Origin of the sequence: Streptomyces sp. NPDC048255, assembly GCF_040652415.1 — a bacterium.
Classification (GTDB): Bacteria; Actinomycetota; Actinomycetes; order Streptomycetales; family Streptomycetaceae; genus Streptomyces.
In genome coordinates this window covers 1-56,316 of sequence record NZ_JBEZMA010000029.1, presented here as the reverse complement: position 1 = coordinate 56,316, position 56,316 = coordinate 1, and the positions used below count along the sequence as shown (strand labels likewise).

Annotated in this window: 60 protein-coding genes and 3 pseudogenes (1 of these 63 only partly in view); 46 read left to right on the top strand and 17 right to left on the bottom strand. The window is 69.8% G+C overall.

Annotated elements, in window-relative coordinates; genetic code table 11:
• The 16 genes from AB0D94_RS22560 to AB0D94_RS22485 all read left to right on the top strand — a co-directional run.
• A protein-coding gene (locus tag AB0D94_RS22560) for a DUF2637 domain-containing protein (RefSeq protein ID WP_362054831.1) crosses the window boundary here: on the top strand, positions 1–1,388 show its 3' portion. It extends 181 nt beyond the left edge of the window; the window shows 1,388 of its 1,569 coding nt (coding positions 182–1,569); its start codon lies off the left edge, out of view; it ends in the stop codon at positions 1,386–1,388.
• A gap of 114 nt (positions 1,389–1,502) precedes the next feature.
• Positions 1,503–1,982, top strand: coding sequence for a hypothetical protein (locus AB0D94_RS22555; protein WP_362054829.1), 480 nt, complete (start codon positions 1,503–1,505; stop codon positions 1,980–1,982).
• A 119-nt stretch (positions 1,983–2,101) separates the two neighbouring features.
• Positions 2,102–2,287 carry a hypothetical protein gene (locus tag AB0D94_RS22550; RefSeq protein ID WP_362054827.1) on the top strand — a complete coding sequence of 62 codons (186 nt, stop codon included), beginning with the start codon at positions 2,102–2,104 and terminating at the stop codon, positions 2,285–2,287.
• Between the two features lie 553 nt (positions 2,288–2,840).
• Positions 2,841–4,418, top strand: coding sequence for an ATP/GTP-binding protein (locus AB0D94_RS22545; RefSeq protein ID WP_362054826.1), 1,578 nt, complete (start codon positions 2,841–2,843; stop codon positions 4,416–4,418).
• A 17-nt stretch (positions 4,419–4,435) separates the two neighbouring features.
• A complete protein-coding gene (locus tag AB0D94_RS22540) occupies positions 4,436–4,852 on the top strand; it encodes a conjugal transfer protein TraB (RefSeq protein WP_362054824.1) in 417 nt (138 codons plus the stop codon).
• An 80-nt stretch (positions 4,853–4,932) separates the two neighbouring features.
• Positions 4,933–7,080, top strand: a complete 2,148-nt coding sequence (locus AB0D94_RS22535) for a chromosome segregation protein ParM (RefSeq protein ID WP_362054822.1) — start codon at positions 4,933–4,935, stop codon at positions 7,078–7,080.
• Between the two features lie 81 nt (positions 7,081–7,161).
• Entirely contained in the window at positions 7,162–7,350 is a 189-nt protein-coding gene (locus AB0D94_RS22530) for a hypothetical protein (protein ID WP_362054820.1), read from the top strand.
• 101 nt (positions 7,351–7,451) lie between these two features.
• Positions 7,452–7,595, top strand: coding sequence for a hypothetical protein (locus AB0D94_RS22525; RefSeq protein WP_158071272.1), 144 nt, complete (start codon positions 7,452–7,454; stop codon positions 7,593–7,595).
• A 91-nt stretch (positions 7,596–7,686) separates the two neighbouring features.
• Positions 7,687–8,232: a hypothetical protein gene (locus AB0D94_RS22520; RefSeq protein WP_362054818.1), complete on the top strand. Its 546-nt coding sequence runs from the start codon at positions 7,687–7,689 to the stop codon at positions 8,230–8,232.
• A gap of 117 nt (positions 8,233–8,349) precedes the next feature.
• The gene (locus AB0D94_RS22515) at positions 8,350–9,162 is read left to right on the top strand and encodes a hypothetical protein (protein ID WP_362054816.1); all 813 of its coding nucleotides are present in this window, start codon (positions 8,350–8,352) and stop codon (positions 9,160–9,162) included.
• Positions 9,163–9,280: 118 nt separating this feature from the next.
• Positions 9,281–9,517, top strand: coding sequence for a hypothetical protein (locus AB0D94_RS22510; protein ID WP_362054814.1), 237 nt, complete (start codon positions 9,281–9,283; stop codon positions 9,515–9,517).
• A gap of 196 nt (positions 9,518–9,713) precedes the next feature.
• Positions 9,714–10,175, top strand: coding sequence for an RRQRL motif-containing zinc-binding protein (locus tag AB0D94_RS22505; RefSeq protein ID WP_362054812.1), 462 nt, complete (start codon positions 9,714–9,716; stop codon positions 10,173–10,175).
• Between the two features lie 131 nt (positions 10,176–10,306).
• Positions 10,307–10,798, top strand: coding sequence for an AAA family ATPase (locus AB0D94_RS22500; RefSeq protein ID WP_362054810.1), 492 nt, complete (start codon positions 10,307–10,309; stop codon positions 10,796–10,798).
• Between the two features lie 355 nt (positions 10,799–11,153).
• Positions 11,154–12,182: a tyrosine-type recombinase/integrase gene (locus AB0D94_RS22495; protein WP_362054889.1), complete on the top strand. Its 1,029-nt coding sequence runs from the start codon at positions 11,154–11,156 to the stop codon at positions 12,180–12,182.
• On the top strand, positions 12,179–12,505 hold the full coding sequence (locus AB0D94_RS22490) for a helix-turn-helix transcriptional regulator (RefSeq protein WP_362054808.1): 327 nt from the start codon (positions 12,179–12,181) through the stop codon (positions 12,503–12,505). Before AB0D94_RS22495 ends, AB0D94_RS22490 begins: the two co-directional genes overlap by 4 nt.
• Positions 12,506–12,573: 68 nt before the next feature.
• Positions 12,574–14,787, top strand: a complete 2,214-nt coding sequence (locus tag AB0D94_RS22485; RefSeq protein WP_362054806.1) for an XRE family transcriptional regulator — start codon at positions 12,574–12,576, stop codon at positions 14,785–14,787.
• 663 nt (positions 14,788–15,450) lie between these two features.
• On the opposite strand, the gene AB0D94_RS22480 is transcribed toward AB0D94_RS22485, so the two are convergent.
• Together AB0D94_RS22480 and AB0D94_RS22475 are read right to left on the bottom strand one after the other, a co-directional pair.
• Positions 15,451–15,861, bottom strand: coding sequence for a hypothetical protein (locus AB0D94_RS22480; RefSeq protein ID WP_362054805.1), 411 nt, complete (start codon positions 15,859–15,861; stop codon positions 15,451–15,453).
• 91 nt (positions 15,862–15,952) lie between these two features.
• Complete coding sequence (locus tag AB0D94_RS22475; protein ID WP_362054802.1) at positions 15,953–16,378, bottom strand: hypothetical protein; 426 nt, start codon at positions 16,376–16,378, stop codon at positions 15,953–15,955.
• A 656-nt stretch (positions 16,379–17,034) separates the two neighbouring features.
• On the opposite strand from AB0D94_RS22475, the gene AB0D94_RS22470 reads away from it, so the two are divergent.
• From AB0D94_RS22470 to AB0D94_RS22410, 13 genes and pseudogenes are all read left to right on the top strand, one after another.
• Positions 17,035–17,337, top strand: a complete 303-nt coding sequence (locus AB0D94_RS22470) for a hypothetical protein (protein ID WP_362054799.1) — start codon at positions 17,035–17,037, stop codon at positions 17,335–17,337.
• Positions 17,338–17,426: 89 nt separating this feature from the next.
• Complete coding sequence (locus tag AB0D94_RS22465; protein WP_362054796.1) at positions 17,427–17,732, top strand: hypothetical protein; 306 nt, start codon at positions 17,427–17,429, stop codon at positions 17,730–17,732.
• Positions 17,733–17,820: 88 nt separating this feature from the next.
• A complete protein-coding gene (locus AB0D94_RS22460) occupies positions 17,821–18,495 on the top strand; it encodes a GGDEF domain-containing protein (RefSeq protein WP_362054793.1) in 675 nt (224 codons plus the stop codon).
• A complete protein-coding gene (locus AB0D94_RS22455) occupies positions 18,492–18,932 on the top strand; it encodes a hypothetical protein (RefSeq protein WP_362054790.1) in 441 nt (146 codons plus the stop codon). Before AB0D94_RS22460 ends, AB0D94_RS22455 begins: the two co-directional genes overlap by 4 nt.
• Entirely contained in the window at positions 18,929–19,207 is a 279-nt protein-coding gene (locus AB0D94_RS22450; protein WP_362054787.1) for a hypothetical protein, read from the top strand. The genes AB0D94_RS22455 and AB0D94_RS22450 overlap by 4 nt, the downstream gene beginning before the upstream one ends.
• A 22-nt stretch (positions 19,208–19,229) precedes the next feature.
• Positions 19,230–19,433 carry a hypothetical protein gene (locus AB0D94_RS22445; RefSeq protein ID WP_362054784.1) on the top strand — a complete coding sequence of 68 codons (204 nt, stop codon included), beginning with the start codon at positions 19,230–19,232 and terminating at the stop codon, positions 19,431–19,433.
• Positions 19,418–20,233, top strand: coding sequence for a histone-like nucleoid-structuring protein Lsr2 (locus AB0D94_RS22440; RefSeq protein ID WP_362054781.1), 816 nt, complete (start codon positions 19,418–19,420; stop codon positions 20,231–20,233). The genes AB0D94_RS22445 and AB0D94_RS22440 overlap by 16 nt, the downstream gene beginning before the upstream one ends.
• Positions 20,233–20,703 (top strand): hypothetical protein, encoded by a 471-nt coding sequence (locus tag AB0D94_RS22435; RefSeq protein WP_362054778.1) that lies wholly within the window; start codon positions 20,233–20,235, stop codon positions 20,701–20,703. The genes AB0D94_RS22440 and AB0D94_RS22435 overlap by 1 nt, the downstream gene beginning before the upstream one ends.
• A pseudogene (locus tag AB0D94_RS22430) lies at positions 20,703–20,886 on the top strand (hypothetical protein). Before AB0D94_RS22435 ends, AB0D94_RS22430 begins: the two are co-directional and overlap by 1 nt.
• Before the next feature lie 83 nt (positions 20,887–20,969).
• Positions 20,970–21,335: a hypothetical protein gene (locus AB0D94_RS22425; protein WP_362054775.1), complete on the top strand. Its 366-nt coding sequence runs from the start codon at positions 20,970–20,972 to the stop codon at positions 21,333–21,335.
• Positions 21,336–21,557: 222 nt separating this feature from the next.
• The gene (locus AB0D94_RS22420; RefSeq protein WP_362054772.1) at positions 21,558–22,742 is read left to right on the top strand and encodes a ParA family protein; all 1,185 of its coding nucleotides are present in this window, start codon (positions 21,558–21,560) and stop codon (positions 22,740–22,742) included.
• On the top strand, positions 22,739–23,794 hold the full coding sequence (locus tag AB0D94_RS22415; protein WP_362054769.1) for a ParB/RepB/Spo0J family partition protein: 1,056 nt from the start codon (positions 22,739–22,741) through the stop codon (positions 23,792–23,794). Before AB0D94_RS22420 ends, AB0D94_RS22415 begins: the two co-directional genes overlap by 4 nt.
• Positions 23,795–24,018: 224 nt before the next feature.
• Positions 24,019–24,600 carry a restriction endonuclease gene (locus tag AB0D94_RS22410; RefSeq protein ID WP_362054766.1) on the top strand — a complete coding sequence of 194 codons (582 nt, stop codon included), beginning with the start codon at positions 24,019–24,021 and terminating at the stop codon, positions 24,598–24,600.
• A 223-nt stretch (positions 24,601–24,823) separates the two neighbouring features.
• Here the strand turns inward: AB0D94_RS22410 and AB0D94_RS22405 are convergent, their stop codons facing one another.
• The 6 genes from AB0D94_RS22405 to AB0D94_RS22380 all read right to left on the bottom strand — a co-directional run bounded on the left by AB0D94_RS22405 (position 24,824) and on the right by AB0D94_RS22380 (position 29,844).
• Positions 24,824–25,228: a hypothetical protein gene (locus AB0D94_RS22405; RefSeq protein WP_362054763.1), complete on the bottom strand. Its 405-nt coding sequence runs from the start codon at positions 25,226–25,228 to the stop codon at positions 24,824–24,826.
• Positions 25,229–25,674: 446 nt separating this feature from the next.
• Positions 25,675–27,417, bottom strand: coding sequence for an IclR family transcriptional regulator C-terminal domain-containing protein (locus tag AB0D94_RS22400; RefSeq protein ID WP_362054760.1), 1,743 nt, complete (start codon positions 27,415–27,417; stop codon positions 25,675–25,677).
• Between the two features lies 1 nt (position 27,418).
• Entirely contained in the window at positions 27,419–28,060 is a 642-nt protein-coding gene (locus tag AB0D94_RS22395) for a hypothetical protein (protein ID WP_362054757.1), read from the bottom strand.
• Complete coding sequence (locus AB0D94_RS22390; RefSeq protein ID WP_362054755.1) at positions 28,054–28,380, bottom strand: hypothetical protein; 327 nt, start codon at positions 28,378–28,380, stop codon at positions 28,054–28,056. Before AB0D94_RS22390 ends, AB0D94_RS22395 begins: the two co-directional genes overlap by 7 nt.
• A gap of 506 nt (positions 28,381–28,886) precedes the next feature.
• Positions 28,887–29,084, bottom strand: a complete 198-nt coding sequence (locus AB0D94_RS22385) for a hypothetical protein (RefSeq protein WP_362054752.1) — start codon at positions 29,082–29,084, stop codon at positions 28,887–28,889.
• A gap of 127 nt (positions 29,085–29,211) precedes the next feature.
• Positions 29,212–29,844, bottom strand: a complete 633-nt coding sequence (locus AB0D94_RS22380; RefSeq protein WP_362054893.1) for a hypothetical protein — start codon at positions 29,842–29,844, stop codon at positions 29,212–29,214.
• Between AB0D94_RS22380 and AB0D94_RS22375 the strand changes: the two are divergent.
• A pseudogene (locus tag AB0D94_RS22375) lies at positions 29,726–29,988 on the top strand (hypothetical protein). The gene AB0D94_RS22380 and the pseudogene AB0D94_RS22375 sit on opposite strands and share 119 nt — an antisense overlap.
• A 557-nt stretch (positions 29,989–30,545) precedes the next feature.
• Here AB0D94_RS22375 and AB0D94_RS22370 read toward each other — a convergent pair.
• On the bottom strand, positions 30,546–30,998 hold the full coding sequence (locus AB0D94_RS22370; RefSeq protein ID WP_362054749.1) for a hypothetical protein: 453 nt from the start codon (positions 30,996–30,998) through the stop codon (positions 30,546–30,548).
• Between the two features lie 594 nt (positions 30,999–31,592).
• On the opposite strand from AB0D94_RS22370, the gene AB0D94_RS22365 reads away from it, so the two are divergent.
• The 12 genes and pseudogenes from AB0D94_RS22365 (at position 31,593) to AB0D94_RS22310 (ending at position 40,039) form a co-directional block, all read left to right on the top strand.
• Entirely contained in the window at positions 31,593–32,819 is a 1,227-nt protein-coding gene (locus tag AB0D94_RS22365; RefSeq protein WP_362054746.1) for a replication-relaxation family protein, read from the top strand.
• A gap of 241 nt (positions 32,820–33,060) precedes the next feature.
• Complete coding sequence (locus AB0D94_RS22360) at positions 33,061–33,432, top strand: hypothetical protein (RefSeq protein WP_362054743.1); 372 nt, start codon at positions 33,061–33,063, stop codon at positions 33,430–33,432.
• Positions 33,433–33,511: 79 nt separating this feature from the next.
• Positions 33,512–34,567: a hypothetical protein gene (locus AB0D94_RS22355; RefSeq protein WP_362054740.1), complete on the top strand. Its 1,056-nt coding sequence runs from the start codon at positions 33,512–33,514 to the stop codon at positions 34,565–34,567.
• Positions 34,568–34,695: 128 nt separating this feature from the next.
• Entirely contained in the window at positions 34,696–35,466 is a 771-nt protein-coding gene (locus tag AB0D94_RS22350; protein ID WP_362054737.1) for a hypothetical protein, read from the top strand.
• 253 nt (positions 35,467–35,719) lie between these two features.
• Positions 35,720–35,998 carry a hypothetical protein gene (locus AB0D94_RS22345; protein WP_362054734.1) on the top strand — a complete coding sequence of 93 codons (279 nt, stop codon included), beginning with the start codon at positions 35,720–35,722 and terminating at the stop codon, positions 35,996–35,998.
• A complete protein-coding gene (locus AB0D94_RS22340; protein WP_362054731.1) occupies positions 35,955–36,500 on the top strand; it encodes a DUF6879 family protein in 546 nt (181 codons plus the stop codon). Before AB0D94_RS22345 ends, AB0D94_RS22340 begins: the two co-directional genes overlap by 44 nt.
• Before the next feature lie 28 nt (positions 36,501–36,528).
• Positions 36,529–37,377: a DUF5753 domain-containing protein gene (locus tag AB0D94_RS22335; RefSeq protein ID WP_362054728.1), complete on the top strand. Its 849-nt coding sequence runs from the start codon at positions 36,529–36,531 to the stop codon at positions 37,375–37,377.
• Between the two features lie 95 nt (positions 37,378–37,472).
• Positions 37,473–37,670 (top strand): hypothetical protein, encoded by a 198-nt coding sequence (locus tag AB0D94_RS22330; protein WP_362054725.1) that lies wholly within the window; start codon positions 37,473–37,475, stop codon positions 37,668–37,670.
• Positions 37,667–38,026, top strand: a pseudogene (locus tag AB0D94_RS22325) (DUF6415 family natural product biosynthesis protein); the annotation flags it as partial. The gene AB0D94_RS22330 and the pseudogene AB0D94_RS22325, both read left to right, overlap by 4 nt.
• Positions 38,027–38,178: 152 nt before the next feature.
• Positions 38,179–38,559, top strand: coding sequence for a hypothetical protein (locus AB0D94_RS22320; RefSeq protein ID WP_362054722.1), 381 nt, complete (start codon positions 38,179–38,181; stop codon positions 38,557–38,559).
• Positions 38,556–39,197, top strand: coding sequence for a hypothetical protein (locus tag AB0D94_RS22315; protein WP_362054719.1), 642 nt, complete (start codon positions 38,556–38,558; stop codon positions 39,195–39,197). The genes AB0D94_RS22320 and AB0D94_RS22315 overlap by 4 nt, the downstream gene beginning before the upstream one ends.
• Entirely contained in the window at positions 39,194–40,039 is an 846-nt protein-coding gene (locus tag AB0D94_RS22310; protein WP_362054716.1) for a hypothetical protein, read from the top strand. Before AB0D94_RS22315 ends, AB0D94_RS22310 begins: the two co-directional genes overlap by 4 nt.
• Positions 40,040–40,057: 18 nt before the next feature.
• Here AB0D94_RS22310 and AB0D94_RS22305 read toward each other — a convergent pair whose 3' ends face one another.
• Positions 40,058–40,273: a DUF6207 family protein gene (locus tag AB0D94_RS22305; RefSeq protein ID WP_362054713.1), complete on the bottom strand. Its 216-nt coding sequence runs from the start codon at positions 40,271–40,273 to the stop codon at positions 40,058–40,060.
• A gap of 252 nt (positions 40,274–40,525) precedes the next feature.
• Here AB0D94_RS22305 and AB0D94_RS22300 point away from each other — a divergent pair, with 252 nt between their 5' ends.
• The gene (locus tag AB0D94_RS22300) at positions 40,526–40,858 is read left to right on the top strand and encodes a hypothetical protein (protein WP_362054710.1); all 333 of its coding nucleotides are present in this window, start codon (positions 40,526–40,528) and stop codon (positions 40,856–40,858) included.
• Positions 40,859–40,937: 79 nt separating this feature from the next.
• Here AB0D94_RS22300 and AB0D94_RS22295 read toward each other — a convergent pair whose 3' ends face one another.
• Positions 40,938–41,342, bottom strand: coding sequence for a hypothetical protein (locus AB0D94_RS22295; protein ID WP_362054707.1), 405 nt, complete (start codon positions 41,340–41,342; stop codon positions 40,938–40,940).
• 626 nt (positions 41,343–41,968) lie between these two features.
• Here AB0D94_RS22295 and AB0D94_RS22290 point away from each other — a divergent pair.
• Complete coding sequence (locus AB0D94_RS22290; protein ID WP_362054704.1) at positions 41,969–42,967, top strand: hypothetical protein; 999 nt, start codon at positions 41,969–41,971, stop codon at positions 42,965–42,967.
• A 385-nt stretch (positions 42,968–43,352) separates the two neighbouring features.
• Positions 43,353–43,532: a hypothetical protein gene (locus AB0D94_RS22285; RefSeq protein WP_362054701.1), complete on the top strand. Its 180-nt coding sequence runs from the start codon at positions 43,353–43,355 to the stop codon at positions 43,530–43,532.
• A 48-nt stretch (positions 43,533–43,580) separates the two neighbouring features.
• Here the strand turns inward: AB0D94_RS22285 and AB0D94_RS22280 are convergent, their stop codons facing one another.
• The 6 genes from AB0D94_RS22280 to AB0D94_RS22255 form a co-directional block, all read right to left on the bottom strand.
• A complete protein-coding gene (locus AB0D94_RS22280; RefSeq protein WP_362054698.1) occupies positions 43,581–44,027 on the bottom strand; it encodes a hypothetical protein in 447 nt (148 codons plus the stop codon).
• Between the two features lie 36 nt (positions 44,028–44,063).
• Complete coding sequence (locus AB0D94_RS22275; RefSeq protein WP_362054695.1) at positions 44,064–45,140, bottom strand: hypothetical protein; 1,077 nt, start codon at positions 45,138–45,140, stop codon at positions 44,064–44,066.
• A complete protein-coding gene (locus AB0D94_RS22270; protein ID WP_362054692.1) occupies positions 45,137–49,714 on the bottom strand; it encodes a hypothetical protein in 4,578 nt (1,525 codons plus the stop codon). The genes AB0D94_RS22275 and AB0D94_RS22270 overlap by 4 nt, the downstream gene beginning before the upstream one ends.
• 3 nt (positions 49,715–49,717) lie before the next feature.
• Positions 49,718–50,464 (bottom strand): hypothetical protein, encoded by a 747-nt coding sequence (locus tag AB0D94_RS22265; protein WP_362054689.1) that lies wholly within the window; start codon positions 50,462–50,464, stop codon positions 49,718–49,720.
• Positions 50,461–52,095 carry a hypothetical protein gene (locus tag AB0D94_RS22260; protein ID WP_362054686.1) on the bottom strand — a complete coding sequence of 545 codons (1,635 nt, stop codon included), beginning with the start codon at positions 52,093–52,095 and terminating at the stop codon, positions 50,461–50,463. Before AB0D94_RS22260 ends, AB0D94_RS22265 begins: the two co-directional genes overlap by 4 nt.
• 169 nt (positions 52,096–52,264) lie before the next feature.
• Entirely contained in the window at positions 52,265–54,931 is a 2,667-nt protein-coding gene (locus AB0D94_RS22255) for a Helicase associated domain protein (protein WP_362054683.1), read from the bottom strand.
• A gap of 545 nt (positions 54,932–55,476) precedes the next feature.
• Between AB0D94_RS22255 and AB0D94_RS22250 the strand changes: the two genes are divergently transcribed.
• Positions 55,477–55,950 (top strand): hypothetical protein, encoded by a 474-nt coding sequence (locus AB0D94_RS22250; protein WP_362054680.1) that lies wholly within the window; start codon positions 55,477–55,479, stop codon positions 55,948–55,950.
• The last annotated feature ends 366 nt before the right edge of the window (positions 55,951–56,316 follow it).

Sequence of the window (56,316 nt, the reverse complement as noted above, 5' to 3'; positions counted from 1 at the left end):
TGATGGCCTGGCTCAAGCGCCCCATCAGCTGGATCCGCTACCCCGTATGGCTTCTCACCGCCGCCACGGTGGTCCTCAACGCCGCCTCGGGCGCCCCCAGGAACCGCGGGTGGGGGCTGGTCGACTATGTCGCGGCGGGCGCTCACGGCCTCGTGCCCGTCCTCTTCATCGCCGTGGTGGAGCTGGGCCGGGACGCCATCGACCGCATGGTGCGGCCCGATCAGGCCGAGCGGGACTCGATCCCGTGGATCAGGTGGACCCTCGCCCCCGCCGCCACGGCCAGGATCTTCCGCCGGATGCGGCTGTGGGGGGTCAACTCCTACCCGGAGATGGTCCGCCGGGACCAGGAGCTCATTGCCTACGAGCAGTGGCTCAGGCGCAAGTACGACGGCGACCTGAGCCAGGCCGACGAGGACGAGCTGCTTCCCATGCGCATGGCCCCGTACGGCTACACCGTCGCCCAGGCCCTCGCCATGCCTGATGAGCAGGAAAAGGCAGCTCAGGAGCGGGAGGAGGAAGCCGAGCGCCGGCGCCTGGACGCAGAGACGCGCAGCGAGGTCGCCAAGGCGGACTCCGAAGCCGAGCGGCTGCGAGCCAAGGGCAAGGTGGAGTCGGTCCGAGCGGAGGTCGACGGCCAGACCGGCCAGGCCCGCGCGCACGCCCGAGCCCAGGTCAGCGCCGCAGAACGGGCCGCCGAGCTGGAGGAGGCGGCGCTGGAGACGGCGGTCGTCGCCGAGGCCCGTGCCCGCGAGGCCGAGGCGGAGCGCGTGGCGGCCGACGAGCGCGAGGCCAAGGCCGCAGCCGATCTCCGCGCGGCGGAGCTGGAGCGCCAGGCCGCCCAGAAGCGGAGGGAGGCAGCCGAGGCCGACCGGGTCGCGGCAGCGGAGGCGCAGGCGGTCGAGACGGCGGGGATCGCGGAGGCCCGGCAGCGTGCCGCCGAAGCCGACCGGCTCGCTGCCGAAACGGAGAAGGCTGCTGCCGAAACGCGCCGTCGCGCCGCCGAAGCTGACCGGCTCACGGCGCAGGAGAACGAGCGCAAGGCGACCGCCGACGCGAACACCCAGGCGGCTCGCAAGCATGAGGCCGACACCGAGCTCGCCGCCGCCGAAGCCCGGCTCGCCGCTGCCGAAATCGAGCGGCGCGCGGTCGAAGCCGAGGACACCGCGAAGCTGATGCCGCGCGAGCGGGCGGTCCGCAAGGTCGTGCGCATGGCTGTCGCGGCCGGCGCGGTGTTCGTCGGCCTGGACGCCGACGGGATCCACCGCGAGCTCTGCCGGGTTGTCTCGATCGCCGACGTCCAGCGCGCGTTCGACGTGTCGTCCACCGACACCGCCTCCAAGTACCGCCAGGAGGCCGTCGCGCTGCTCGCCGGCGGATACCGCCCCTGATCCACCGTCCGGCACACACCAGTGAGGGCCAGCCCATCCGAAGTGGGCTGGCCCTCGCTGCGACTGCCGGAAGCAGTCACAGCCCCACAAGTACACCAGGAGGGAAACCCCGCCGTGAACAGCAACAACGACCCCAATCACTCCCCTCTGCGCGACGTCGCGCAGAACCCGGAGGCGACCGCCCGGTACCTGGCCGACGTTCAGCGGGTCCTGCTGGACATCGGCAGGAACCTGGAGGCCCTCGCCCTGGAGACCCGCGTCCACTGCCGCGACACCCACGTCGAGGGCGACCGCTGGTTCGACGCCTGGATGCGCGCCCAGCCCGTCGAAAGGGCCTTGAAAGACGTTCTGAAGCACGTCGAGGGCGTCACCAAGGGACTGGAAAAGAGCGCATTCAAGCGCCGCGCCCACGACGAGGCGGTCGCGAATACCGCCAAGAAGAGGAAGGAAAAGGAGCTGGAAAAGAAGCGCAAGAACGCCCCGCCGCTCCAGGCCGCCCCGCAGAGTCCGCCGCAGCAGGGTGCGCCCAGCCGGAATTCCGGCTATGGTGGCCCCACGTCGATTTACGACATGGGTAACAGGGAGTCGGCGTGACGCGCCCCCTCAGTAGCACGGAACGCTCCATTCAGGGGCGCAACAGCTGGCTGCAGGATGAAGAGCGCAGGGCAATCGAAAGTCGCGGCGAGCTGGGCCGGATGGAATTCTGGCTCCGCGTGACTCGAACCCGAATCACCCAGAACGTCAGGGCCGGACGCGCCGACGTCATCCGCGGTTTCACGAGCGTCTGCCGCCTCTTCAAGCTCGCGATCGACAAGCGGGCCGAGGGCGACGCGAGGCTGTGGAACCACCTCATGCAGTACGCGGACCAGGTGCTGGAGCAGCACGACCCGCGCCGCTGAGCACCCACCAAAAGGCCCCGCCGGACTCCGGCGGGGCCTTCGCCTCGCGTAATGCGTGCACACGTGCACGTGCACACGCGTGCACACGAGACCCCCCTGTCTGTCAACCCCTGGAAGGAGGTGCCCCATGTCCGACGTGGACGACCCGAACGGGATCCTGGTCCGTGGCCCCTGGAGCGGTGAACCCTCGTACGCGCCGCCGCCGATCCCGGATTTCGCCGACACCATCCCGCCGCCGGAAGACATTCCCGCCGCGCCGCCGGAAAGCCCGGAAGAGACGACGATGGAACTTCCGGCGATTCCGGCAGCGCCGGACCCGGCTGTGGCATTGCGCTCGGACGGATTCGCCCCGCCGGAATACGGAGAAGAAGAAGGCGAATGCGGAGAGGGTGAATACGTCCAGCCTCGTTCTCTTGCTGATCGCCTTGGTGACTGGCTGGAGCTCTGGCTGGAAATGGCGCGATACAATCACGAAAGTGAAGCGCCTTTCCGTGAGGCTGAAATAGCGCGGAAGGCCGCGCTGCTGGAGGGCCGCACCGCGCAGGAAATCGCGATGATGGAGCAGAACGGAAAGCTCCACACCGCGATGATGAAAGCGAAGGGCGACAAGGCGGCGGCACGCGGGAAAGCCGATGCCGACCGCATGAAGTCGCCCAGCTCCGGGCTCGGTGCGGACAAGGGCCGCTCGAAGGCCGGCGGCGGGGGCGGGTCCTCGCGCGGCGGAGGCGGCAGCGGTGGCGGCGCGTCCCGCAACAGCTCGGGGCCCGGCTCGAAGGGGCCCGGGTCACGCGGCCCGAACTCCGGCGGAAACGCCGGGCGTTCGGGGTCCGGGGCGGCCGGGAGCGGCAAGGGCGGCGTGAAGGGCCCTGACCGGTCCTCTGGCGGCCGTTCCGCCGGGCCGGGGCGCACCGGGCCCGGCGGAGGGCCGAAGGGCTCCCACAGCGGCTCTGGTGGCTCCGGCAAGGGCAGCAGCCACAAGGGCGACGGCGGCCGGGCCCAGCACCACAGTCCGGCGACCAACGCCCGTGCGGAGCGGGCCCGCGGCCGCGCCGATCGCGCTGCGACCCGTCAGGCCGGACGGCAGGAACGCCGCAGCGCCGGGCACACCGCCGGCGTCGCCGACCGGAGCAAGAACCGGGACCAGGCGCGCGCCAACCGGCAGCAGGAATGGCTGGACCGCCGGGCGAAGAGGGCGGAGCGGAAGGCGGCACGGAAGGCGAAACGCGAAGCCGCGGCGGCGGCCGACAAGGCCGCCAAGGAAGACAAGACCAAGGGTGCCGACCCCAAGGACGGCCCTGAGGGGGCCTCCAGCGGCGGAACGGCCACCCCGGCGGGCGATGAGTCCGGCCGCCGCCGCTCCGGCGGCTCGGACCGGGCCGGACGCAGGGACCGCACCCGGCGTACGGGACGCACCGGCCGCGCCGGGCGGGCAGGGCGTACCGGCCGTGAAGGCCGCCGCGGACGGCGGTCCTCGGAGGGCCGGTTCGGGCCGCCGCCCACCCCGACGGTGGAGTGGCCCGACCACCCCAGCCGCCCGCCGCGCCCCGCCGGGGCCGACGCCGGGGCCGACATCGTCGACGCCGACATCGTCCCCGACGGTCCGGCCGCAGTGACGACCGGCGTCAAGGGCCTGCCGCCCGCCCCGGAGCCGCACACCGAACGTCCCGGCACCAGCCGGCCGACAGCCACGGAAGGGAGCAGCGTGAGCAGCGCACAGGTCAGCAGGCCGTCCACGCAGGGCAACTTGGCTGCCCAGCACCGCACGGACATCACGTTCGACGAGTTCTTGGTGGAGATGGCGAACATCGCCATCAAGTCCGCCTCCGACGAGGAGCGCGCCGAGGCGCTGAAGGAGGCGCTCGGCCGGGTCGCGGACGCCCTGGCGGAGATGGCCGCCGACCTGGCCGACGACCACAACGTGTCCGCTGCCGTCACCGAACTGATCGCCGACCTCGCCGAGACGGCGGGCCGGATGAAGAGGCAGGCCCAGCGGTGCGCCGAGCAGTGCGGCATCGCCAAGGAGGCCGCCAAGCTCGCGGCCACCCAGGTCGCCCGCGTCTACGGAGAGGACATGGACGCCAAGGAAGACGCCGGCCTGACGTCCGTGTCGGCCGCCGCCCACCACGACTAGGAAGGGGACACCCGCTGATGAGCGACCTCGCACCCCGCAGTACCGGCACGGCCGCGGCCCCGGCCGACGGCGACAACCGCTACAAATCCGTCCAGAGAAAGCTGGACAAGCTCGGCAAGGCCATGGACGACGCCGGCCTCGAACTCGAGGCGCTGCGGCGCAGCATGAAGGCCAACGCCGCCCACACCCACGATGTCGCCGGCGACATCGAGAACGCCGACCTGGACGCCAAGTTCGTGGAGGCGACCAACCTCGTGTCGGTGGCCCTGGGCGGCGCCGCCGTGGAGGTCAAGCGGCTGTGCGACAGCGCGCAGGAGACCGCCGACCTCACCTGGGAGACCAAGCGCACCCACTCCCGGCTGTACGGGGCGCTGGACGACATCCGCTCCAACCGGCCCGAGAAGACCCCCCGACCGGGCTTCTTCAACCGCTGACCACTCCCCTCCCCCACCCCGCCACGGGCGGCCCCGCACCTCTGCGGGGCCGCCCGCGCTCGTTCCCGAAGGAGAACCCGGTGTCCACGCCGCGCAGTGTCGTGCTCGAACGCCTCGCCTACACCCTCGCCGCGCCCGTGCTGGCTGTGGCACCCAACGTCTACCCCGACAGCCCCGTCAACCAGATCGTGCAGCTGGCCGGCGCGGCTGGGATCGGCGGATGGATCCTGGCCGCCAAGAGCGACGAGCACGGCGCCGGGCGCAAGATCCTGCGCTGGTCCCCGCTGGTCCTGGCCGCCGCCATCGACGTCACCGCCAAGACCACCACCGGCTGGGGCCCGTGGTGGATGGACGGACTGCTCGCCGCCAGCTGGGCGGCGGCCGGCTACCTGGTGATGCCGTTCTCCCGGCACGCCCGCCGCCGCCACCGCCCCGCCCTCGCGGCCCCGGCCCTGCAGCCGGCGCCCGCCGAAGTCCCGGAGCCCGCTGCGGCGGTGCCGGACGACGGCGCCGACCTGCTCACCCGCGACGCGCGGATGATGTGGGAGCAGGCCGGGAGCCCGGCCCGCACCCACATCGTCAAGGCCACGCGGCACCCCGGGATGCAGCACGACATGACGCTCCTGCTGCGCGCCTCGGAACCGGGACGGCCCATCACCGGACTGTCCGAGACCGCGGTCGCCGCCCCATTCGGCGTGCCCGCCCACGACGTCGTCCTCGTGGACGTCGCGGTCCAGCCCGGCCGGCAGGGCGGGCCGGGCTGGCTGGAGGCCCGCATCACCCCCGACGCCAACCAGCGCCGCCGCACCAAGCCGACCCCCGAGGAGCGCTGGACGGACAAGGTCGGCGGACCCAAGGGCGGCGCCCCCGGCTCGGAGCTGGTCCACCGCACCCGCGACGAGGTCCGCGGGGTCACCTTCTACCGGGCGAAGATGGCCGACGCCACCGCCACCCCGCGCATCGACCTGGCGAAGGTCTGCCGTGGTCTGGGCCTGCCCGAGGACGACTCCTGCGTCTTCGTCCTCATCGACGGCACCGAGTTCCTCATCAGCGCCTTCGACAAGCCGCCGCTGTCCGCGATCTTCCCCGCCACCCGCGAACTGCTGACCCCCGACGCCAAGGGCATGTACGTGTGCGGGTACACCATCACCGGCCAGCCGGTGAAGAACATGGTGTTCCAGCACGACAAGAACGCCGCGCGTCACGGGCTGATCCTGGGCGTGTCCCGGTCCGGGAAGACGCAGTTCTTCGCGATCGACATGGCCGCCATGTCGCTCGCCGGGCAGGTCGTGTGGCTCTCCACCGTCCGTAAGGACGAGAAGACCACCGTGCTCGGCCGGTACATCGACCGGCAGGGCTCCAACGCCCTGTGGATGGCCCGCTCCCTGCGCGCGGCGAAGGCGCTGTGCGAGATCCGCGCGGACATGCCCTGGCCCCACGACGGCCAGCCGCACGACTACAAGCCCGGAGACTCCCGCTGCCCCTACAAGCAGCTGAACGTGTTCGCGGACGAGTTCATGACCGCGGCGCAGGACGCGGACTTCGGCGAGTTCATCCAGACCGACGGGGACGACCTCACCGTCACCGGCCTCAAGTACGGCATCGGCTTCAACCCGGCCGGACAGAGCCCGTTCGCGCACAACGGATTCTCCACCGAGATGAAGGACAACCTCCGGCAGAACAGCCGGCCGACCATCTTCAACATGGGCTCGCCCGGCGCCACCCGCAAGGCAGCCGAAGGCACGATGGAGAACGCCTACGACGTCCCGACCATCCCGGCCCGCTACGCCCAGCAGGAAGGCTCCGCGATCGAGCGGGCCATGCGCGGCGAGGCCGACCCGGAGAACGGCGTCTCCACCGGCGGCGTCGCCATCATGGTCATGGACAACGGCCGCGCCGTCCTCATGCGGTCGCTGTACGCGGACTTCGACACCGACCTCGCCGAGCTGTTCCCCGACGTCGTCAACCAGCTCACCGACCACGAGATCAGCGAGCTGACCAAGCGCGGCCTGTGGTTCGACTGGAACGAGCCCGTACGGCCCGGCGAGTTCTGGCCCGAGCCCAACGACGACGGCGACGACGACGGCGGCTCCCGCCGTCGCGGCGGCGGTGGCGGCAAGGGCGGAGGCGGCAAGCGCGGGCCGAAGGCCGGCAGCAGCCGCTCCGAGCCCCAGATCGCCTCGCCCCGCCAGGCGCTGGAGGCCATCAAGAGCCTCAACAACGCCTGACCCTCTCCCCGGCCCGGGGGCCGGCCTGCCCGAGCACGGCCAGCCCCACCCGATCCGATCCCATCAAGGAGGACCCCCGCCATGGCCCTGTCCATCTCCGCCACCGTGCTGCTGTGCATCATCGTCGTTGTCCTGGTCAAGGGCGGACACGTCCGCATCGGCTCCGCCCTCGTCTGCACGCTGTTCGGCTTCACCCTCGCCGCGACCGGCCTGGCCCCGGCCATCAACAGCGCCCTGGCCTCACTAGCCGGACTGGTCGCCAGCTTCTGATCGTCGTCCGTCGGCCAGTTCCGCCAACGCCGCAGCACAGCGCCGGTATCTGACGCATGCTCGTCTCGGGCCCCACCCATCACACAGGGGGAGACGAGGACATGGCACACCTGCACTACACCTGCTGGAGCTGCGACGAGGACTGCGTCGTACACGGCGACGGGTGCGACTGCTGCGACCTGGTCGAAGTCCCCGACGAATGGGACTGCTGGAACTGCGGCGCGCTGAACTACACCCCCGACTAGCAGGTCCTCCCCTCCCCGCTGCACGACGCCGAAGGGCGCCGCCGGACACCACCCCGGCGGCGCCCTTCGGCGTACCCCGCCTGGAGCCCCGATGCCCATCACCGCCCCCTCCCCCGCCATAACCCACCCCGTCCCGACCACCCAAACCACCGCGCCGCCGGCGGAACTGTCCCTCGAGGAACGCATCGCGTTCACCAACGCGGCGATGACCGCCCGACTGGCAGAGGCCGCCGTCGCCTACGAGGTCAACACCGCCTACATCCCCACCGAGCCCGTCGACTTGGCCGACGTCGTCAGCGTCCCGCTCACCCCGACCCTCCAGCCGCCGACGCCGTACCCGACCCCGGTCGCGGCCCTGCTGCAGCGCGCCCACCACCGGCTGCTCACCGGCGGCTGGTGCTCCGGCGCCCTGGTCGACGCGGAAGGCGCCCGCTGCCTGTACGGCGCGATCCACGCCGAAGCCCACGGCGATCAGAGCCTGGAGTCGCAGGGCCTGGAGATCTTGATGGACGCGATCCGCCGCAAGTTCACCGACGTCGACTCCGTGCCGTCCTTCAACGACGGCTTCGCCAGCGGCCGCATCCCGATGCGGATGCTCGACCAGGCCGCCGACCTCGCCAACGCCCGCGGCCTCTGACCCGGCTCCGGACCACCTGCCTCGCACCCGAACCCCTCGCGGTCGGGCGCGGGCCAGGCCGTCCGGCCTGCACACCACCGGCCCAGCACACGAACCCGATCAAGGGAGCGCCCCGCCATGCAGTCCGACGACAAGCCCGTCCACGGCCAGCACAACCCGAACAGCCCGAGCTTCTTCGACCTGCTCGACCAGGCGACCCCGCCGCCAGCCACCGGCCCGGACAAGGACCCCGGCACCAACCTCGCCCAGCTGCACGCCGCGTGGAACGCCTCCTGGGAGCAGGGCGGCTTCCTGCACGGGCGGTGGGAGGAACTGCGCCAGGTCCCGCAGGCCGGCTGGCACGGCATGGCCAACTGGATCAAGGCCGTGATGATCCTCACCGGGATGTGCGCGGTCATCATCCTGCTCGACACCGCCGGCGACGTCTTCGACGCCGCCCTCAACCGGCTGGCCGACGCACTTCCCGCCACCCAAGTCGGCACCAGCGCCTCCAGCGAGTTCTGGGGCGTGGTCGACAACCCGATCCGCACCTACATCGCCCACCACACCGCCGGCCTCCCCGTCAGCGGCGCCGCCGCCTACACCTTCTGGCAGCTCACGGGGCTGTTCGGCCTGATCGGCGGCTTCATCGGCGCCACCGGCGCCCGCCTCACCTGGACCTGCTGGGGCGCCGCAACCTTTGCCACCGTCTGGACGACCACCCCCGCCGACGGGCGCACCGTCGCCACCGTCATCGCCGTCCTCGCCTGGACCATCGCCTCCACCCTCGCCCTGCGCGGCCTGAGTCTGCGCCCCATCGTCAACAACTTCCCCCCGCCCGCTCCGGCCTTCCAGCCTCAGATCGAGATCCGGCCCGAGATCCACATCCCCGCCCCGGCCACCGCCCCCGACGACGACGCCCCCGACAACGTCCACCCGTTCCAGCGCTGACCCCCGGTCGCTCCGCCTGGTCCTCGCCCTCCCCGCAGCCGCGGGACGGGGCGAGGGCCGGACAGGCCGACCGGCCGCCACGCACCACCCCAACCCCGAGCGAGAAGGAGACCCCGTCTTGGCGCAAGCCCCGACCGTCATAGGCGTGCTCACCGAGCCCCCTGCCCCGACCTGGTGGAAGGTCAACCGCCACAAGGTCTTCGGCATCAGCGGGCTGCTGATCGGCTACCTGATCGGCACCCACCTGCACGGCGCCCCCCAGCCGCAGCCGCAGACGCCCCGGCAGGGCCACACCACGCCCGCGCCAGCGACCGCAGAGCACCCCACACGCACGGCCCACGGCTTCGCCGCATAACCCAGCCGCACCACCCGCAGCGCCCCGCCGACACCAGCACGACGTCGGCGGGGCGCGGCGCTGTCCACCGACGACTGGAGGAACTGCTCGTGCTCATTCCCCGCCCGCTCCGCCGGATCGGCCGGCCCCGCCCGCAGCGTCCCGGCCCCCGCTACCCGCACCATCCCACCCGGATCCCCGGCCCCTGGAGCAAGTGATGCCGCGTACGCGCAGGAAGCGGCGCCGCGAGCTCAAGCGGGTGCCCCGCACCGACGCGACGCTGCCGGAGCATGACCGCGGGGCCATTCCCGAGGGGCTTCTCACCCGGCGGCAGTTACGGGAGAAGGGGCTGAGCCCCGGCGGGCACGACCCGGTCGCGGTCCTGCGCTGCAAGTACTGCTCCTACCGGCCCGACCAGTCCTGCAACCACCCCACCCGGGGCTGGCTCTACAGCGTGGAACTCGCCCGGCCCAAGCGCGTACCGACGCTCGCGCAGGAATGGGCGCTTGACCGGGCGATGGCAGCTCGCTCCACCTGCCCGCAGTGCCGGCGCCGCTACTACTTCTGCCTCCCTCTGCGCACCCAGGGCTCCTGCGACCCGTGCCACAAGGGCTACGAGCCCAGTCCCGACACCTACTTCACCGCCACGGCCCCGGTGACCCACCGGCTGGCCGCCTGACCCCGAGAGGACCACGCATGCTGGTCCGCCCGGCGCGAGCTGCGCATCCGACTACTGCCCGTCCCGGCCTGGCCGGACGAAGCCCCGTTCTGAACCGCCTCGACCCGGCCCTCCGATCGGAAGGATCCGAGATGGACCCGCTGAACCTCCCCGCCGACGCCGTCTGCGTGATGGTGGGGCCGCCGGGCTCCGGCAAGTCGACCTTCGCCGCCCGCTACCCCGACACCTGGCGCGTCTCCCTGGACCTCTACCGCCGCCTGGCCACCGACTCCGAGACCGACCAGTCCGCCACCCCTGTTGCCGTCGAGATCCAGGACCTGCTCCTGGACGCCCGCCTCGCCCGCGGGCTCACCACGATCGTGGACTCCACCAACGTGCACGCTCACGTCAGGAACGGGCTGCTCGCCCGTGCCCGGTACTGGCAGCGCCCCGCCATCGCCGTCCTGTTCGACGTGCCGCTGGCCACGGTCGAGGCTCGCAACGCAGGCCGCGACCGAGCGGTCCCCGTACGCATCGTGCGCGAGCACCACCAGCTGCTCCCCACCTCCGCCCGGCTGTACGACGAAGGCTTCACCGGCGTGTACCGGATCTCCGACCTCGACACAGCCGGAGCCGCGCAGTGAGTCGGGCGGCCCCCGGCCCGCACCCTCACCCGCTTACCCCGGCGCAGCTTTCCGCCGGTGACGCGTGGGTGCACGGCTGCGACGAGTGTTGCCTGCCTATCCAGGGCGAACGGGATGAATTGCAATAGATGCAACACTTCCCGAGGCGTCGGTACGCCCGTTCCCGCTGGTCGAGGTGTCTGGTCCGAGTCAGCGACTGGAGGGGCACCAGCCGCTGACTTGCGCCCTTAACCCAACACAACAATGTTGTATCTGTTACAACAGGCTCGTGGCTACTCAGGCTCCTGGATCGGCGCGTCTTGTGTTGGCGCGGAACGTCGTTCATCTCGACCCGGCTCCGGCTGTGTTCGACGCGATGAAGGAGGGCTGGGCTCGGCAACAGGCGGCCCGATTTTTGAAGTCAACGACGATCGATCCGCGGTTGCGGCTGATCGAGCGGATGGAGGAGTTCACGGGCCTGTACCCGTGGCAGTGGACACCGGCCGAAGGCGAGGCGTTCATCGCTCACCTTCGGAGCGGGGCAACGCCGATCCAGCTGTCGACGGCCCGTTCGTACGAGGTGACGATCGAGCTGTTCCTGGAGTACTTGCTCGACTCCCGCTACGAGTGGATCGACGCCTGCCTTGAGCGGTTCGGAGAGGTCCCGCAGCAGGTTTTTCACGAGGGCAACTCGGTCCTGCATACCGTTGGGTACGAGGGCGATCCACGTCGGCGGCCTTTGACCTATGACGAGGTCCAGGCCCTCTTCGATGCAGCCGACGCCAGACCGGCCAAGATCAAGGGCCAGGGACGCAAAGGCACCCTGACGGCCCTGAGGGACGCCGCGCTCCTGAAAGTGATCTACGCCTTCGGCACTCGGCGCACGGAGTCTTCCAAGATCGACCTCACCGACTTGCGGCGGAGCCGCAAGGCTCCGCAGTTCCGCGAATACGGCAGCATGATGGTCCGCTACGGCAAGGCGCCCAAGGGGGCGCCGCCCAAGCGCCGCATGGTGCTCATGGTGCCGGAGATGGACTGGGCGGTCGACGTCCTGGGCGAGTGGGCGACCGAGATCCGGCCGCACTTCTCGCCCGGGCGCCACCCTGCGCTCTGGGTGACCGAGCGGGTCGGGCGCGTATCACCGCGGTCGATCAACGACGCGTTCGTGACGGCCCGCAAAGATGCTGGCCTTGATGAGGATCTTGACCTGCACTGTCTCCGGCACAGCTACGTCACGCATCTGACCGAGTTCGGCTATCCGGCCCGGTTCGTGCAAGAACAGGTCGGCCATTCCCACGCATCCACCACGGCCGTCTACATGGGGGTCTCAGATGAGTACCGCAACGCGTTGCTGGCAGCATCGCTGAAGAACCGACTGGGCGACGACTGGGACGTGATCTCGTGATCAAGAAGATGGGCTATCAGTGGCAGCTTCGGCAGCTGATGGCCGAGCGCCAGATGTTCCAGACCTCAGACCTGGTGCCGCTGCTGGCGGAACGCGGCATCACGCTGTCCCGCGAACAGGTCTACCGGCTGGTGACCCAGCCTCCCCAGCGCATGAGCATGGATACCCTCGTTGCCCTCTGCGACATCCTCCAGTGCACGCCGAACGACCTGATCAAGCCCGAGGTCGTCAACGTGCAGGTCCGCAAGGCCGCCGACGGGGATGCCGGCGCGCTGCCGGTCAAGCACCGCCGGACCGTGATCCGGCGCCCAGGACAACCATGAACCAAGAGGAAGTTCGGCGGCACGAGCTCGAACAGGCACGCAGCCGCCTGATCTCCTACCTGCAGCGGGTGGCGGGGCCCGCACTGACCGCTGAGGAAGCTCAGACCGCGCTGGAGAAGGCGAAGGCATGGACCTCCGGCCCGGCCCGGACCCTGGACGCCTACTTCGCCGAGCACCCGGACGCGCTCACCGAGCCCTCACCGCACAGTCCGATGCCCGTGGTCCGGCTCCTGCAGCACCTCGAAGCCACCGGGTACGGCGAGGCCGTCACCCAACTGGCCTGCGCCCGATGCCACCGCACAGGCCGCGACCTTCTCGAGAACACTCCGGAAGGCCGGAGCTGTCAGTGGTGCGCTGCCCGAACGCGACTTCGTCCCTGCGCCCGCTGCGGCCGGGACGGGCACATCGTCACGCGCCGCGAAGAAGGCCCGATCTGCCGACGCTGCTACGACCGAGACCCGCAGGTCCGCGAGGAATGCGCCGGCTGCGGAAACGACCGGAAACCGGTCCATCGCCGCCAGGACGGCACTTCCCTGTGCTGGGCATGTGCACCAAGGCCGCAATACGAGTGCGTGCGCTGCGGCAAGCTGCGGCCGGCGAATGCCCTCACCGATGCTGGCTCGGTCTGCAGAAACTGTTACGCGCCTCCACCCCGGCTCTGCGGCCTCTGCCAGCAGATCAAACCGATCAGCGTTCGCAAGAGCGAGAGCCAGCCCGCGATCTGCCGCGACTGCTACCGCGGGCCCATCCAGACGTGTGCGCTCTGCGGCCGACTTCGGCACGGCTTCCAGAGTCGCGGCGGCGCGTTCTACTGCTCATCCTGCCGCCCCACCCGGTCCCTGCCCTGCGCCGACTGCGGCGAGACCAAGCCCGTGCAGGTCAACTGGCCCGTCGGGACCCTCTGCGAGACCTGCTACCACCGCCGAAAGCGCGGGCCGGCTCCATGCGCCCAGTGCGGCAGCCTGCGCACGCTCGTCGGACGGACGGAGAACGGCAACATCTGCGGTCCGTGCGCCGGCGCCGACATCCACTTCGCCTGCCGCCGCTGCGGCTACCCCGGCGATATCTACGCCGACGGCTCCTGCGCGCGTTGCATTGCCCAAGACCGCGTCCACGGCCTCCTCAGCGACCAGGACGGAATCGTCCGCCCCCAGCTCCAACCGCTCGCGGAACAGCTGGGCGCCGCGCAGAAACCCTGGTCCGTCATCTCCTGGACTCGCCGCAGCGACGCGGCCCGGATGCTGGCCGGCCTCGCTGCTCACCACCAGGAGATCACCCACGACCTCCTCGACGAGTTACCCCACGAGCCGCGAACCATCTACATCCGCAGACTCCTCGTCGCAGCCGGCGTCCTGCCCCAGCGGCAGGAGGACTTTGCCCGTCTGTGCCTCTGGCTCAAGGAAACGCTCGCGGACCTGCCAGCGCATCAGGCCCGCGTCATCCGCCCATTCGCTGAGTGGGGCGTCCTTCGCGTCGCCCGGCGCCGGGCCGACAAGGACCAGTACACCCCTAACGCCGCAGCGAACGACCGAATCAACGTCCGGGTCGCGATCACGTTCCTGACATGGCTCGACACCAACTCCATCAAGCTCGCCGACCTCAACCAGGAGGCCCTGGACCTCTGGATGACCAGCAACTCTTCCCAGACCAACCGCGTATCAGCATTCATCCGTTGGGCTACGGCCCGGCGCTTGACGGGCAAGGTCACGATCCCCAGGCAGAGGTATGGGCTGCCCGGCCGCTTCATGCCCAGCGAGGAACTCAGCCAACAACTCCGCCGCTGCCTCAACGACGACACCCTCCCGCTGGAGGCTCGCATCATCGGCTCGCTGACCAGCCTCTACGCCATGCCCACCACACGCATCGTCGAGCTGACGACTGACCGTTTCAACCGGGACGGCAACGACGCCTATCTCACGATCGACCGCCACCCCGTCCTCCTGCCGCCCAAGCTCGCCGTCCTCATCGAGAGGCAGATCGCCAGCCCCAGCTGCCACACCTCCGTGCTCCAGCAGCCGCACGACGGCACACCCGGCTTCCTCTTCCCCGGCCGCCCACCGAGCCGCCCCCGACGAGCCGAATCCGTCCATCAGTACATGAGGAAGTACGGCCTGCCAGGCATCCACGCCCGCAACACGGCCATGATGGAAGCGATCACCGACCTACCGCCGATCATCGTCAGTGACCTCTTCGGCGTGCATCCCAACACGGCCTTCGTTTGGGCCCAGTACGCCCAGAACAGCTGGGCGGAGTACCTCGAAGCCATCCAGGCCACCGAATAGAGAGTGCTCGGCTGGGCCAGACGCATCCTGGCTGCCTCAGATTTCGATGCGGCGGTGCCACCAGTGCAGGTGCTCTGGGGGGAAAGGGTCGTTTACCGTCCGATTGAGGACGCGGGCGTCGACAGGGGCCAGCGCGGCTCGCAGCTCTCGTCGCGCACGCGCCCGCAGGTTCCATGCAGCCACTTCCAGAAGTGTCCGGATATGCCCAGTTGGAACGTCTGAATACCCGTAGTGCCACTCTTCAGCATCACGGGGGCGACCAGCCCGCAGAGTCCAGCGTCGGAACGCGAGTGCGACGTCACCTCTGGACAGGCCGCGCTCGCGTTCCAACTGGAAGATCTGTCGGTTCGCCGATGCGGACAGACCCGGTATGACGGTCCGTCTGGCGTGCCTTGTGTCCCGAAGCGGCAGCTGAGACCTGATCTCGCCCGGTGTTCGGCGAGGCATGTCGACTTCCTGAAGGTGCGCTGGCTGGTCCCCGAACGCTAACCCGGCGGCCAGTGTTCCTCAAGGTCTCACCCAGGGGCCGCATGTTGGCGAGCTGCTGCTTGGTGTCGAACGCGGCGCGGGCGGTGAAGGTGTCTGCCCGGCTTGGCACGTTGCTCCGTGCTCGGTTGTGGCGGTGGCCCGGCGGGGTGTTCCCGCCGGGCCACTGGCCGCTCGCTACAGGACGGCGAGGGTGAAGGCGACGGGGTTGGAGGCGGTGCCGTAGGCGGTGTAGGCGGTGATGGTGTTGGTGGCGTTGCCGCAGGTGGTGGTGGGGTAGTTGCGGACGTCGATGCTGTAGGTGCCGGAGCCGGCGTTGACGGTGGCCATGACGACGGCGTCCTTGAGGGTGATGTCGGGGTCGGAGACCACGATGCAGTAGGCGGACGTTCCGACCCGGCGGGAGGAGGAGACGTTCTTGGCCGCGGTCAGCGTGCCGGCGCCGTCGACCTGGGCGGCGGCACGGGCGTAAGGCGCGTACAGCTCGGCGGGGGCCGCCACCGCCGTACCGGCCAGGACGGGAACTGCGGCCAGGGCGGCGATGGTCAGGGCGAGGGCACGAGCGCGCCCGGTGATGCTGTGAGACATGGGGTCTTCCTTCTTCTCGGCCGCGTCACCCACGTACTGGGGCGGCCGGATCATGCCGGTGAGCGGGTATCCGGCTGGCGAGGCGGGAGGGTCAGGGGACGAGCAGCATGAAGGGCGCGTCGACCAGCAGATTGCGTTCGCCGGTGTAGACGGTCAACGTGTTGGCCGCATCCCCGCATTCAGGCGACGGACTGGTGCGCAGGTTGATCGCGTACTGCGGGCCACCGGACGTCACCAGGGTGGCGACCGGGGTGCTGCGGCTCACGTTGATCCTGGTGGCGTCGTCGAACGTCACGCAGTAGATGCCTGTGGCAGCCCTGGTGGAGGACTTGATCCCCTGGGACTGTGCGCGGGTTCCGTCCGCGTTGATCTGAGCGGACGCTTGAGCGTGCGGTGCCAGAGCTTTGATCGGCGAATCGTCGGCCAGGGCGATGCCGCCTGCGGTGCCGGCGGCCAGGGCGGCAACGACAGCCGCCGCGGTGATGACGCCACGCGGCGTCCGGAGCGATGTGCGCATGCTTCCTCCACGAAGGTGACCACCCGAACGGGCAGTGTCACGGTGTGTATGCAACTCGACACGCAACGTATTCGGGAAGAGATTGGGAGATCCACCCCACGAACGAGCCACAACACCCCCTTCAAACCCACGAGCGGAAGCACAGCCCACCGTGCGAACACACCGGCGCACCCACCCGACCCCCAGGCAACCCCCACAGAACGCCCGGCCCCGTCACACCGACCGGTGATCCGGCAGCGAACGACGCGGGCGGGACGGGATGATGCCCGGCATGACCGAGGCAGGCACCACTCCCGTCACCGCCCGCGTCGCGTTCGGCACCAAGCAGCAGCTCGCCAACATGCGGACACGCTCCTAGGCGAGAAGCGCGGGTCGGGCGAGAGGAAGGCGTAGACGCAGACGTCGACCTCCCGGACGGAAACGACGTGGCCGACATCGAGGGGCCGAGAACGACGGGCGCTAGGCCCCTCCATCACCAGGCCTGAATAGCGCAGGGATGGAACACCGGCTCTTCGCCAGTCGGGGCCGCCGGCCTGGCCGCGCACCGCCGCACCGTTCACGATCCTCGCCGTGCCTACGGCGATCGCCGCACCCGCATCACCATCCAGCTCGAGTTCTGACCCGCCGCGGACCACCGACACCATGAGGAGAACTCCATGCCCGTCCAGACCGTCGACACCTTCACCGCGCTCATCAGCTGCTTTGGCTCGGAACTCGCTCACCTCCTGGAGGAGACGACGCCGCGGAACCCGTCCCCGACCGACTTCATCTACCTGGTCGAGCGCACCCGTGACGTCCTCGGCAGCTCCAGCCTCGGCGACCTGAACGACGCCAGCGAGGACCTGGACGCCGCCGTCACCTACCTGACCGACGCTCTGGAGAGCGACCCGGCCGACAAGAAGGTGCTGCTGGCCAAGGCGCGTACGCACCTGCGGGACGCCATCGAGACCGCCAGTTGATCTCCCCGCTCTGAGAGCCCTCCGTGCCGCCCCGACCCCGTACTGCCGGGGCCGGGGCGGTCGCGGTGGCCCCTCACAGCAGAAGGGAGATGGGCGTCATGAAGTACTTCGAGGTTGACGTCCCCATACACAGCACCGAGACACCTGGCCTGCGCGGCGTGCACGTCTTCACCGGCCGGGCCGACAGCGAGAGCGCCGCCGTCCGGGCCGCTCACGAGGTCTACGACGTGGCGCGCGCCGCGAGGGAGGCCGGGCTGGAGATTCCCCACGGGCGGCCGGACGGCTGGGGTGCCTGCGGCTACCGGCCCGGCTGGGAGCTCGACTGGCCCGCAGGGACGGCCGGCCCCTGGAAGAGCCCGTACAGCTGGACCAACACCAGCGCCTTCGAGCTGTAGCTCTGCCCCGGGACAGCCGCCCTGCTTGGCGGCTGACGGCTGTCGCGGGCCCATCCATCCCGTACGAGACGAGACGGAGAACCCAAGTATGTCCTCCCTCAACCGCGTTCAGTCCGTGTTCGGGCAGCGCACCCTCTTACTGACCACAGCGGCCCTCCCGCTGACCGGCTGGACCCTCCACGCCCTCGCCCTGCACCGGCGCCTGGCCGCGACGAAGCGGGATCCGCTGACCGGCCTGCTGCGCCGCGACGCCTACACCGCCCGCGCCCACCGGCTCCTGGCCCGCCACAACGACGTCGCCGTGGTCATGGTCGACGCCGACCACTTCAAGGCCGTCAATGACGGCATGGGCCACGCGGCCGGAGACACCGTCCTCGCCGCGATCGGCGCCCGCCTCACCGCGTGGGCGGGCCCGCGCGCGTCCGTCGGCCGTCTCGGGGGCGATGAGTTCGCCGTGGTCCTGGAGCTGCCCGCCGACCGCCGCGCGCACCGCCTGGAGCAGCTGGTCCGGATGCTGCACGCCCCGGTCACCCTGGGCGACGGCCGCACCGTCGACGTCGCCGCCTCGGTCGGCGCCGCGGCCCCGGCCTCGGTCGGTTCCCGCGACCTGACCGTGTTGCAGAGGGCCGCCGATGCCGCCCTCTACGACGGCAAGCATTCCGGCCGGGCGGTCCTGGCGACCAGGCAGCACGTGACGGTGCCGTCCATCAACGGGCGCCGGGCGGGCAGGCCGGGGACGGCCGTGTGGGGGCGAGCAGCATGAGCACCGCGACCCTGCCCGGGGGCGACTGGATCCGCGGCATCAGCATCAGGCAGCCGTACGCGGCCTGCATCCTCGCCGGTGCCAAGACGGTGGAGAACAGGCCCGGCCGGTGGCGGACCGGCTGGGTGCTGCTGCACACGAGCAAGACCATCGACCGGCCCGCCCTGAGCGTCCCGCTGATCGGCCGCACGATCCGCGACCGTGAGCTGGTCACCGGCGCGGTGGTCGGCATCGCCCGGGTCACCGACTGCCACCAGGACCTCGAGGGAACGCCGCTCTGCTCGCAGTGGGCGCACCGGGGCGCCTGGCACCTTGTGCTCGCCGACGTCCAGGCGCTGTCCCTGCCCGTCCCCGCACGCGGGCAGGTCGTGCCGTGGAAGCCGACGCCGGACCTGCTGGAGCGCGTGTTCCAGCAGCTGCCCGACTTCCGGCCGTGACCCGCACCCGAGGCAAGAAGCCGCCGTTCGAGCCGGGCCTGGTCCCGCCTCCCGGCGCGCTCCTCGAATGGCGCGACAGCCAGCACTTCGACCGCTGGCAGGACCGCCCCTGCGTGCTGTGTGACCAGCCCACGCCGATGCGCTCCCACTCCGGGGAGCCCGTGCACAAGGCGTGCGCTGAGAACTGGATCGCCGCGAACCCGGTTGAGGCCCGCCTCGGCCGGTTCGCTTCCGACACCCAGTCCAAGAGCAGCCGGCACGCCACCCACGCCTGAACCCCTCCCACCGGAGGCCCCCATGAGCAGCACCGACCGCGACGTCGACCACGCTCTCGCCTATCCCGAGCCGCCGGCCTCCCCGCTCTGGCACCGCCACCGCGGCGTGCAGGCCCGGCCCCTCACCGACGCCCAGAAGAAGCGCAACTGCGAGCTCCTGGTGCTCGCCCAGCGCAAGCCCCGCCCCACCGCCGCGCAGAGGAGCCGTGCGTGTTCACCGACATGAAAGAGGCCTTCGAAGCAGAGGCCCTCGAACTCACTCCGCTCGGCCGCGCCCAGATCGCCGCCGCCTCCCTGGTGGTCGCTCACCAGGCCCACGACAAGGACGACCTCGCCGACCTGCTGGGCGCGCTCGGCCTGCCCTGCGGTGAGGACGACCTCGTGCGCCTGCTCCCCCACCTCACCGCCACCGACGATCCGACAACCGGAGTTCCGATGCCCGTCAACGCCTTCACCGCCACCGCCGTCTCCATGCTGAAGAACGGCGACAGCCACGCCCACGTCCGCGCGACCCTCGGCCTGTCGGAGAGCGAACTGGCCGAAGCCCTCCAGCACAACCACAGGCCGGACACCGCCACCGACGCACCGCAGACGGCCAGCCCCGCGGCCGACAAGCCGGTGGACAGGACCGGGATCGAGGCCCTGCTCTCCTGGGCGAAGGCCCACCCGGCCGCCGCCATCCGCAACAAGGCCGCCCGCATCCGCGGCGACCTCGCCGAGCTGACCGCGCGGCGCGAGAGCGACGACGCCCAGCGCGAGGCCGAAGAGCGCGTCGCCAAGCTCAACGCGGAACTGGAACAGGCCCAGGAGACGCTGCGCACCGTGAAGGCCGGCGGCCGACCCGTGTCCCCCGCCGTACCGTCCGCTCCGACCGGCGCCAAGCGGAGCAAGGAGCAGCTGGCCGCGATCCGGACGTGGGCGCGCGCCCACGGCCACCAGGTCGCCGACATGGGCCTCCCGGCCAAGGCCGTCCTGGACGCGTACGACGCCGCCCACCGCACCACCACCCTGGCGGAGGCGAGCTGATGGACACCAAGCCCCTCACCGTCGACGGCTTCCTCTCCACCGTCCCCACCCCCGGTACCCGCCCGGGCACCGCCCACTTCGAGCTGATCTCCTCCCCCACCGACGACCCCGCAGACGACATCGTGTTCTCCTGCACCACCGGCAAGTCCCGCATCGCGGACGCGCTGCTCACCGAGATACAGCCCGGCGACCTGCTGCACGTCTCCGGAACCCTGGCTCGGCCCGCCACCACCGGCGAGACCGCGCAGCTCACCGTCGACGCCCTGGACGTCCTGGCCGCCGCCCCGGCACGGGCGCTGCGGGAGATGGTCCTCGACCGGTACGGCGACTACGTCGTGGTGTTCGACGCCGACACCGACACGGTGCCCGTCTTCACCGCGCAAGGACAGTGGGTCGGCCTGGCGGACAACCCCGACACCATCACCACCCTGATCGACATCCACGAGCGCGTAAACGGCGGTGACGCCTGATGGCCACGACCGCCCCGCAGGCCCGCATCGTCCTGGAGTGGTTCCCCGCCGGCCACCCCCGTGGCTCCTGGCCCGCCGACGAATACGCCCGCCGCCCAGCACGCCCAGGGCACTGACGCCCAGGTCGTGATGGACCTCGGCAGCGACCAGTTCCTCGTGGTCACCGACACCACCACCCAGTAGCACCACCCCGCAGGGCCGCGCCCGGCCTCTCCCGGTCGTGCGCGGCGCCCCGCACGTACCCACTCACCCTGCAGGAGATCTCGTTGCACCCGATCCGTTTGATCTCGTTCGGCTACCTGCACCTGCCCACCGGCCCGGACGGCTCCCCCGTCCCGCCCGCCGCCGACCGGATCGAGGACGTCCGCGACCGGCTCCGCGACCCCGCCGCCGCCCGAGACATCCTCGACCTCGACGGCCACCACCCCCGCGTCCAGGACGTCGTCCTGAACACCCCCGGCGTACGCGAGCTCCTCGCCAACCTCGCCGACGCGTTTCGGGAGCCTGCTGGGATGGCGGCCGGCCGGGGGCTTAGGTGCCCGGAAGCGCTTTCGTCTGGAGCGTCAGCAGCCCGTGCTGCCTTCACGAACCTTCGAGTTCCTCGAGGGTCATGTTCTTCTCTGCACCAGTGAACTTCAGGGTGTTCGGCATGAACCCATGTTGACTGTCCGGCTATCTGTCTCGCAGGCGATGCGCGAAGCCGTGTTGAGAGCTGAGGAGGGGGGTGCTAACGCCGTTAGCACCCCCTGAGTGCTAACGCCGTTAGCACTCAGGCATGGAACTGCCGCCGAAAATCGGCAAAACGAACCTTATTGATCAACAGAATCACGTGCTGCGGCAGTATGCTGCCGTCCATGTCATCTCCGAACCCGGGAGCGGAGCGGGAGAAGCTCGTCTCCAAGCTGCCCGCTCACCTCCAGCAGGCCCTCAAGGTCCGCGCAGCGCAGCTCCAGACCGACATGCAGGACGCTGTCGCCCTTGGCATCCAGGCCTGGCGTGACTGCACCGACGAGCTGCCCGCAGTCAACACCGCCGGCGCTGATTCGTTCGGCACCTACCTCCCCGAAGGCCTCTACGAGGATTTCAAGACCGACTGCCGGGAGCGCGGCGTCTCCTACATCCAGGGGCTGGCGCAGTCAGTGGTCCTCTGGCTGGCCGACAACCCCGCCGGCGTTCAGCGGACCACCCGACGAATCGTTGTCTGTAACCAGAAGGGCGGCGTGGGCAAGACCGCCGTATCCGCAGGCCTCGCCCAGGCCTTCGCGGAGGACCCGGCCGCCATCGGCGCGGCAGCCAATGCTGCGATCGGCGGGCTTCGAGTCCTCCTCGTCGACTACGACCCCCAGGGGCACCTCACCCACCAGCTCGGCCTCACCGCCATGCCCGCTGGCGCGGAAAGCCTCATCACGCACATGCTCGACCGTCAGAAGGCCCAGCAGCCGCTCCTCGACTTGACCGTCGCCATAAGCGGTGACCGGTTCGGTGGCCGACTGCGCATTCTTCCCGCCGCGTTCGACGCGTTTCTCCTCGACTCAGGGCTCACTACATTCCGCGGCCCGCGTGAAGCCACCCTCGAGCGCGCCCTCGCCCCGCTGGAGGAACACTTCGACGTCATCGTGGTCGACTCGCCTCCCAGCCTCGGCCTCGCCATGGACGCAGCCCTCAACTACGGCCGCCAGCGCGCCGACGAGAAGCCCGGCTCGTCCGGCCTCGTCATCCCCGTGGAGGCAGAGGACACCTCAGCGCAGGCGTACGGGATGCTCATCCAGCAGATCGATTCCCTTGCGCGGGACTACGACATCTCCATCGAGCAGCTCGGCCTCGTCGTGAACAAGTTCGACAGCCGGCGCGGCTACATCGCGACCTCCTCGCTCGACAAGTGGAAGTCGCTGGGGACTCCCCCGGTCTTGGCCGTGGTGCCCGATGTCAAGGAACAGCGTGAGGCCGTCCGCAAGCAGCGCCCGCTCCTTGACTATGCGCCCGACTGCGAGCAGTCCCACCAAATGAGGCAGATCGCCCGAGGAGTGAAGACGGCATGAGCAAGGCCGACATGCTGGGGGACTCTCCGACCTTCAATGCCGTAGCCCAGCCCATGAGCAGCCGCGCGGCATCCTTCGCACGGTTCTCCGGACAGGACGGCATCGCCGCAGAGGCCGCTGCCGCTGGCTACACCGGGACGCTGCGCACAGCGCTGGAGCAGCTGGCACACAACCCCTACAACCCGCGTGAGGAACTAAAGTCCGTCGAGGACCTCGCCGACAGCCTCACCTCCCGAGGCGTCATCCAACCCCTCGCGGTCGTCACCCGACAGGCCTTCCTCGCGGCACATCCCGGCCACGAGGACCAGCTGGGGACGGCGGCGTACGTCGTCGTCGACGGCAACCGCCGCCTCGCTGCCGCGAACCTCGCCGGCTTGGACGACGTCCCAGTCCATGTCGACGACTCCCTCGCCCAGGACGCCGACACACTCCTGGAAACGGCCCTGACCGCTGCTGTCCAGCACGAGAACCTCGACCCGCTCGACGAGGCGAAGGCCCTTGAGCGGCTCGTCCATGTCCACGGGTCCCAGCGGGCCGTCGCTCGGGCATTGGGCAAATCCAGCCCTTGGGTCACCCAGCGCATTGCCCTGCTGAAGCTAACCCCAGAACTCCAGGAAGCGGTCGAAGACCGAAGTCTCCCGGTGGAAATCGCCCGCAACGTCGGCCAGCTCCCCGCGCAGCAACAGCAGAGCGCTGTCGAGGAGGCCCTTGCCAAGCGCGCCGAGACCAAGCGACGGAAGCGGACCGCCCAGGGTGCTAACGCCGTTAGCACCCCACCGCCCGCGTCCGCACCTGTCGTCAACTCGACCGCGGCTATCAGCGTCGTCGAACCCGACAGCGCCGATGGCAGCGACGTCGACAACCGCGAGGACCAGGAGCAGCCCACCGAATTGCCCTCGGAGTCCACGCCCCACCTCGTCGACATCCGCTCCCTTCCCCGCGTGCCGTGGCACGACGGCAACGGGGTCGCCGACCTCATCTTCCAGAAGATGGACGAGTCGCAGCGGGAAGTGCTTCTGGAACGACTCCTCGCCGCACACGGTGAGGGCTAGCCGCACAGCCGATAGAGAGTGAGCCCGCCCGAGGTCTGGGGCGGGCTCACTCTCGTGTGGGGTGAGGGGTGCTAACGCCGTTAGCACCCTGCCAGCGCTCCGAGAGGATCGGGGAGAACTGGATGGCTGCGGCGAGCTGTTTCCGCAGTACGCCCGGATGGATCCTCGCGCGGCTGGGGAGCTGTAGAGCGCCCGGACAGCTGGATCAAGGGAGGGGACAGGGCATGGGAACGGGAACGGTGCTGCTGGTGGTCTTAGCGGTCCTGGCCGCAGGGGGTGTGATGGGGACGCTGGTGCGCGCCGGGCGCCGTGAGGCCGAGGCGGAGAAGCTCCGGCTCGCGGAGCAGGCACGGGTCCAGGCGTTGCGGTCGATGGAAGCGATCTGGCTCCTGGGAGACCGTGAGTTCGAAGAGTATGTCGCGGAGCTGTGTCGCCGGGACGGGTGCACAGAGGTCCGCCGGGTGGGCGGCGCGAACGATCTGGGCGCCGACGTGATCGGCCGGCTGCCGGACGGCAGGAAGATCGTGGTGCAGTGCAAGCGGTACGCGAAGCACCGCACGGTCGGCAGCCCGGACCTCCAGAAGTTCAACGGCACCGTCCGCGACGAACACGGAGCGGATGTCCCGCTCTTCGTCGCCTCGTGCAAGTTCACCAAGCAGGCCCGCGCCTTCGCAGCCCGACGCGGCCTGGCGCTCTTCGACGTCGACCTGCTCGGCTTCTGGAACGGCGGCACGACCCTGACGGCGCTCCTGGACCTGGACATCGGCCGGTCCGGGACCAACCGCAAGCTGACCCCCGACAGCTGAACGCCTGCCGCCGCATTGGCCGCATCCCACATCCGACTGAGCCGAGCGACAAGGGCCCGGCTGGACGTCCGCGTCCCCATCCGCGCCCTTGCGCATTGCGGCGCCCCTACCGGCGAGAAGGGCCAAGCCTTGCGAGATCGCCGCTCTGGGGTCATCTGGGGACAGAAGCCGAGGCCACCCCGGCGCGGGCCGTGACGGCTCGTGCCGGGGCGGAGTGCGCGGCTTAGCTGGAAGAAAGCTCGAAGATCACCGACTTGAACTTGACCTCACGGCCGAGGTCCTGGTTGGGGGAAAGCTTCGTCGCCGATTCGTCGCAGTCCTCCTCGGAGTAGAAGATGGCGTGATGGTCCGGCAACTTGCTTTTGGGCAAGAAGACCTTGTCGCCCTTGCCCTCGACCTCGACCTCGGGGATGTTGATGCACTCGTTGGCATCCAGCCTCTCCAGATCACCCTGACTCGGGCTGCCCGGATTGCCGTACAGGTAGAAGAGGGTGCCATCGACAGCGATGGCCGAAGTGGGGGTGGTCAGGACGAGAGTGAAGGATGCTCTCGGCGGCGGGGCTTCTCTTCCATGGCATGACGGGCTGCCGTCATGGATGCCGTCTACTGGAAGTTCACCGCACCCCAACGGAGCGACTTCATCCTTCGGTATTTCCAGGTCAGTACCGGAGTTGAGTCAGTCATCGAAGACATGAGGGGCACCCTTACCTCAGAGACCCGCATCCAACTTGCGGCCATCCTGCAGCAGGTCTCGAACGGACTCCTCAAGGACGGGTAATCCGCCGGAAAACCGGCGGAGGGGCAGCGCACGGTGCTCGTCGACTGCCTCCGCCGTTCACGGCGCGTAGGCCATAGCAGTGACTCCTAGTGGCTCCGTCTCGCTGACTGCGGGATGGAGCCACTCCGTGTTTTAGGCCGCAAATTGCTCACGACGCTGCCATGCGACGACTGAGCGGAGGCCGGGCGCGGGCGGCTGTTCCGCGCGCCGGTCACCTGCTGGGCAATCGTTGGGCCCAACAGGAGGGCCCCAGGGTCGGGTCCCGGCCCGCGCCACGGGCCCGACCCTGGGGCGTTTCAGCGGCGGCTGCCAGCGACCTCCTTGAGTCCGAGGTCGAGATTGGTGGAGTTGAGGACATCCGGAGGCTCGACCAGTGGGGGCTCTACCGTCCGTGAACGGAAGGGGATCACCTGTGCATCGTGTTCCTCCTCCACGTCGTCGCTTTCCTGAGCACCACGGGCGTCGTCGGTTGGCTCTGTCGTCCACCATGTGCCCTGCCGATACGCGAGCTGTTGGGTTGTGGTGGTGTGTTCGTCTTGGTGGGGGACCGGCGCGTCCTGCCTGCCGGATTCCCAGCTGGGTGGGCTGGCCGCCAGCAGCAGTGACAGCAGAAGCCCGGCGGATCGGCTGGAGAGAATACGGGCCGCCTGGATGAGCCTGTGGCGCTGTGCGACGGGCAGCGCCAGCGCCACGCAGCCGACCTCGCCGTCGATGACGAGTGGGACGGCCACGCAGACCTGGCCGTCGGAGTACTCCAGGATGTCGAACTGGGCGGCATGCGGGCCGTGACCGTCCAGGTTGTGAAAGAGCTTTGCGCCGTCGGTGATGGTGCGCTGGGTGAGCGCGATCGGTCGGTGCCTTGAGAGGTGGTCCATTCGCTGGTCGAAGTCGAGCTGGGCGAGCAGGCTCTTGCCGACCGCGGTGGCGTGTGCCGCGTCTGTGAAGGCCACCCTCTCCTCGACGCCCGGGGCGTTTGGCCCGTCCGACCACTTGAGGATCGAAACTTCCCCGTGGCTGTAGGTGCTGATGTAGACGGCCGCGCCGACGGCGTCCCGGAGCCCGGCGAGCACATGGTCGACGACCGCCCCCGGCTGACCGGGTTCGGGCACGGCGATCAGCCGCAGTGCGGGCCCGGGCACGTACCCGCCGTCGCGGGTGAGGAGGGTCAGGTGCTGCTGGCACAGCCACATCAGCAGGCGTTGCATCACTTGGTGCGGGAGGCTGGTGGCCCGGGCCAGGTGGCGTTCGCTAACCGGCCGGCCCGCTCCCGCGATGATCTGGAGGACCTCGAGGACCCGCTGCGCGGACTGCCAGCGCTGAAGGGGCCGGCTGGGGGGTGGGACCTGCTGCGCCAGATGCGTCAGGGATGCATGCCGCAATGGAGCGGCCGACCACACCAAGCCGCGCCCCAGCGCCTCTGGTGATTGCGGTTCCGATGGAGGCGGGGCGACCGGGGCCGTGCCCGTGGGCTGGCCCTCCGGCGCGGTGCTCGTATGCCGGGGCTGGGGGATCCGACCGGCGAACGAATCGCGCCTGCGGACAGCAGCCAGGAGGGTCTGCACATCCGCGGCGAACTCGCCGTCCTGCTCTGGGGCGACGCCTTCCCGGTCGGCGAGGCCGATATCGGCGAGATCCCACCCGGCCTGCCGCAGGAGGGTCCGAGCGTCCTCATGTCCCCACCGGGCGGCGCTCACCACGGCGGTGACGGCCCGGGAGGCCGCGTCCGGCCCCGCCTGACGCCACAAAGTCACGGCCAGACGAAACGCCGCCCCGGGGTGGCTGTCCTCGCACGCACGCCGGAGCCAGTTCCGTGCCCGGTCCAGGTCGCCCATGCGTAGCGCTTTCGACCCGAGCCTGTAGCACGAGTTCGCGTGAAGGCGCCGCTCAAGCTCCTCACCCCGCGACGCCCGCCGTGGGCCCCACTCGCCCTCGGGCCGGTCCCAGAAGTCGGCTCCCCTCAGCCCGGACAGCAGGGCGGCGAACGCGGAAGGCTCCGCCGGCCTGCCGGTGCTGCCCCGTTCGCTGTCATTGACGTTCACATCACTCACCTGTGTCCTCTTCCCGGCGCCGGGTCTTCCTGTGCCGATCGCGGATGTAGAGCTGGAGCTGCTCGTCTTCCCTCAGCTCGGCTGCTGCCTTGGTCATCAGGGTCTGGATGCGAGCCGGCTCCCGGTTCATGCCGTCCGCGATGGCCTGGTCGTCCATGCCGAGGCTCCGCATCTCCGCGACGTCCCTGCGCTGTGTCTTCTTCATCCGCCTGACGGCAGGTATGACGAGTTCCTCCAGAGGGTCCAGGGGAGTGTGCGGTGCGATGCCCGCGTAGTCGCCATGCAGATCCGAGGTCCGGCTGGGGCGCGCGATGATGGTGCGCTCGCACTCCTCGAGCCCAGCGTCGTCGGTGGGGCGGGCCAGCTCGTCGTAGGCGTCGTTCGCGACGTTGTTCGCGGTCTCCTTCATGTACGGCAGCGGATTGCGGTGCTGCTTGTCTGGGTCCCGCCACCACATGGCGTACGTCCGCACGAGGGCTTCGTGGGCCATGTCATTGACCCAGGACCGCAGCAACGGGTGCCGGTTCCACAGCGACGCGGCGGTGATACGGGTCCACTCCGCCGCGTGCCTCTCGAAGAGCGTGCGCGCGGCCTCTTGCCACGGCTGCTCTTCCTCGTCCGGAGTATCTACCACGGGCCACGCCCCTGCTCACTGGTATCGAAGAGGAGGGCGGCCGCCGGCATCGTCCAGACCGTCATCCGGCCGCCATCCGGCGGTTCGTATCGCAGGATGACGAACTGCCCGCAGTCGCACGCCTTACCGAGCGCAGGCTCGGCCTGAGGTCGAAGAGACCCTTCGCGTCCCACTCGTCCGCGCAGAGTCTTCGCCCAGGCCCGGCGCAAGGCGATCACCAGAGGGGTCACGCCGGCCACGGCCGAGATGACCCCGGCCACGTCCAGGGCTGTCAATTCACGCTCCACATGTTCGTTCGGAGAGCAACGCATCCGCGTCACGCCTCTCTTACGGCGTGGGGGGCCTGAACTTTCCTCCCGAACGAAAGTGATCGAAACCGGCGAACATCTATCGATGACTGTTTGATCCCGACCGGCGTGGTTGCGCTATCGGCTATGGCCCGGATCCGACGGTCAGCCTCGACGGTCATGGACCGGTGAGGATGCCGTGGGTGCCGATTTTGCGGCGCCAGACGTGTGCCGCTCGCCGCGGACTATCTCCGAGCCGTACTGCCACGTCGCCCGTCCGTTGCCATTGCAGGTGAGCTCGAAGACGCCGGGTGCGCGCCGCACGCCCTTGAGGGCCGGCGCGGAACGGGCCTCCGGCGCGAAGGTCGTCGACGGAGGCGGTCACGGCCTGACGGAAGGCGCGGCGCTGTTCGGGAGTGAGTCGGTGGTGGTCGACGGTGAAGCGTGGCAGAGCCTCGTACGTGGGCATGGCGAACTCCTCCAGGCTCCATCGCCCCCGGGGCCGGGGGCGATGGAGCGCAGCATTCGCACGGCCGCGGTCAGCTCTCGTAGAGGGCGCGCAGCACGTCCCAGAACTGCTGAGGCCGGGCGGCCTCGCAGCCAGCGCAGCGGTACCGGTAGAGCCAGGTGCGGGCCGGTTGGTCCTGCTGACCCGAGGGACGGGTGCTACGGAACTCCGGTCGGAGAGGGCACGAGCACAGCGGGCAGAGGTCTGCGTACAGCGATTCGTTGATCACCTGGCGGACTCTGCACATGCCGCAGGACTACCGTCTCGGGCTGCCTCGCTTCCCGCCTGACGGGAGGCCAGGCTGGTCATAGTTGCCCGCCCGGCGGGAAGCACCCCGGATCACGCTTTTGCCCAGGTCAAGGCCCATGTTTCATGGCCCGATGCTCACAGGATGGCAGGTCGGGCCGAAGGGCTGGCCGTACTACTGCAACGGCGTTCTGGTCGGCGACGGCCACCGCCGCGCGGGCACGACACTGCGCGCAGCCCAGGACGAAGCCGACGTTCCAGCCGGGCTCTGGACGGGCCGGGGCCTGGCCGCAGTCGGCCTGGTCGCCGGGGACACGGTGACCGAGCGGCAAGCCGCACTCCTCCTCGGGGAAGGCCGACACCCTGATGGTGACCAGATCGAGCATGAGCGCCTGGCGGCGGGTGACGACCCGGAGAAGGCACGGCGTGCGACCGTGCTGGGCAGGCCCATCGAGCACCGGGAACGAGCCGCCGCTCGCCGTCCCCGACCGCAGCCCGCCACGGCGACGCCGCCGCCGAGCACCCAGCAGCCTGTCCAGCCCGCGCCGGGCCGGACCGCACCCACTGGAGGAGTCGGTGACCACACCGTCCGAGAGCCCAAGGATCGAAGCCGTCGCGGCCCGGCTGAGGGAGGCCGCGCAGGCGCGCGCCGAAGCGTACGCGCCGCAGCCGGCATGGGAGCCGATCTGGAAGCGGCCCCGGAAGCCGAAGACCGACCGGGAGAAGAAGGCGGAGGTGCGCAAGCAGAGGCGGCCGGGATACGCCGGTTCTACGGCGGGCAGTCGCGCCGGCCCCGGCCCCGGCAGAACGGCATCGGCAGTGCCGCCGCGCGCCGCGATGCCCGTGCCCTGTCCCGGATGCGGCACTCCACGGCTTGGCTGTGGTGACGATGCAGGGCATTGTCCACCGAGTGGACCGCACGATGCTCTGCATCCGGCGGACGATGCACGACATCGGATGCAGGCACCGGAGTGGAGTCCACTCGGTGGACTCCACTCCGGTGCGCGCACCAGTTGACGGTGGAGTCCACTCCCGTGCGCACCACGATGTCCCCACCGCACCCGATGCCTCCACGGGGTGCGCTCGTCGTGGACAGGCGCCTCTATCACGGGCCCCCTTGACCGCGGTCTGTTCAAAGGTCCCAGCGGGCGTGGTCAAGGGGAAATGCGCCGGGTAGCGAACCTGGTCAAGGGGTAGAGCGTGCTCGGCCCACCCTGGTCAAGGGGTGGGCCGAGCACGTGGTGCAGCACCCGGAACTGGACGGGTGCGCGCACCGGGTGCAGAACATCGAGTGCGGTACACCGGGTGTGCGCACCGCGATGGGGACGATGTGCTGCATCGTCCAGGGGCGGTGCGCACCCGATGCGCCGATGCGCATCCACCGCTGGCGCAGTGCCCGCGATGGATGCGGTGCACCGCACCCCGCGCCGACTGAAGCACCGCACTACACGGCGGTGGTGCCCACCGGGTGCGCACTCGGCGCGGGGTGCGCATCGAGTGCCTGGCCCAGGGCGACGGACATCAGCTGCTCCAGGATGTCGGCGACGTCCTCGTGCGGCTCGGTGAGGATCTGGGCGGTGAAGGCGCGGGCGATGCCCTCGGCCGCGGCAGGTCCGGCCTGCTCGTGCCAGGTACGCAGGGTGCCCAGGAAGCAGATCCCCAGCTCGAAGAGCGCGAACGAGTCGTCGCAGGGCACCTCCTCCTCGCCGGGGTCGGGCAGGTTGGTGACCGGGATGACGACGCGCTGGGCGACGTCCACGAGCAGCGCGGGCATCCGCGGCTCGGCTGCGGCGAAGTCGGCCGCGGTTTCGGCGTCGTCGGCCTCCACGGCGTGGAGGTAGTTGAAGGCGCTGATCACGTCGTTGGGGGAGAGTGGGGCGAGCCGAGCGACGGGCATGGAGAACTCCTCATGTACGGGCCACCGTGCTGGTCGCGGCGGCCACACCCCGGAGCCTCTTGGAACTTGCCTGTGGACAGAGGCAGCGCTCGGGCGAGGAGAGATAGCTCCCTCCTCGCCCGGCAGCGCAGGCCCTGCAGGTCGCTGTGGTGCTGGTCACGGACAGACCAGGACGGCAAGGGGATCAAGTACCGGATTCAGGGCGCTGAGAGCGTCGGACTGGCGAGTCACGACAGACATTGGTCAAGGGGTGCCTCTTCACGGTGGCCACCGGCTCGCGTGCCAGGTGCACGCGGGCCTGGCCCACCGTCGACCCGGCCGCACCGCCGGAGTGAAGAGGACACGATGACCACTGCGCACCCCCAGCGCCGCCCCCGCACCACCGCCGGACAGAGCCCTGACGGACCGCCCGGCCGGGACGAGCCCGCCCCCTCCGCAGACCCCTCCACGGCCCCCTCCGCGCCCACTTCCCGGCAGCGGGCCGTTTCCGCAGGTCAGCCCCAGCGGCCAAGGGGCACCGGGAAGTCCGACAACCCTTCTACCCTCAACCGACCCGAGTACCGGTATGGGTCGACAGGACCTCGGAGGAAGGAAGTGCAGCAAGCACTGGGGATCTTCCAGAGGGCTACGCCCGAGCAGTTGTGGAAGCTGACCCGTCCGGCGAACAAGCACGACAAGCTCGTGCGGGACACGCTGCTGGATCTCCAAGAGCACCGGCTCGTCAGGGTCGAATCGAAGCGGGAGGACAACAGGCAGGTGTGGGTGCTGACGGCTCGTGGACACCGGGAAGCGAGGTCGCTGCTCCCGAGGGAGATACGGGTGTCGGCGCTGCGCAAGGAGGAATACCACCCGGTCACCGGGAAGCTGCTGGGGACCGGCTACGACGACCACGCCCTGGCGGTGACGGCCACGGCTGCGGAGATGACCAGGGCCGGGTTTGGTGCCCTGCTCGCGTGGCAAACCGAGGTTAGCCACCCGCTGCGCGGCGGGTACGTGCAGTACGCGGACGCGGTCGTGAAAGCGTCGGCCGCGAATGTGCCGGTGCTGCTGCTCGAAGTCGACCGGCTCAACGAGGGCGTGGACGATCTGGTCCACAAGCTCCGCCGCTACACAGAATTTTTCGAGCGCCTTGCGCCGGGCGCGGACAAGGAGCAGCCCGAGCGAGCGCAGCGGCCCGACACGATCGACCAGGAGCTGCGGCTGTGGCGGAACATCTACCCGCGGACCGGGCGCGAGGGCTATCCGCCGATCGCGTTCGTGTTCGCCGACGGCTCCGAAGTGACGATGGACAACACGATGCGCGCGCTCGAGGAACGCGGCCGCGCGTACTGGCAGGGCCGCCGCTACCAGCCGCACTTTCGGGCCCTCAACTACCACCCGGTCATCCCCGTCGTGGTGACCACGCTCGACCGGCTGCAGGAGCATGGCGCGGACGCGGCGGTGTGGCGGCGCCTGGGCCGCGACCACTGGCAGACCCTGACCGCCGCGCTCGACAACCCCAACGGCGCCCGCCTGTACGAGAAGGAGCTCACTCAGGCCCGCGCCCAGACGGCGGCCCGCGCGGCGGCCGCGCGGGAGAAGCGACGGCCGGTGTGCGCCGGCTGCGGCACGAAGTTCACCGACGAACGCTGGGAGCAGACTGAGCGCCGCCGCGACTGGGGCGACGACGGCACGCTGTGCGCTGCCTGCCAGGAGCAGAAGGCCGAAACCGAGATAGCGGCGCAGATCGCGCGGATCGCCCCTCCGGAGCCGGCCGCATGGCAGGAGGCGAGCCCCGAGACGCCCAAGGGCTGGCTCAAGGGACTCGGACGCCGCCGGTAGCCGCCGGCCCCGCCCGGCGGGACGGCTTCCGAAGTCGCCGCGCCACCAGGCGGGACGACCGGGGCTGGGGGGCGAACCGCGCCCCAGCCCCGGCGTATACAGGAGCCCTCCGCGCCACCGACCGGGAGGACCGTTATGAAGCTGGGCAGGCAGGATCGCGGGAGCGTAGAGCGCGGGTACGAGGATCCGGGGGATATGTGGCTTGCGTTGGCGCGGCTCCTCGTGGGTCATCCCGATCCGATTGGCCTCATCGTGTCGTTCGAGCGCCTGGCGGCGCTGCTCTCCCCTCGTCGAGCCGGACGACGTGCTCTTCACCGCGCGGGTGGAGCTGTCCGGCCAGGAGACGATGGGCCACCTCCACGAACGGATCAACACGGTGACGCGTGGCATCGCCCTCCAGGCGGGAGTCGGCCCGGGTGTCGCTCTCGAAGTCCTGGTCGGCAAGCGCCAGGAGCTGGCGCTGCACAACGCGCACATCGACGGCCTCACCCGGCTCTTGCGTGACACCGTTGGCCACCTCAGCGCCAGCAGCACGTCCGGCGGGGGACGGTGCTACCACTGCGACGGCACTGGGCTTGCCCGTTCGGTGTGGGAACCAACCGGGATCGCCTGAGCAGCGGCTATGGGCAAGTCCAGTGCGCCTCGCGCGTCCAGCCTGCTGTGGCTGCTTGGGGCTGGCACAATCGCCGGGCGTGAGAACCGAAGGCGTGCAGCAGGATGAGACACCAGCCATCGACGCCCTGCGCGATCTGGTTGAGCGGGGAGCGATGCTCACGGTCGACACGCCAGCGTTCGAACTCGCCCGCTGGCGAGCGAGCGCGCTGTACGAACTGGCCGCGTGCATCCCTCCCGGACATCCCGCAGCGGGCGCTATGACCGCGTCCTCTGCCTGGATCCTGGACGAGACCGATCCTCGCCAGGCTGAACGCTCGTTGGCCTTGGGCTGGGCACCACTGCTGGGGGTTCTCGAAGCCCAGCTCCATCGATCTGGGCAATGCCACCCTCGTCCAGAACTCGTCCCACCTCCCCGCACACCCGCCATCACCGGAAAGGAGAACGGCAGTGAGGCCCCCGTGGCATTTCCGGCCGGTCCCTACCTCCAGCTGCTTGGCCTGGTCGGCGTCCAGGGCGCCCCTGGACCAGTCGAAACCAGATTGCTCCGGTCCCTGACCGAGTACGCCTGCTGGATCCACCTGAACCCAGGCAAAGGGCACCACAGGCTCACGCGCGACCTTGGCAGGTCCGAGAGCAAGGTGACACGCAACGCCCAGACGAGCCGGTTGCGCAAGTGGTTCGGAGCCGAGGCGCTCCCGCCCATCCTCAGCGACACCGGATACGCCTTCTCCCCTTCCGTCACGAGCGACTGGACGCAGTTCCAGGACCGTTGCCAGCTCAGCCGCCAGAGCGGGGAGACCGAGGCAGCACACCTGCACTCAGCGTTGGAGCTCGTCCGGGGCGCCCCCTTTGGCGATGTCCGCAGCAAGCGCTACCAATGGGCTCTGCCCGTCGCAGATGCGATGACCCGGGCGATCGTAGAAGCGGCTCTGCGCCTCGCCGAACTACGCCAGACAGAACACAACCTTGCCCAGGGGCTCTGGGCGCTGCGACGTGGATTCATGGCCGCAGGATTCGACGGGATGGAACTCGACCGCTACGCGCCCTCGTACACCTCCGACTGGGAAACGCTGGAGCGCGGGGTGACCGACCTGCGCCACTTCCTGAAAGAGGACCCGTGCTTGAACGAGTGAGCGCCGACTGAGGGGCTCGGCGGGCTGGACCTCGTGATCCCTGCGGTGGCCCCGTCGGTCTCGGCCACCGGGGGCGCAGTGCCCAGAACCCTCGTCAGGTGTCACCAGCTGGCTCTACCCTGCCGATCATGACACCACCTGCGTTCAAGTACGCCTACCTGGAACCGCTGTTTAGGGACGTCGAAGACTTGCGTGGTGAAGCGGCGTACCGGCAGCTTCCAGCACCGCAGCCCACGAGCAGCCTGGCCACAGACGACGCGCCACTGGGCCCGTATGGCGCGTCAATCCTGATCCGCAACTCGTTCACCGCGGGAGTCGCGCACGCGGACGCGCTGCGCAGGATCGTGCTTGACGGCGAAGTGGATCCATCCAGCCCATGGACCCTCATGCGTGGCGCCCTGGAGAACTTCGCCACGGCCGCCTGGCTCCTTGGCGGCAAGGACCGCACCGAGCGGCGGCGTCAGAGCCTGCGCCTGTGGCGTGAGGACATGAGGAACCGCGCTCAGCACGAGGAGGACACCGACCACGTGCCGGGCGCCGGCGGCAAGACGGGACGTGAGCGCGTCCAGGAAATTGACGACCTCGCCTTGTCTCTGGGCATCCACGACAAACTCGTCAAGCCGGAAGCCGGGAAGCTCATAGCGGAGGCCGCCGACGGCATCGGGCGGGACCCGCGGCAGATCACCGCCTCCTGGCGAGCCGCGTCAGGGTTCGCCCACGGACGCTACTGGCCCAACCTGCGCGCTTCCACGGTCAGCGGCGCCGTACAGGGCGGACCCGACCACGTGCTGATGGCGCTGGTCATCGACGAGAGCCAGCACCGGCCGCTGACCGAGCACACCCACGCTTTCCTCCAGCACATCCTTGTCAGGTACGCGGCCAGGGCCACGGCCCGATGAGCCTGAACGAGGTCCCGCAACAGCCGACCAGCTCGGGGCCGGCTCGCCCTGTTAGGCGACCGGGCGGGCGCTCACCGGCGTGCAGCATGTCGCTGGAACCCCTGCCTGGCTCGGACCCGCCTGCCTCAGCGTTCCGCGGAGCACTGACGCAATCGGCCACGCGGTGCGGCTCGCACTCTTGACCGTCGGTATCGGTGCGCGGGACGGTCGTTTCGCGCAATCATCCGCAACCAACTCGACAGGGGAGACTGCCATGGAGTTACGGTTCGTCGGGATGGACCCGAACACCGGAGGTGAGGGATCGCCTACGGTGTGGGTCGAAGAGCAGTCTGCGGACCTTGTCCTGCAGGGCGAGGAGGCCGATGAACTCCTTGCGGCCCTGGTCGGCCGGACCGAGTGGGTGGCCGGCCACAAGACCGGGATCCCCGCGCACGAGCGGGTGATCCGCATTCCGGCTCGGATGGTGCCGATCCTGAGGGAGGCGTGCGATGCCGCAGAACGCGCAGCAGCTGAACACCGCGACGTTCGCTGAACTCCTGGCCGCCACCGAGCGCACGGCCGTCCATCTGGAGATGCGCGACCTCTACGCGGTGGGCGATGAAGCCGAGGACTACACCGCCTTCCTGCGCACCGGCGTCCCGAGCCTCGATCCGGCTCGCTCGTTCTGGCCGCAGTGGATGCCGCTCGTCGAAGACGCGGTCGCCCACGGCGTGGTCATGCGTCGCGCGCGGATCGTCTCCGAGCCGGTCACCGATTACATCCGCTACGAGCACGCCATCACCCCGCTCAACCTCCGGGCCGGAGAGGACGTGCGCTGGCTGCCGCGCCGACACGCGTCCGACATCCCGCTGCCCGGCAACGACTTCTGGCTCCTGGATGACCGCCTCGTGCAGTTCAACCACTTCACCGGCACCGGCGACTGGGCCGAGAACGCCAAGGAACGCACCACTGACCCGGCCGTAGCCGAGCTCTGCCGCGCCGCGTTCGAAAAGGTGTGGGAGCGCGCCATCCCGCACGAGAAGTACACCCCCTGACCCTCCGCTCCAGGACACCTAGCGCCTCATGCCCGTCTCCCCGTCGTCCAGCGCCCAGGCCGCGCGCGAAGCTCTCGCGCTGCTCCTGGGCCACCTCATGAAAGACGCTGGGATCAACGGGCGTGAGCTCTCCCGCCGCTGTCGCTGGGACAAGGCCAAGACCTCCCGGATCCTGGGCGCCAAGGTCGCCCCCTCCGACGCCGACATCCGCGCCTGGTGCACCGCCTGCGAGGCCGAGGAGCAGGCGGAGGACCTGGTGGCCACCGCACGCGCGGTGGAGTCGATGTACATGGAGTGGCGCCGCCAGCATCGCGCCGGGATGCGCCGGGCTCAGGAGGACGTCTTCGCCCGCAATGCCGCCGCCCGCACCTGCCGGGCCTACGTCTCCAACGTCATCCCCGGCTTCTTCCAGACCGCCGACTACGCGACCGCCCTGATGAGCTCCATCACCGACTTCCAGGGCACCCCCGACGACGTCCCCGACGCCGTCGCAGCGCGGCTTGCCCGCTCCCGCTTCCTCTACGAGGGCGGCCACCGTTTCGTCGTCCTCATCGAGGAGTGGGTACTGCGCACCCGGGTCGGCACCCCCGCCACGATGGCCGGCCAACTGGCCCACCTGCTGACCGTGATGCCGCTGCCGTCGGTATCCCTCGGCATCATCCCGCTCGGCGTTCCGCGCACGGTGTGGCCTCTGGAGGCGTTCTACCTCTACGACGACCAGCACACCGTCGTGGAAACCCTCACGGCCGGCATCCATGTCCGCCAGCGCCGCGAACTCGCCGACTACGCCAAAGCCTTCAAGGGCCTGGCACAGACGGCCGTCCACGGCGACGCCGCCCGCGCCCTCATCCGCGCCGCGATTGACGCCCTGGAGTGAATCCGCGCAACTATCCGCAACATCGTTGAGGCCGAACCTGCGCCGTCCGTAGCGTCGAAGGACCGACGGACCACCAGCGGGAGAGGCGGATCCCCATGCGCGTACTCACGACCACCACCGCAAGCCCCGAGCCGCAGTACGGCGCACTCTCCCCGGCCCTGCTCGCCCGCGCCGACCGCGGCTATGCCCAGTTCCTCGCCCAGCAGACCGACCACCCGGACGACAGCGACGGCCAGGACCGCCGGACAGCACCGCCCACCCCCGCGACAACGCGCCAGCGAGGCCCCCGATGAACACCCACCTGGTCCTGCACGATCCCGAAGGACTCCTCGAAGGCGAACTCCCCCTCGACCGAGTGCCCCACGAGTGCCTGGTCAAAGCCGTCCTCGGGTGGACCGGCGACCCCGGCCTGGCACCCGCGGACCTCCAGCAGATCGCGCTGCAGCTGACCGGCGCCGCCCGCGCCGTGGCCGAAGACGTCCACCAAGCCGCCGACCAGCTGCCCCCCGACCACACCGCACGCGTCCTCGCGGACGTCGTCCTCGAGGGCGTCGAGCGCCGCCTGACAGCCGGACTACAAGGCACCGTGCAATGCGCCCAGGGTCGCGCCCGCCTCGTCCGCGCCCTCTACGAGCGCCTGGACCGCCTCACCGAGACCGCACCCCCGGCCCGCCAGGGCCCTCTGAACCGCCACGCACCCAGACAGGACCTGGGGATCTCCGGGTGCGCGGCGTCGTACAGCCACCACGGCCGGCCCGCCGGGCCCGACGCGCACCACCTACAACTGAGAGGGGCACCGCCATGACCACCACCGTCGAGCACACCGAACTCGCCCGCTTCCTGACCATCGCCGGCCAGCGCCACCGGGCCGGGGAGAAGCTCCCCGAGATGTTCTCCGGCGCCATCGACGCCTTCTGGCACGACCAGCTCGACACCGACGTCTACGACGCGTTCTCCACCGAGCACGCGGGCGCGGTCGTCGGACACAGCCCGGAATCCGGGGTCGGCGTCATCGAGTGGGTGAACGCGTACGAGGAGGCGTACGGGCCGCTGTCCGCGATCTGGTTCACCGACGAGCGCGGCCGCCTGGACGGCGAGGCGTTCTCGGCGTACCGGGAGACCGGCCGCGTCGAGGCGTCTTGGAACTGTGGGCCGGAGTTCGCCGAGGAGACCGCGGAGTGACCAGCACCGCGCCCATGGAGCCCTCGCCCGCCTGGGCGGGGGCTCTGCGCGTCTCCACCGGCCGCACCACCACTCCCGCCTTCGCCAGCTACGTGGAGGCGACCACCGCCCACTGCCCGTACCTCGGCCCGTCCCTCAAGAACGGACTCACGTACTGGACGACTTACGACATCGCGCCGGGCGCCGAACTCTTCGTCATCGAGGGCGCCCTGTTCGCCGCCGCGATCGTCTGCGCCGAGCGGGTGCGGATTCTGTCCAAAGGGCAGCGCGGTCATCTGGTGTGCGAGAACCTGGTCGTGCGCGGGGCCTCACGCCGTCATCTGGACTGGCCACACTGGGCCCTGAAGAACCTCTACGGACCTGTCGGGCTGATGTTCGGCAAGTTCTGGGAGGGCGAGGAAGACACCAGCCGCCTTGGCGCTGCCCTCCCCGTTCCCCCGGTGACGTTCCTGTCGATCCGGCCCGCCGTACGCCCGCGCGACCCCCGCTTCCTGCACAACACGCCCGTGCTGGCCGACACCATCCGCGAGGCCCAGGACGACGGCCGCAACGTCTTCGACGGCCTGGACCGCGACTGGGCCACGGTCCGCTCCTGGGCCGCTCTCCTGCCGAAGCCCCTGAAGGAGAGCACCCCTTGAGCACTCCGTCCCCGATCCCGGCCGCCGCACAGGCCGCCACCGCCGAGCACTGCGGCCACGGCCTGGTCCTCACCAAGGTCACCGACCGGCGCGGCTCCGCCGTCTGGAAGGCCACCGGCCACAAGGGCACCGCTGCCCTGAAGGTCGGACGCGGCGACGGCGCCGACATCACCGCCCGCGAGGCCGCCGCGCTCGCCGCCCTGAAGACGGACTACTTCGTGGGCGGCGGCGTCACCCACGGCGCGGCATGGCTGCTCACCGACTGGCTCGAAGGCCCCTCGACCTGGGAGGTCTTCGCGCCCGTCCGGACGGACGGTGCTGGCCGAGAGCGTGCCCTGGCCTCGGCTGCCGACCTGTGCGGGGCGGTCGCCGGCCTCCACTCGAAGGGCTGGGTGCACGCCGACCTGCAGCCCTCCCACGGCATCCACACCGCGACCGGGGTGGAGCTCATCGACCTCGCGTGGGCCTGGCGGCCCGGCTGGGACCAGGGCGACGATTTCAACGGCGGCATGACGCACCTGCTTTCCCCCGAGCTCGCGGCCGCCATCGTCACCGGGGACAAGCCTGTCGTCGTCACCCCGGCCGCCGAGATCTACGCGCTTGCCGGGACCATCTGGACCTGCGCCACAGGGACCTGGCCGCTGGACTACAAGACTGCCGGGATCGACCCGAAGGCGAGCACCCCGCACGAGCTCCGCCGGCACATCGCCACCGGCCGCATCCCCGTCCAGGCTGGCCGGCCCTGGCCCGACCTCCAAGACGTGCTGCTGCCCGTGCTCCTGGATGACCCGACCAACCGGCCCACCGCCGAGGAACTCGGCACGACGCTGGGGGGCGTGTAGAACACCCTGTGCGGCAGATCACGGCCCATCTCGTCCTGGGCGCAGGATGTCGGCGTAGATGCGGGCCCGGACCCCGAGCTCGCCGGGATCCCGGCGAACCGGGACGACGCCCGAGGTTGCCCACCGCCCCTCCAGCGACGCCATCACGGCCCGGACGGTGTCCTCGTCCCTGCCGGTGATGTCCAGCACCACCAGGCCAGGCTCCGCAATGTGCTGCTCGTCGATCGACTTCATGACCCTTCCGACAGCAGGACGGAGGAAAGCGGTTCGCCGACGGCCCCGACTCCACCCGTACGAGGCAGAGGGGGCCTATTGGCTTGCCCTGTACGCCAAGGCCCGCGCCGCGGGCGACCGGTCGGTCCGCAGGAACCTCATGGCCCACCCGTTGATGAGTTTCAGTGGGGCTCGTCAGGGTGGCGGACGTGGAAGGGCCTGATCTGCCCGAACACCCTCCGACCGACAGCTCGTCGGGGGACACTGCGCCGCATGGAGAACTTCTTCGAGAGGGTGACGCGCTTCTGGCCAGCGGGCCGCCGTGACCTGCACTGGCACATCCTGCCCACCCCGGCCGAGGCCGCTGCCCTCGCCGCCCCGTACCAGGGGATCACCGCGCCCGGACTGCAGAACGTGCCGATGGACTGGATGCACTGCACGCTGCTCCACGCCATTGGGCTCGGCCGCGACGCCATCGACATAGATGCGCTCCTGAGCGACGTTCGCCGCGCCACGCAGGACGTGGAGCCCTTCGCCCTGACCTTCGACCGGCCCTCCGTGGGTACCGTCGGCGTCGAGATCAGCGGATGGCCCGGCAAACCCTGATCCAGCGCGTCACCGAGGACGTCGACACGCTCACCGAGGCCGAACGCGCCGAGATCCAGAAGGCTGCCCAGATCGTCCGTCAGATGCGGGCGCCGGCGTCGACCGCACCTTCCTCTACCGCCACCGCGACCTGCTCGGCCAGGTCCATGCCCAGGCCGCTGAACCGCCCACCGCCGCCAGCGGCCGCGGGCCAGCCGTCAGCCGGGCCTCCCTCCAGGCCGGCTTGCTCGCCGCCGACGCCCGCGCCGCCCGCATCGCCGCTCACGCCCGCCGCCTCGAAACGCGGCTCAGCGAGATCCTGGGCGAGCAGGTCTGGCGCGAGTCCGGCATCGGCGGACCCGAGGACACCGAACAGCTCAAGGCCCGCATCACCACGCTCGAACAACAGGTAATCGATCTGGAACTCAAACTCCAGGATCAGGGCGACGACCTCGCCGCCGCCCGCGCTGCCAACCGCGACCTGATGGCCCAGCTCAACCGCCACACCGACCGATCCTCCACCGTGACCAGCTGAAACGGGCAGGCAACCCGGCTCCCGGCTGCTGCATGGCCGGGAGCCGACCGGCAGGCATCGGGTCAGCGGGCCATCAAGCGAGACACCAGAGCCTCCACCGCCCCACTGACTACCGCGCTGGCCATCAGACCGGCGAGGCCCAAGGCCACCCGATGTCGGCGGCGCCGCAGGCTTGACGCCTCATCGATGCTCAAAACCCGCCTGAGCCCACGCAGCCGATCCCCGAGATTCATTCTGGCCTCCTCCGTGCCACAACACGGTTCCGGTCAACCGGAGCCGTTCAGTTCGTGCCTCAAGTCAGCCAGCAGGGAATCGTCTAATTCGCCAGGGGGTCGCGTAGTTCTCGCTACGCTGCGGGGATGTCCCCCAAGCCGAGTGCTGCGGAGCAAGACCTCCTGGACCGCCTGGCGTTCATCGGTACCCGAGTGAGCGTTGATCAGCTACGTGGGTGGAGACGGGCGGGCCTGCTACCGAAGAACGAACGGCACTGGCCAGGCCGAGGCGGATCGACATCGCGCACACCGGACGACGCCAGGACGATCGCGTGGGCCCTGGCCGGGCACTCCAAGCGCGGCCGGCCCATCCAAGAGACTGCTTTGCGCGTATTCACCGCACTGCCGGTCATTCCGTTGGGAGACGAGGGAATTCTCAAAGCCTTTGAGTGGTGGGCCCTCCACCAAGACGATGGAGTGGCTCTTCGCATCGAGCAGGCATTCGAGAGCGCCGCCAGCGAAGAAGAGGGCATCGAAGCAGCCAACGCGATCGCCCGGCGGAGGTTCAGGCGGAGCCAGCGCTTCCCACTCCCGCCCGGGCGACCGGATGCCACGGCGCGCCTGCTTCGCGAGGCTTACGTGACCATGACGGTGGGGACGACGCTCGGAGCGTCAGTGGTCGGCACCGACTACTTCAGGGCGCTGACTGCTCTCTACCAGGTCTATCGGGACCGTGACCGCAGCGAGGGGGAGGAAGTCCCACACCTGGAGGGAATCGATGACGACCCGGAAGGATTCGGACAGCGGCTAGGCATGCACATGGACATGGCAGGAGCGTCCGATGATCCACCCCTGCCGCGGAAGCGCAACCGAGCAGCCGACCTCGCCATGCTGGAGCTGACAACCCCTGCGGTGATCCGCTGGAACCGGGACGCTCTTGCTCTGCTCGACCGGGCGCTCACGGTGCTAGAAGTGGCCCGTGAAGTCGTCCCTGATGACCCGATCCTCGAGAAGACCTTTGCCATCGTGGAGTCGAACGACGAAACGGATCTGGACGCCAGCGCGGCGCTCCTCAGTCTGGCAAAGCCGCGGTGGATCGAGGGCCGCGCACCCGACTGGAACTTGGCCACGCAGAGGATCATGTACTGCTGCCGCGGCAGTCACCCACTGACTGGCCCGATAGACCTTCGGGCGGGCATGAAGACCCTCCAGGCGATCACGACCGCGCTGCCAGCGCTCATCGAACGGATCTACCAGGCATGGCCTGCCGACCAACTGGATTCTCGAGACAGTCGCAGCACGCTCGACCCCGAGATCGCCGAGTTGAAGGAATTGATCAGATCCACCTACGACGCCGTTGACACGCTGCCTGCGCCCACATAGACGATGGGGTGGGCCTCAGCTCTTACGAGCGGTCGGGGAGACAGAGATCATTCGGCACACCACGGCCGAGCCGCCATCCGAAGACGAGCAGCTCCATGCGCCACATGTGTTGCATCAGTTACAGTCCTCCAGACAGTGCCTGAGCTGCGGAAATTCCACCCGCACGCTCGCGGCGCCCCGGAGAATGGTCGGCGATTTTGACTGCTCGGGCGAGGACATCGAGCGGGACTGGATGCAGCGGACGGGGTGCTGGAGTTCGGTGACCCGGGTGCTGCTCACCTATGAGCAGATGCGCGCGTAGGGCCTCCCGGCGACCGAGGGCAAGCGCGACGACCCGAGGTGGCCAGCCTTCGCCCGCCGCTACGGCTTCGACATCGAGCATCCGGTGCAGTGGGAGGTTGAAGCGCTGGACCCGGACGAACTCCAGCGACTGGTCCTCGCCGCCGTCGACCCCTACATCGACCGCGACGTCCTCGCGCAGCAGATCGCCCGCGAGGAGCAGCAACGTCGCGCCCTGGAGGACATCGTCGGCCGGTGGGGCACGGCGGGTGAGAACAGCTCGTAGTGGTCGGCCATCTGCTACCCCTCGACCGCCACGATGCGCTGCTCTCTCTCACCCGGGCCCGGCGCCATCGGCTTCACCGCGCGAGTGGAGCTCTCCGGAGGGCAGACGATGGGAGACCTCCACAAACTGATCAGCACCTTTGCCCGCGGCATCACCTACGCACTGGGCGCTGCAGCGCCCGTTCTTCGACGTCGAGTGGCCCGGTTGGCGGCACAACGCACGTACGGCGTCGGCGAATGAGGTGTGGAGCTCGCCGGTGGTCTGGACGTGCCAGAGGGCGCCGGTGTTGCGGGCGTGGAGGGTTCCGAGGTAGTCCTCGGGTCGGCAGCAGCGCGGGGAGCACAGGGACCAGACGGGGCGGTCGGTGTCGTTCGGGCGGACGCAGTCGATGGGTACGGCGTCGATGGTCGTGCTGAAGATGTCGCTCCAGGTCCGCGGGTCAGTGTCGCAGGCGTGGGTACCGGCCGGGGGATCCGGCGAGGGGTGAGGGCTCATGGGCGGAGCTCCTTTTGGGTAGGGCGGGCCAGCGGGTCAGGACCGGCTTGTCGCGCCGTCGCGGATTTGGGGCAGGAGGGGAAAGGATGCGTTGAGCAGGGTGCGGAGCTGCGGCTGGGGCAGAGCTTCGTGGCGCAGCACCAGCCCTTTGGTCAGCAGTTCGGTGACGGCCTCGGCGAGTTCGGGAGGGAGCCAGGCAGATGCGGCGTGTGCTTCGTCGCTGGTGGCGGGCGGGTGTGTGCGGGGTGGCTGTTTGAGCAGGGCCTGGTAGAGGCCGACGGCCGGCTGCGGCGGGGGTAGGCCGACCAGGCGTGCGCGTTCGGCGGCCTTGTGGGCGCAGTGAAGTCCGTCGAGATCGAGGTCCGCGTACAGCAGCACCGTGTCCACGGGGTGGTTGCGTTCGCAGAAGGAGGTGAGGGCGGTGGGGAGGGAGGCGATGAGGTGGTCGCCTTCGCCGAAGGCGAGCCATCCGACCTGGCTGCGGTCGGGCCAGGTGCCGAGGATTTCGCGGAGGCTGGTGAAGGCGGCGGTGTTCTCCACGATGAGGAGCCAGGGTGCGGGCCCGAGTTCGAACATGGCCAGTGGGGCGGGCGTGGGCCGGGCACGCAGGTGTGTGGTGAGGTTGAGGAGCCCTTTGGTGACGAGGTGGTGGCGCTCGATGTTCTTGAGGCGTTTCTCGTCGCCGTACAGCTGGTAGGACCGGTCGGCGAGCGGGATGACCATGGCGTCCGGCTGGTCGCGCAGCAAGGCGTTGATGGGGCCGAGCAGCGCGTGGTCAGCCGCGGTCAGCCGGAGTGTGGTGGCGAAGGCCAACTGTTCGACGTAGGCCCTGGGGGCGGGCCGTCGGCCGCGGGGGCGGGTGGCCGGCGGGCGTTGGACCCAGCGGGGCAGGGCAGGGTGGGCGCTGTGGTCCCAGCCGTCTTGCCCTTTGGGGAGGGTGGCCAGGCCCTGGGTGGCCAGGGTGTGGGCGGCGTCGGCGAGGATGCGGCGGCGACGTGGCGAGCCGGCCAGGCTGGAGTCACCGGCGTAGGCGGCGCCCGCCAGCGCGTCGAATTCGACGCGCTGGCGGGTCTGCCGGGCGAGGAAGGCGGCCATGCGGTCGGCGGTGGTCACCCTGCCTCCTGTCCGGGGCCGCCGCTTTCCTGTTCGGCCTCGGGGCGTAGGGCGGAGCGGCGCAGGAGGCGGGCGGAGGTGACGTCGTCGTCCTGGGCGCGGGTGACGCCCGCTGCGACGGCGTCGCCGTACCGGTCGAGGATCTGGACGTAGCGGCGCCTGGTACGCATGTCGACGCCGTTGCGCAGGCGGATGATGAGAGGGAAGCGGCCGAGGGCGGGGAGGTCGTTGGAGCCGGTGGTGTAGACGAGCTGGATGCCGTGGGCGCCGGCCACGCGTCGCTGCAGGTCGACGAAGGGCCCGTAGTTCGCTTTCCCGAAGGGGTTGTCCAGGACGAGCGTGCCCACCCCGCCGGGGATGCGCCGGTCTCGCTGGGCGGCCCGCATCCGGGCGAGCGTGCAGTAGAGGAGTACGGAGACGGTGAGTAGTTCGCCGCCGCTGAACTTCTGGATCGCGGTGACGGACTCGCGTTCGACGGTGTCCAGACTCTGTGTCGGTTTGATGATCTTCGCGACGATGTTGCCGCGGCCGCCGAGCGCGGCCAGGACCATCCGCTTGGCCAGGGTCATGGCCTCGGGCAGTGCGCTGGCCCGCCCTGAGGCGCTGGCGGGCAGGGAGGTGATGAGCCGGTCGACCTCGGCGGACAGCCGGCGCGCCAGTTCTTCGCCGTGGGCACGCTGGCGTAGTTCCAGGGACACGAACCGCTGGTTGGACCAGCAGCCCAGGTTCTTGGGAAGGAGGGAGCGACGGGCGACCTCTTCCACGCTGTCCAGGACCGCTTCGACCGTGCTCGCGCAGGCGTCCACGACCCGGGCCTGGTCCTCGGCAGACTCTGCCAGCAGCCCGATGACCTGCCGCTCGCGTTCCTCGATGTCCTCCAGGAGCCCTGCGAGGCGGGTGGGGGCGGTGAGGTCATGCTGCAGGCGCTCTCGCAGCCGTCCGTCGACGACGGGAACGTACTCGGGCTGGACGGCGAGCTGTTCCAGCGTGTGCACGTCCCTGCGCAGGGTGCTCCTGGACCGTTCGACGGCACGGCCGGCCTGGTCGACCGCGTGGACGAGGGAGTCCTTGATCTCCTCGGCGTTCAGCGGTCGCAGGGACTGCGCGGTCACGGCGGACAGCGCGTGCTGTTCGAGCAGGAGCGCATCGACGGTCATCTCCACAGCGCCATCGGTGCCCTCTGCAGGACCCTGGTGCTCTCCCGCCGCCCTGAGGGCGCTCGCCGACTGCCGGAACTGCGCGGCGTGGCTGGTCGCCCCGTCCGCACTGCGGTGGATCCTCTCGGCGTCCAGGCACCGCATCTGGGCCAGCCCGCGGTCATCCTCAAGCAGTTGCTCTGCCGTCCGCAGTTCCTCGGACGCCGCCTGGGCGGTGGGGAACGTCAGCCGCTTGCCGCCCGGGATGTCATCGAGTGCCGCGGACGCCTCCTCATGGGCGGTGGCGGCCTGGCGGGCCAGCACGTCCGCTTCGACTTCGGCCCGCTCCGCGTCCTTGCGCGCCTGTTCGGCGGCGGCGATGCGGGTGGTGAGACGCCCGGTGTCCATGGCCATGGCCTCTCCAACCAGTTCCGCAGCCTGCGCACGGGCCGCGGAACTGGTCCCGTCCAACTTCTCGTTCAGGGCCTTGACAGCCGTGTCGGCAGCGGCGAGCCGCTGCTGGAGGGCGTTATCGCTGATACCACCCAGCCAGTCTTTGCGGGCTTGTACCCAGCGCTCTCGCAGAGCCTGCACGCTGCCGTCCGGCAGGACGTCAGGACGGGCCGCCTCGATGACCTCAGCGGACAGTTCCTGCCGGATCTCCTCCACCCACCCGGTCCAGCGGCTCGCCCGTTCCTCACCTTGGCGCAGCCGCTCTTCCGCGGCCCGCTGCTGGTTTTCGGCCTCCCGCCAGCGCCTCTTGGCCCCCTCGGCAGTGCAGCGGTGCTCGCGCGCTCCGGCACGGGCCTGCTGCCGTTGCGCTGCCCAGCGCTCGACCGCTTGGGCCGCTTCCACCAGCGACTGGACCTTGGGGAGCGCCGCTGCGAGACCCATCAGCTGTTCCGTGTGGCGCTTCAGCCGACGCTCTGCCCTGCATGCGGCATCCTCGGCTGCGCCTGCCTGGCGGACCAGAGAGCTCGCCTGCTCGGTGAGCGTGTTCACCTCCTCGTCGAGTCGGCCGAGGAGTTCCTCCAGCCTGGCCCGGGCACCTGCACCGAAGGCCTCCTCATGGGACTGCAGCCGAGCCATGAGTGCGCGGTCGGCCTCCCGCCGCGAACCGATGGCCGCAAGGCGCTCCTCCACGCTGCCCAGGCGGGTGGTGACGCGCTGCAGTTCCTCCTCACCGGCCCCGGCATCGAGTACCGAGCGGCGCAGAGGCAGGACTGCGATGTCCTCGGGACGCCTGGACAGCAGGGCGCGGGCCTGGATGTCGGCGGCGACGGAGACGACCGTCGGCAGAGCGACATCGGCCTGCCGGGCCAGGGCCGCCAGATCCCCGCCGGGGACCGGCCCGCAGATGACCACTCCTGCGATCAGATGGGGAATGGCCGCGATGACGTTGTCGTGCTGGTGGGCGGGCACCGTATCGCGCAGGAATTGCATCCCGGAGACCGCATGGGCACCGCGGTGCCGCAATGCGGCGACGGCCTGCTCGACCTCACGGGGAGGCGGACAGAACCCATCACGCATCAGCGCCTCGCGAAGCCGTTCGTCCTCACAGGCCTGGGCCCGCTCGGCGGCCAGCTCCATGTCCGCATCCGCCACCTGGTCAGCGAGCAGGCCAGCGAGATCGGCGCCAGCCTGCTCCAGGTCAAGCTTCGTCGCCGTATCCGCGATCTCGGCCAGTTCCCGCAGACGCGGCATGTCCGCCAGGTCCCGGCGTTCCTGGGTCAGGGTGTTCCACTGCTCCCACACCTGGTCGTGCTGCTGGCGTGCCGAACTGAGCCGGCCGGCGCACGCGACCCGTTCCGCCGCGACGGTGCTCGCCTGCCCGCGGGCCGCCTCCAGCCGCCGCCCGGCCTGCTCTGCCTGCTCCTGTGCCGCCGCTTCCTCGTGGGTCATCCGTTCGAGGGCCTCGTGCGGCTCCTCGAGCTCGCCGAGGAGACCCGTGCGGCGGGCGGCCGTGAGCTTCGCCTGCTCTGCCGCCTGGTGCGCCTCAGCGGACGCGGCAAGACTCTCCGCACTGCCGGCCGCGGCCACCGCCCCCTCATACTCCCGCTCACCCGCCGCGACCAGCGAGGCGGCCTCCTCAGCCTCACTGCGGGTGCGACCCATCTCGTCGGCGAGCCGGCCAAGGCCCCCTTCGAGCCTGGAGTACAGGCCGGCACCACCCTGTTCCATGGCCTCACGCAACGGGGCCTGCTCACTGTGAGCACGGGCCAGCAGCTGCTTGGTCTCGCGGCGCTCCTCCTCCTGGTCCGCCAGGTCCATCAGTACAGGGACGGCCTTCCAGGCGGCTGCCTCCTGCCCCGTCTCAGCAACCCTCTCCTGCTGCGCGAGGTGCTCACACCGACGGTCCTCCATCCGCAGCCGCTCGGCCGCCTCCCGAACCGCGACCACATGCTGCTGGCGCGCTGCCACCCGGCTCTGGGCCTCCTGCGCCTCCTGAGCGGTCGCTTCAGCCTCCTGACGCAAGGCGGCCGCTTGCTCTTCCCAGTGCTCGGCCTGTCCTTGGACGTGCTCGCTCGCGCGCAGGGCGAGCCGAGCCTGTAGGGCGAGGACCTGCTCGGCGGCGGCGACCTCGGCCGTGGCCTGCTGAACGGGCCGCAGCAGCAGAAGAGCCCTCGCAAGAAACCGCTCCTCCAGCTCCCGTCCGGGCCGGGCGGCCAGCTTGTCAGCATGGGTGGACAGTGCCGCCCGCGCCGCGGTGGGCGCAGCATCGTCGACCACCATGTCGATGAGGAAGTCGACGAACTCCTCGGCAGAGCCGAACTTGAACAGTTCGGTGATGCCGCCCTCCTCCTGGTTCATGGCCTTCTGCATCCTGAAAACCTGAGGATCCAGGCCGTGGTTGCCCAGCTGCTCCGCCCACTCGTACTGCTCGTCCGCGACGGCCAGCTGCAGCCTTCGCTCCACCCTGTTGGCCGCCTCCAGAGCCTTGACGTACATGCCCATGGTGAGCTGGCCATCCTCACTGCGCACGGGCAGGGAATCGAGTTCCAGCCCGCCAGGCTGCGGCCGCAGCAGGTACCAGCGGCGCTCCAGCCGCTCCCATCCGCTGCTCACATCCGTGGGGCGCTGCCGGTCGCGCCACTGGTAGACACCGCCGGTGAGCAGGACGGCGCCGGACGCGGGTCGTTCGGAGTCTGCCCACTCGGCGATCACGTGGGAGACCTGCCCGTCGGGGATGTACTCGGCCAGCGACTTGGCCTTGGCCGCCCCGATGAAGTCCTTCTTGGCAGGCAGCAGCAGGCTGAATAGGAGCGAGAGCAGGCTCGACTTGCCGCCGCCGTTGCGTAGCCACAAGATCACGTCGACAGGCTGCATGGGGCGGCCGTTGAGGGAGCTCGCCCCGCCGGTCAGATCCAGGACCAGCGATTTGAAGCCGGCCGCACGGTGGCCGACATTCTCCAGCCGAAGACGCAGGAGTTGCAGCATGGGTCAGTCCTCCTGGGAAAGGTGGGCGCGGCGCAGGTCGCACAGCGCCGCGTAGGCGGCGGAGCCGGCTGCTTCACGTACCTGGACGCGGAAGCGGTGGGCGAGGCGGTAGTGCCCCGGCCCGAGGTCGCCGGCGGGGTAGGCCATGCCTTGTTCCACGAGCCACTCCATCGCTTCCTTGATCACCCGTTGGGTGCTGGACTGCGCGAGCTGCCGTGTCGGCGTCAGACGGGAGGGCGGTAGCTTGGCGTACACCCGCCAGGCGGCCTGAAGCTCGGAGTGCGCCACGGTCAGGCCGTCCGTGTCCACGGCCTTCTCGCGGAGTTTGTCCGTCAGGCGCCGCAGGAAGTCGTCCACGTCCGTGATCGAGATCCGCTTGACGGTGTCGTCTTCGAGATCCGCTGCGGTGGGGTAGGCACGGGCCGCGATGGCCATGTGTGCGAGCCCGAGGACGAGGCGGTCGCTGACCCCCAGCTTGGGGTGGTCCTTGAGCCGGTAGGACAGCCAGGACCCCTCCCTGGGGTGCAGGATCAGCCCCTCGACCAGGTGCGCCTCCATCACGTCCAGGTCCAGACCGTCAGCTCCCGCGTCCACGGCGTCCCGGAAGGGCCCGTCCATGCGGTAGCGGTGCAGCAGGTCCCGGTACTGCGGGAGCCCCAAGGGACGCAGGCGCGGCTGACAGCCGAACCGGACGAGGGTGGAGGCGTCGGTCAGGTCGGCGGGGGAGTAGGCGCACGTGCTCGTGGTCATGCCAGGACCTCCATGTCGTCCTCGGCGTAGGTGGGATCGGGAATCAGAGGCTGGGCTGGCACGAGCAACAGGTCACTTCCGGCGAGCGGACCGAGATCGAACGCAGTGCCGTCGTCGAGGACCACCAGGTGCTCGCTGAGCAGATCAGCCAGCTCGTCCACTGCCTCGTCCTCCTCACACCCCTCGGGATCGGGCGCGTAGGCCCGCAGCACGGATACAGCCAGCAGATCCGCCGCCTCCCCCGCATGCTCCAGCGCCACTTCAAGCAGCTTCGAGAGCCGAACCGGAGCACGCAGCGACTCCGTGAGCACGGTGCGGGCGACAGCGAGGTCCTCGTCGCTGTAGACGGACAATTCGCCGACGTCGTCGGCGATCAGCTCGATATCCTCGTCGGGCATCGCCTGCTGCGCTTCCCGCGCCGGGGCCAGCAGGGACTCCCACCAGTCCCGTAGCCGCGGCAGGTGCGAGACCACCGGCCCGCCGACCGCATCGGCGAACACACTCGCCACCGCCTCGGCCTCCTCGACCCCGAGGCCAAGGACCGGCTCCAACACGTCCTCCTTCATGCCCACAAGGGCCAGACGCGGTGGAGGACGGAAACGCTGCTCGGCCTGAGAGCGCAGAAATGCCGGACGAGCATCGATGACCTTCGCCAGCAACTGCGTGTGACGCAGATGGGCCCGGCCCAGCAACTGCAGGACCCGCTCACAGGTACGCCGTACGTCCGAGTCCTCCACCTCATTGCGGACTCCGCGCATGTACTCCATCAGCTCGCGCTCCACACGCTGGCGCTCCCCGAGGTGCGCCCGGGACGCCTGCAGCAGAGCGGGAACGTCCTGGCTCCAGTCCACCGCCCGCACGTCGCGCTCGGTCTCCTCCAACACCGCCCGGACCCGCTCGCAGTACACGAGCGACAACTTCAGGCTTTCCGCCGCGCTCTCCTCGGCTCGTCCCCACCGGCCGGTCGCCACCTGGCGACGCAGCATCGTGTCCTTCGCCGCCTGCTCGTCCTCCAAGTCGTGCTCCAGACCGGAAAGCAGCAAGTTGATTGCCGGAGTCGTAGCCCGCAGAACCGCCTGACCACGCCGGCCGAAACCCTCCTCCAGCATCCGCAGCGACAAGGTGACCCGACTGTGCCCCTGGCGGTAATCGCTGTAGGAGACCTCGAACTCCTCACCATCCTGAGCGTCATTCAGCAGCTCACGAAGAACGAACCGAGCCACAGCCAGGTGCTCAGAGGCATCCCGCCCGGGGGCCGCAGATGCCGCCAGCGACGCAAGGAAGGCCACCACCTCCTCAGTGGTCGCCTCCGCCTCCATCTCCTGCCGATTCACCACCGCCTCCAGCGCCGCCAGCCCGAGCGTGCGCGGGTCGTACAGCCCATGGGGGAAGCGCTGCCACGCCTGACGTTGATCGATTCGGTGCAGCGGTGCACCGCGGGCTAGGACCGAACTGCGCCGGACGAAGCTGGTCTCGGCCACCAGGGCCCGCAACTCATCAACTCCATCGAGGACTGCCGATGGAGAGGCGAGCAGCCGCCGCTCCTCCCGGTCCAGCAAGGCCTGAACCATCGAGTCGAATTCGTCTCTTGCACGGTCCGAGCCGTGAAGGAACGCACTTTTTCCGGTCATAGAGGCAGTGGAGCAGCAAGTACTGACAACCAGCTCAAAATGTGGCAGATCGGTAACTCACATGGGGCGCATGCAAAGGGATGAACCTGCGGCCCAACGGAGAGTGCTGGCCGCGAGGCCCCAGGCGTGACGCCCGGGACCTCAGATACCGGTCCGGCTCAGGGACCGGTCAGGCCCACTTCACCCCGAGCTTGGCGAGGGCGTCCAGCTGTTCCTGGGTGAGATGGTGGCGCCGGGATTTGGTGTTGGAGACCCATACGCCGAGCTTCACGATCACCGGCTCCGCCTCGCCCTCGACTGCGATCTCCTCGCCGTGGGCGCGGGGCACCGGCCGGTGGGCGCCTTCCCGCTCGACCCACTGCGTGAGGGCCGCCAGGCCTCGTTGGAATGCTTGCTGTGCCTTGCTCGGCCCCTTCGCCCCACGACCGGCCGCCGAGGCCGGAGGCGGCGCCTGAGCGGGTTCTACGCCCAGCGCGGTCAGCCGCTTCTGCTGCTCGGGCAGCAGCCGTGCCCAGGTGGCTGGCTGCCTCTGCTGCTGGAGCCACCGGCCGATGTCGTCGCCGTCCATGAGCACGCCGGGGGCGATGTCGGGCAGCTGGCCGTCGGCGTCGACCAGGTCTGCCAGGACGCGGTGGTGCCGCTGCCAGTCGAGTGGCCAGGGGCAGTTCCAGTCCTTGTCGATCGCGGCGAGCTGCGCGGCCCGGGTCGTCGCGGTGTCCTCGTTCTTCCCGAGCCCGTTCTTGGCGCCCTTGCGCCGGAGGTTGGCCATGTACTGGCCGATGGGCACCATCTCGTCGTCCTCGCCCCACATGGCGTCCTGTCGGGGGGCGAGGTGCCCGGTGGCCCGCCGGTAGGAGCGGAGCGCGGCGAGTTTGGCCTCCCATGCCTCCTCGCCCGGCTCCCACACCATCCCGGCCTCCGGGGCGTCCAGCAGTGTCTTGCGCCGCTCCTCGAGCTCTCCGGCGCGCAGGGCCTTGCGCTGCTGGTGCACCCACCGCCCGAGCGGGAACGCTTTGGTGACGCCGACCGCGGTCTCGGTGTCGTACGGGACGGCGTAGAGGCCGGTGATGGCGTTCTCGGCCCACCACCGGATGAGGGCCTGGTAGCCCTCCAGCCACACCAGGGACTCCGGCCGGTAGACGCGGGTGCGCAGGAACGCGGCGATGGTGGCGGCGTCCCGGGGCGAGGAGAAGTGCAGCAGCGCCGACTCGGCCGCCGCGTCGGTGTCGTCCTCCTGGTCCTCGCCCTCCCCGCCGGTCCCGACGATCCGCCCGTCCTCGTCCCGCCGGACATGAACCTTGCGCTTGCCGCTCGTCAGAGCCCGGGAGGCGAGCTGCTCGACGAGGCGGTCGTCATGAGAGCGCAGGCCCTGGAGGACCGCTACAAGAGGGCGGAAGCTGGCGCTGGCGACCATGTCGGTCGGGTCCTCGTTCGGCTCCAGGAACACGGGCACGATGATGCGGGCGACCTTGGTGGAGCCGTCGCGGTTGAGGCGGAGGGCGCGGCCGATGTTCTGGACGATCTCGACCTGCGAGCCGCGGGTGTCGGCGAAGCAGATCGCCTCGACGCCGCGCTCGCCGGTGATGTCGACGCCCTCGCCGAGGACGCGGACGGAGGCGAGGAACGCCCGGTGTACGCGCCGGTTGTTGGCGTCGATGCCGTTGGCGAACTGCCGCAGGACCTCGCGCCGCTCGGTGACGAGGTGGTCGCCGCACAGCCATGCGGACCAGACCCGGTCGGGCGGGACGTGGCGGCCGGCCTCCAGCTCGTAGAACTCCGCCTCGATCGACGACTTCGGGAGTTTCTCCGCGGCCGCCAGATCGGTGTCGGAGGCGTCGTTGCCGTACAGCTCGGCGGCCGTCTCGGGCAGCTTCTCCGCGAACGCGGCTGCCTCCTCCACCTTCTGGTGGAAGGTCATGACGGTGCGTAGGTTGTACGCTGCGGCGTGCTCCAGGAGCGCGGCCTGCAGCAGCGCCAGGCGCCGGCCCCGCTGCGCCTCCTCGGACTCGCCGAGGACGGGGGAGGGGTCGCGGATCTCCAGGACGTCGATCTCGAACCCGGCGAGGATGCCCCGCTCGATCGCTTCGGAGAGGCAGAGCTCGGCGAGCCACGCGCCGTAGGTGCCGTCCGGGTCGTCTGCCATGCTCGCGATCTCCACCTCCTGGTTCCCGGCGCCCTTCTGGGGCCGGGCCGCGGCGAGGATGCGCGGGGTCGCGGTGAGGTAGAGCCGGAAGTCGGCGGGGATGCGGGTGTTGTCGTGGATGGCGGCCCACGGCCGTCCGAGGTCGCCGGCGGTTCCGTGGGCTTCGTCGACGATCGCGAGGTCGAAGCCCGCCATCTGCTGGCCGTAGAGGCGCTCTCCGCCCGCCAGCGCGGCCTCCAGCGGCCCGCGGACCTTGCGCTGTTCCTCGGGTGCGTCGATGTCCTCGCGGTCCACGAGGGAGGCATACGTAGCGAACACGACAACCGGACCGGAGCCGGCCCACAGGGCGAGCTGGATCGGGTTCGTTGTGGTGCGCACGCCCAACGAGCCCAGCGCCGGGTCGTTCTCCAGCGAGCACAGCGCGACCATCGGGGCCCGATGACCCACCAGGCGCCACGCCTGAGCGGTCTGCGCGAGGAGGTCCAAGGTGGGGACGGTGACCAGGATTCGCCCGCCGGGGAAGCACTCCAGGGCGCTCGCAGCGGCCGTGATGGTCTTCCCGGAGCCGGTCGCGGACACGATCGTGCCCCGGGCACCCTGCGCGGGCACTGGTGTCCGTGCAGGGAATCCCACCCACTTGCGGATGCGTGCTTTCGCGTCCACCTGGTGCTCTCGAAGCTGAACGACAGTCATAACGCCTGTTTCTGTGACGAGATGTGGCCCGAATGGGATGATCGAGGTCCGCGTGATGAGTGGGGGCACCGATGGTTTTATGCTTCCGAGCGTGATCCGCCCCATCTCAGGCCCTCCCACGTGGAGGCACCTGCTCGCATCGATCCTGCTCACCCTCCTGATATCCATCGGCTGGTACGGGATGCAGTCGGTATACCCCGACTGCACCTTCTTTTCCTTTGGCCCGCCCAACGAGTCACCGGAGCGAGTCCATCAAAGAGCAATTGACGAAGGTCAGTGCGACCCAGGTGTCTACCGCTGGAAAACCTGGACCGAGCGACCAGACCCTACGTCTCTTTTCTTCCAACGGTACATGCTGCATCAATCTGATGCAGCCGCTACACTGGAACCCGACACGAGCGGGCGACCCGCCCCCCTCGAAAGCCGAAGAGCTGGGGTTAGGGCCCGAGTCAGATGACTAACCCCCGGGCCTGGCAGAAGCCGACCTCCAATAGGCGTGAGCTCGGTGACACTCTCACCGACGCGTCGATGAGATCCTCGGGTGCGTGACCGAAGACAACACACAGCATCAAGGCGAGTCGCAGGGACAGGTGACGCCCGTCAGGGCCGAAGTCGAGCGTGTGCTTGCTGAAGCTGCGCGACGAGAACGCAGTGCCCATCAACGGGTGCGCTTTTGGGGCGTCATGAACATCGCGCTCGGCTTTCCCGCCGCAGTGCTCGCAGGCATCTCCGGAGCTGCTGGATTGTCGTCGCCGGAGGCCCGTGTCCCGGCGGCACTGCTGGCCCTCGTCGCTTCTGGTTTTTCAGCAGGAGCAGGCTTTCTCCGCAGTGACGTAAGACGCACCGAGAATCGGCGGACGCGGGTGGCGTGGGCCGAGGTGGAAGCTGGAGCACGCCTGCTTTTGACGCAGGAGAGTCACCTGGATCGCGAAGCCGCCCAAGAAGCGGTCCGGAACCTACTTGACAGCAGGACAAGGGCTATCGCCACATCACTGGAGGGACGAGATTCGGCAAGCTGACGACTCTGTGCTCAACAGGGTCGAAGCCCGAACCTCTCCCGGGAGCCCCGTAGGCCAGGAGGACCGAGGATTGGGGCTGGAGGCGGAGCCGGAAGGGCTGGGGTGGGAGCGAAGCGGACACCCTAACGGGCCGGAGGCCCGGACCCCGTGAAACGGGGTCACCTCCCGCGCTCCGCGCGGGAGGTCTGTGGCCGGCGAAGCCGGCCCGCTCAGGTGGAGCGCAGCGGAGCCGGAGCTAGTCCGGAGCGAAGCGAAGGACTCCGGCCCGAAGGGCCGGCCATGGCTCGGAGCGAAGCGGAGAGCCGGGCCCGAAGGGCCCGGCCGAGCGCAGCGAGGCCGTTCAGTCCTGAGCGCTGCGCGCTCAGG

Bases quoted from the DNA above. Each gene is read 5' to 3' on its own strand.
- AB0D94_RS22545 (WP_362054826.1), top strand. From the start codon at position 2,841: ATGATGGAGCAGAACGGAAAGCTCCACACCGCGATGATGAAAGCGAAG.
- AB0D94_RS22540 (WP_362054824.1), top strand. From the start codon at position 4,436: ATGAGCGACCTCGCACCCCGCAGTACCGGCACGGCCGCGGCCCCGGCC.
- AB0D94_RS22530 (WP_362054820.1), top strand. From the start codon at position 7,162: ATGGCCCTGTCCATCTCCGCCACCGTGCTGCTGTGCATCATCGTCGTT.
- AB0D94_RS22525 (WP_158071272.1), top strand. From the start codon at position 7,452: ATGGCACACCTGCACTACACCTGCTGGAGCTGCGACGAGGACTGCGTC.
- AB0D94_RS22520 (WP_362054818.1), top strand. From the start codon at position 7,687: ATGCCCATCACCGCCCCCTCCCCCGCCATAACCCACCCCGTCCCGACC.
- AB0D94_RS22515 (WP_362054816.1), top strand. From the start codon at position 8,350: ATGCAGTCCGACGACAAGCCCGTCCACGGCCAGCACAACCCGAACAGC.
- AB0D94_RS22505 (WP_362054812.1), top strand. From the start codon at position 9,714: ATGCCGCGTACGCGCAGGAAGCGGCGCCGCGAGCTCAAGCGGGTGCCC.
- AB0D94_RS22500 (WP_362054810.1), top strand. From the start codon at position 10,307: ATGGACCCGCTGAACCTCCCCGCCGACGCCGTCTGCGTGATGGTGGGG.
- AB0D94_RS22495 (WP_362054889.1), top strand. From the start codon at position 11,154: ATGAAGGAGGGCTGGGCTCGGCAACAGGCGGCCCGATTTTTGAAGTCA.
- AB0D94_RS22480 (WP_362054805.1), bottom strand. From the start codon at position 15,861: ATGTCTCACAGCATCACCGGGCGCGCTCGTGCCCTCGCCCTGACCATC.
- AB0D94_RS22475 (WP_362054802.1), bottom strand. From the start codon at position 16,378: ATGCGCACATCGCTCCGGACGCCGCGTGGCGTCATCACCGCGGCGGCT.
- AB0D94_RS22470 (WP_362054799.1), top strand. From the start codon at position 17,035: ATGCCCGTCCAGACCGTCGACACCTTCACCGCGCTCATCAGCTGCTTT.
- AB0D94_RS22465 (WP_362054796.1), top strand. From the start codon at position 17,427: ATGGGCGTCATGAAGTACTTCGAGGTTGACGTCCCCATACACAGCACC.
- AB0D94_RS22460 (WP_362054793.1), top strand. From the start codon at position 17,821: ATGTCCTCCCTCAACCGCGTTCAGTCCGTGTTCGGGCAGCGCACCCTC.
- AB0D94_RS22455 (WP_362054790.1), top strand. From the start codon at position 18,492: ATGAGCACCGCGACCCTGCCCGGGGGCGACTGGATCCGCGGCATCAGC.
- AB0D94_RS22445 (WP_362054784.1), top strand. From the start codon at position 19,230: ATGAGCAGCACCGACCGCGACGTCGACCACGCTCTCGCCTATCCCGAG.
- AB0D94_RS22435 (WP_362054778.1), top strand. From the start codon at position 20,233: ATGGACACCAAGCCCCTCACCGTCGACGGCTTCCTCTCCACCGTCCCC.
- AB0D94_RS22420 (WP_362054772.1), top strand. From the start codon at position 21,558: ATGTCATCTCCGAACCCGGGAGCGGAGCGGGAGAAGCTCGTCTCCAAG.
- AB0D94_RS22415 (WP_362054769.1), top strand. From the start codon at position 22,739: ATGAGCAAGGCCGACATGCTGGGGGACTCTCCGACCTTCAATGCCGTA.
- AB0D94_RS22410 (WP_362054766.1), top strand. From the start codon at position 24,019: ATGGGAACGGGAACGGTGCTGCTGGTGGTCTTAGCGGTCCTGGCCGCA.
- AB0D94_RS22370 (WP_362054749.1), bottom strand. From the start codon at position 30,998: ATGCCCGTCGCTCGGCTCGCCCCACTCTCCCCCAACGACGTGATCAGC.
- AB0D94_RS22350 (WP_362054737.1), top strand. From the start codon at position 34,696: ATGACACCACCTGCGTTCAAGTACGCCTACCTGGAACCGCTGTTTAGG.
- AB0D94_RS22345 (WP_362054734.1), top strand. From the start codon at position 35,720: ATGGAGTTACGGTTCGTCGGGATGGACCCGAACACCGGAGGTGAGGGA.
- AB0D94_RS22340 (WP_362054731.1), top strand. From the start codon at position 35,955: ATGCCGCAGAACGCGCAGCAGCTGAACACCGCGACGTTCGCTGAACTC.
- AB0D94_RS22335 (WP_362054728.1), top strand. From the start codon at position 36,529: ATGCCCGTCTCCCCGTCGTCCAGCGCCCAGGCCGCGCGCGAAGCTCTC.
- AB0D94_RS22330 (WP_362054725.1), top strand. From the start codon at position 37,473: ATGCGCGTACTCACGACCACCACCGCAAGCCCCGAGCCGCAGTACGGC.
- AB0D94_RS22320 (WP_362054722.1), top strand. From the start codon at position 38,179: ATGACCACCACCGTCGAGCACACCGAACTCGCCCGCTTCCTGACCATC.
- AB0D94_RS22305 (WP_362054713.1), bottom strand. From the start codon at position 40,273: ATGAAGTCGATCGACGAGCAGCACATTGCGGAGCCTGGCCTGGTGGTG.
- AB0D94_RS22300 (WP_362054710.1), top strand. From the start codon at position 40,526: ATGGAGAACTTCTTCGAGAGGGTGACGCGCTTCTGGCCAGCGGGCCGC.
- AB0D94_RS22280 (WP_362054698.1), bottom strand. From the start codon at position 44,027: ATGAGCCCTCACCCCTCGCCGGATCCCCCGGCCGGTACCCACGCCTGC.
- AB0D94_RS22270 (WP_362054692.1), bottom strand. From the start codon at position 49,714: ATGCTGCAACTCCTGCGTCTTCGGCTGGAGAATGTCGGCCACCGTGCG.
- AB0D94_RS22265 (WP_362054689.1), bottom strand. From the start codon at position 50,464: ATGACCACGAGCACGTGCGCCTACTCCCCCGCCGACCTGACCGACGCC.
- AB0D94_RS22260 (WP_362054686.1), bottom strand. From the start codon at position 52,095: ATGACCGGAAAAAGTGCGTTCCTTCACGGCTCGGACCGTGCAAGAGAC.
- AB0D94_RS22255 (WP_362054683.1), bottom strand. From the start codon at position 54,931: ATGACTGTCGTTCAGCTTCGAGAGCACCAGGTGGACGCGAAAGCACGC.